Annotated in this window: 45 protein-coding genes and 1 tRNA gene; 20 read left to right on the forward strand and 26 right to left on the reverse strand. The window is 72.4% G+C overall.

Annotated features, from left to right (window positions below; all coding sequences use genetic code 11):
* Positions 1 to 71 precede the first annotated feature (71 nt).
* The 7 genes from cysS to BCD48_RS32065 all read right to left on the reverse strand — a co-directional run bounded on the left by cysS (position 72) and on the right by BCD48_RS32065 (position 8,039).
* Entirely contained in the window at positions 72 to 1,616 is a 1,545-nt protein-coding gene (gene cysS / locus BCD48_RS32035) for a cysteine--tRNA ligase (RefSeq protein WP_071052135.1), read from the reverse strand.
* Between the two features lie 283 nt (positions 1,617 to 1,899).
* Positions 1,900 to 2,292: a PPOX class F420-dependent oxidoreductase gene (locus tag BCD48_RS32040; protein ID WP_071052136.1), complete on the reverse strand. Its 393-nt coding sequence runs from the start codon at positions 2,290 to 2,292 to the stop codon at positions 1,900 to 1,902.
* A 199-nt stretch (positions 2,293 to 2,491) separates the two neighbouring features.
* Entirely contained in the window at positions 2,492 to 3,016 is a 525-nt protein-coding gene (gene ispF / locus BCD48_RS32045) for a 2-C-methyl-D-erythritol 2,4-cyclodiphosphate synthase (protein ID WP_071052137.1), read from the reverse strand.
* The gene (gene ispD, locus BCD48_RS32050) at positions 3,013 to 3,735 is read right to left on the reverse strand and encodes a 2-C-methyl-D-erythritol 4-phosphate cytidylyltransferase (protein WP_083419514.1); all 723 of its coding nucleotides are present in this window, start codon (positions 3,733 to 3,735) and stop codon (positions 3,013 to 3,015) included. The genes ispF and ispD overlap by 4 nt, the downstream gene beginning before the upstream one ends.
* Positions 3,736 to 4,153: 418 nt before the next feature.
* Positions 4,154 to 5,233 carry a DNA integrity scanning diadenylate cyclase DisA gene (disA, locus tag BCD48_RS32055; RefSeq protein WP_071052138.1) on the reverse strand — a complete coding sequence of 360 codons (1,080 nt, stop codon included), beginning with the start codon at positions 5,231 to 5,233 and terminating at the stop codon, positions 4,154 to 4,156.
* Positions 5,234 to 5,555: 322 nt separating this feature from the next.
* Positions 5,556 to 7,037: a DNA repair protein RadA gene (gene radA, locus BCD48_RS32060; protein ID WP_071052139.1), complete on the reverse strand. Its 1,482-nt coding sequence runs from the start codon at positions 7,035 to 7,037 to the stop codon at positions 5,556 to 5,558.
* A gap of 132 nt (positions 7,038 to 7,169) precedes the next feature.
* Positions 7,170 to 8,039 carry a copper chaperone PCu(A)C domain-containing protein gene (locus tag BCD48_RS32065; protein ID WP_349308064.1) on the reverse strand — a complete coding sequence of 290 codons (870 nt, stop codon included), beginning with the start codon at positions 8,037 to 8,039 and terminating at the stop codon, positions 7,170 to 7,172.
* A gap of 654 nt (positions 8,040 to 8,693) precedes the next feature.
* Here BCD48_RS32065 and BCD48_RS32070 point away from each other — a divergent pair.
* Together BCD48_RS32070 and BCD48_RS32075 are read left to right on the forward strand one after the other, a co-directional pair.
* Positions 8,694 to 9,176, forward strand: a complete 483-nt coding sequence (locus BCD48_RS32070) for a CarD family transcriptional regulator (RefSeq protein ID WP_007512332.1) — start codon at positions 8,694 to 8,696, stop codon at positions 9,174 to 9,176.
* 175 nt (positions 9,177 to 9,351) lie between these two features.
* A complete protein-coding gene (locus BCD48_RS32075; protein ID WP_071052226.1) occupies positions 9,352 to 10,305 on the forward strand; it encodes an HhH-GPD family protein in 954 nt (317 codons plus the stop codon).
* On the opposite strand, the gene BCD48_RS32080 is transcribed toward BCD48_RS32075, so the two are convergent.
* From BCD48_RS32080 to pstS, 10 genes are all read right to left on the reverse strand, one after another.
* On the reverse strand, positions 10,283 to 13,483 hold the full coding sequence (locus BCD48_RS32080) for a DUF5682 family protein (RefSeq protein WP_241842160.1): 3,201 nt from the start codon (positions 13,481 to 13,483) through the stop codon (positions 10,283 to 10,285). The two genes, BCD48_RS32075 and BCD48_RS32080, sit on opposite strands and share 23 nt — an antisense overlap.
* Positions 13,484 to 13,494: 11 nt before the next feature.
* Positions 13,495 to 14,670, reverse strand: a complete 1,176-nt coding sequence (locus BCD48_RS32085) for an ATP-binding protein (RefSeq protein ID WP_071052141.1) — start codon at positions 14,668 to 14,670, stop codon at positions 13,495 to 13,497.
* Positions 14,671 to 14,919: 249 nt separating this feature from the next.
* Positions 14,920 to 16,410, reverse strand: coding sequence for a VWA domain-containing protein (locus BCD48_RS32090; protein ID WP_198543482.1), 1,491 nt, complete (start codon positions 16,408 to 16,410; stop codon positions 14,920 to 14,922).
* Positions 16,407 to 17,873 (reverse strand): hypothetical protein, encoded by a 1,467-nt coding sequence (locus tag BCD48_RS32095; protein ID WP_071052142.1) that lies wholly within the window; start codon positions 17,871 to 17,873, stop codon positions 16,407 to 16,409. The genes BCD48_RS32090 and BCD48_RS32095 overlap by 4 nt, the downstream gene beginning before the upstream one ends.
* Positions 17,874 to 18,290, reverse strand: coding sequence for a hypothetical protein (locus tag BCD48_RS32100; RefSeq protein WP_241842161.1), 417 nt, complete (start codon positions 18,288 to 18,290; stop codon positions 17,874 to 17,876). It lies immediately after the preceding gene.
* Between the two features lie 208 nt (positions 18,291 to 18,498).
* Positions 18,499 to 19,440, reverse strand: a complete 942-nt coding sequence (locus tag BCD48_RS32105; RefSeq protein ID WP_083419516.1) for a response regulator transcription factor — start codon at positions 19,438 to 19,440, stop codon at positions 18,499 to 18,501.
* Between the two features lie 2 nt (positions 19,441 to 19,442).
* Positions 19,443 to 20,219: a phosphate ABC transporter ATP-binding protein PstB gene (gene pstB, locus BCD48_RS32110; protein WP_071052144.1), complete on the reverse strand. Its 777-nt coding sequence runs from the start codon at positions 20,217 to 20,219 to the stop codon at positions 19,443 to 19,445.
* Positions 20,220 to 20,340: 121 nt separating this feature from the next.
* Complete coding sequence (gene pstA / locus BCD48_RS32115) at positions 20,341 to 21,402, reverse strand: phosphate ABC transporter permease PstA (RefSeq protein ID WP_071052145.1); 1,062 nt, start codon at positions 21,400 to 21,402, stop codon at positions 20,341 to 20,343.
* Positions 21,399 to 22,610, reverse strand: a complete 1,212-nt coding sequence (locus BCD48_RS32120; protein ID WP_071052146.1) for a PstC family ABC transporter permease — start codon at positions 22,608 to 22,610, stop codon at positions 21,399 to 21,401. Before BCD48_RS32120 ends, pstA begins: the two co-directional genes overlap by 4 nt.
* A gap of 322 nt (positions 22,611 to 22,932) precedes the next feature.
* A complete protein-coding gene (gene pstS / locus BCD48_RS32125; protein WP_071052147.1) occupies positions 22,933 to 24,054 on the reverse strand; it encodes a phosphate ABC transporter substrate-binding protein PstS in 1,122 nt (373 codons plus the stop codon).
* A gap of 672 nt (positions 24,055 to 24,726) precedes the next feature.
* Here pstS and BCD48_RS52605 point away from each other — a divergent pair.
* The 5 genes from BCD48_RS52605 to BCD48_RS32150 all read left to right on the forward strand — a co-directional run bounded on the left by BCD48_RS52605 (position 24,727) and on the right by BCD48_RS32150 (position 31,195).
* Positions 24,727 to 25,155, forward strand: coding sequence for a hypothetical protein (locus BCD48_RS52605; RefSeq protein ID WP_071052148.1), 429 nt, complete (start codon positions 24,727 to 24,729; stop codon positions 25,153 to 25,155).
* Between the two features lie 128 nt (positions 25,156 to 25,283).
* Complete coding sequence (gene proS / locus BCD48_RS32135) at positions 25,284 to 26,690, forward strand: proline--tRNA ligase (protein ID WP_071052149.1); 1,407 nt, start codon at positions 25,284 to 25,286, stop codon at positions 26,688 to 26,690.
* 355 nt (positions 26,691 to 27,045) lie between these two features.
* Positions 27,046 to 27,909 (forward strand): amidohydrolase family protein, encoded by an 864-nt coding sequence (locus BCD48_RS32140; RefSeq protein ID WP_071052150.1) that lies wholly within the window; start codon positions 27,046 to 27,048, stop codon positions 27,907 to 27,909.
* 145 nt (positions 27,910 to 28,054) lie between these two features.
* Entirely contained in the window at positions 28,055 to 30,343 is a 2,289-nt protein-coding gene (locus BCD48_RS32145; protein WP_071052151.1) for an acyl-CoA dehydrogenase family protein, read from the forward strand.
* Between the two features lie 198 nt (positions 30,344 to 30,541).
* Entirely contained in the window at positions 30,542 to 31,195 is a 654-nt protein-coding gene (locus tag BCD48_RS32150; RefSeq protein ID WP_083419517.1) for a TetR family transcriptional regulator, read from the forward strand.
* Positions 31,196 to 31,270: 75 nt separating this feature from the next.
* Here BCD48_RS32150 and BCD48_RS32155 read toward each other — a convergent pair whose 3' ends face one another.
* The 4 genes from BCD48_RS32155 to BCD48_RS54295 all read right to left on the reverse strand — a co-directional run bounded on the left by BCD48_RS32155 (position 31,271) and on the right by BCD48_RS54295 (position 35,076).
* Positions 31,271 to 32,302, reverse strand: a complete 1,032-nt coding sequence (locus BCD48_RS32155; protein ID WP_071052153.1) for an ABC transporter substrate-binding protein — start codon at positions 32,300 to 32,302, stop codon at positions 31,271 to 31,273.
* Entirely contained in the window at positions 32,299 to 33,099 is an 801-nt protein-coding gene (locus BCD48_RS32160) for an ABC transporter permease (RefSeq protein ID WP_071052154.1), read from the reverse strand. Before BCD48_RS32160 ends, BCD48_RS32155 begins: the two co-directional genes overlap by 4 nt.
* Complete coding sequence (locus tag BCD48_RS32165) at positions 33,096 to 33,812, reverse strand: ABC transporter ATP-binding protein (protein ID WP_241842162.1); 717 nt, start codon at positions 33,810 to 33,812, stop codon at positions 33,096 to 33,098. The genes BCD48_RS32160 and BCD48_RS32165 overlap by 4 nt, the downstream gene beginning before the upstream one ends.
* A gap of 226 nt (positions 33,813 to 34,038) precedes the next feature.
* Positions 34,039 to 35,076, reverse strand: a complete 1,038-nt coding sequence (locus tag BCD48_RS54295) for a class I SAM-dependent methyltransferase (RefSeq protein WP_241842163.1) — start codon at positions 35,074 to 35,076, stop codon at positions 34,039 to 34,041.
* A gap of 433 nt (positions 35,077 to 35,509) precedes the next feature.
* Here BCD48_RS54295 and BCD48_RS32175 point away from each other — a divergent pair, with 433 nt between their 5' ends.
* The 4 genes from BCD48_RS32175 (at position 35,510) to BCD48_RS32190 (ending at position 40,248) form a co-directional block, all read left to right on the forward strand.
* Positions 35,510 to 36,502, forward strand: a complete 993-nt coding sequence (locus BCD48_RS32175) for an ABC transporter ATP-binding protein (RefSeq protein ID WP_071052156.1) — start codon at positions 35,510 to 35,512, stop codon at positions 36,500 to 36,502.
* On the forward strand, positions 36,499 to 37,464 hold the full coding sequence (locus tag BCD48_RS32180; RefSeq protein WP_083419519.1) for an ABC transporter permease: 966 nt from the start codon (positions 36,499 to 36,501) through the stop codon (positions 37,462 to 37,464). Before BCD48_RS32175 ends, BCD48_RS32180 begins: the two co-directional genes overlap by 4 nt.
* 188 nt (positions 37,465 to 37,652) lie before the next feature.
* Positions 37,653 to 39,362: a sensor histidine kinase gene (locus tag BCD48_RS54300; protein ID WP_312624413.1), complete on the forward strand. Its 1,710-nt coding sequence runs from the start codon at positions 37,653 to 37,655 to the stop codon at positions 39,360 to 39,362.
* A 145-nt stretch (positions 39,363 to 39,507) separates the two neighbouring features.
* Complete coding sequence (locus BCD48_RS32190; RefSeq protein ID WP_071052157.1) at positions 39,508 to 40,248, forward strand: response regulator; 741 nt, start codon at positions 39,508 to 39,510, stop codon at positions 40,246 to 40,248.
* A 173-nt stretch (positions 40,249 to 40,421) separates the two neighbouring features.
* Here the strand turns inward: BCD48_RS32190 and BCD48_RS32195 are convergent, their stop codons facing one another.
* Complete coding sequence (locus BCD48_RS32195; RefSeq protein ID WP_071052230.1) at positions 40,422 to 40,877, reverse strand: GatB/YqeY domain-containing protein; 456 nt, start codon at positions 40,875 to 40,877, stop codon at positions 40,422 to 40,424.
* 158 nt (positions 40,878 to 41,035) lie between these two features.
* Here BCD48_RS32195 and BCD48_RS32200 point away from each other — a divergent pair, with 158 nt between their 5' ends.
* Together BCD48_RS32200 and BCD48_RS32205 are read left to right on the forward strand one after the other, a co-directional pair.
* Entirely contained in the window at positions 41,036 to 41,962 is a 927-nt protein-coding gene (locus tag BCD48_RS32200; protein WP_071052158.1) for a metallophosphoesterase, read from the forward strand.
* A 110-nt stretch (positions 41,963 to 42,072) separates the two neighbouring features.
* Positions 42,073 to 42,146 (forward strand) — tRNA-Pro (locus tag BCD48_RS32205).
* Positions 42,147 to 42,481: 335 nt separating this feature from the next.
* Here BCD48_RS32205 and BCD48_RS32210 read toward each other — a convergent pair.
* Positions 42,482 to 44,911: a penicillin-binding protein gene (locus tag BCD48_RS32210; RefSeq protein WP_491677185.1), complete on the reverse strand. Its 2,430-nt coding sequence runs from the start codon at positions 44,909 to 44,911 to the stop codon at positions 42,482 to 42,484.
* 661 nt (positions 44,912 to 45,572) lie between these two features.
* On the opposite strand from BCD48_RS32210, the gene BCD48_RS32215 reads away from it, so the two are divergent.
* Positions 45,573 to 45,929 carry a WhiB family transcriptional regulator gene (locus BCD48_RS32215; RefSeq protein WP_071052159.1) on the forward strand — a complete coding sequence of 119 codons (357 nt, stop codon included), beginning with the start codon at positions 45,573 to 45,575 and terminating at the stop codon, positions 45,927 to 45,929.
* Between the two features lie 414 nt (positions 45,930 to 46,343).
* Here the strand turns inward: BCD48_RS32215 and bagB are convergent, their stop codons facing one another.
* Together bagB and bagA are read right to left on the reverse strand one after the other, a co-directional pair.
* Positions 46,344 to 47,777 (reverse strand): ArsA family ATPase, encoded by a 1,434-nt coding sequence (gene bagB, locus BCD48_RS32220; RefSeq protein ID WP_241842165.1) that lies wholly within the window; start codon positions 47,775 to 47,777, stop codon positions 46,344 to 46,346.
* Positions 47,774 to 48,805 carry an ATPase BagA gene (gene bagA, locus BCD48_RS32225; protein ID WP_491677187.1) on the reverse strand — a complete coding sequence of 344 codons (1,032 nt, stop codon included), beginning with the start codon at positions 48,803 to 48,805 and terminating at the stop codon, positions 47,774 to 47,776. The genes bagB and bagA overlap by 4 nt, the downstream gene beginning before the upstream one ends.
* A gap of 352 nt (positions 48,806 to 49,157) precedes the next feature.
* Between bagA and sp36 the strand changes: the two genes are divergently transcribed.
* The 5 genes from sp36 to BCD48_RS32250 all read left to right on the forward strand — a co-directional run bounded on the left by sp36 (position 49,158) and on the right by BCD48_RS32250 (position 56,337).
* A complete protein-coding gene (sp36, locus tag BCD48_RS49920) occupies positions 49,158 to 49,325 on the forward strand; it encodes a Sp36 family protein (protein WP_116271738.1) in 168 nt (55 codons plus the stop codon).
* Between the two features lie 26 nt (positions 49,326 to 49,351).
* Positions 49,352 to 49,825 carry a RidA family protein gene (locus BCD48_RS32235; protein WP_071052234.1) on the forward strand — a complete coding sequence of 158 codons (474 nt, stop codon included), beginning with the start codon at positions 49,352 to 49,354 and terminating at the stop codon, positions 49,823 to 49,825.
* A gap of 280 nt (positions 49,826 to 50,105) precedes the next feature.
* The gene (locus BCD48_RS32240; protein WP_083419522.1) at positions 50,106 to 51,074 is read left to right on the forward strand and encodes an NUDIX hydrolase; all 969 of its coding nucleotides are present in this window, start codon (positions 50,106 to 50,108) and stop codon (positions 51,072 to 51,074) included.
* Entirely contained in the window at positions 51,071 to 51,961 is an 891-nt protein-coding gene (locus BCD48_RS32245) for an MBL fold metallo-hydrolase (RefSeq protein ID WP_241842166.1), read from the forward strand. The genes BCD48_RS32240 and BCD48_RS32245 overlap by 4 nt, the downstream gene beginning before the upstream one ends.
* A 533-nt stretch (positions 51,962 to 52,494) precedes the next feature.
* A complete protein-coding gene (locus BCD48_RS32250) occupies positions 52,495 to 56,337 on the forward strand; it encodes an ATP-binding protein (RefSeq protein WP_071052161.1) in 3,843 nt (1,280 codons plus the stop codon).
* A 78-nt stretch (positions 56,338 to 56,415) separates the two neighbouring features.
* Here the strand turns inward: BCD48_RS32250 and BCD48_RS32255 are convergent, their stop codons facing one another.
* The gene (locus BCD48_RS32255; protein WP_071052162.1) at positions 56,416 to 57,105 is read right to left on the reverse strand and encodes a Crp/Fnr family transcriptional regulator; all 690 of its coding nucleotides are present in this window, start codon (positions 57,103 to 57,105) and stop codon (positions 56,416 to 56,418) included.
* A 248-nt stretch (positions 57,106 to 57,353) separates the two neighbouring features.
* Here BCD48_RS32255 and BCD48_RS32260 point away from each other — a divergent pair, with 248 nt between their 5' ends.
* On the forward strand, positions 57,354 to 57,590 hold the full coding sequence (locus BCD48_RS32260; protein WP_007512404.1) for a hypothetical protein: 237 nt from the start codon (positions 57,354 to 57,356) through the stop codon (positions 57,588 to 57,590).
* The last annotated feature ends 81 nt before the right edge of the window (positions 57,591 to 57,671 follow it).

Raw genomic sequence — 57,671 nt, forward strand, 5'->3', positions numbered from 1 at the left:
GCTGGGAGCGAAGCGAGTAAGGGGCCGTAGCGCCGTGCCCGCACGGAGCGAACCAGAGACAGAGCGAACCATCAACGCAGATGCCAGCGCTGTCCCTCGGGTGTGTCGTCGACGATGATGTCGGCGGCGGCGAGGCGGGCGCGGATCGAGTCGGCCTCGGCGAAGTCACGCCGGGCCCGCGCGGACGAGCGCAGGTCCAGGACGATCTCCATGACGCCGTCGAGTGCCGGGCGAAGCTCCGCGCCAGCGGCCGGCCACTGCTCGACCGGGTCCAGCCCGAGGACGGCGAGCATGCGCCGCGCGACCACCGCCCATCCGGCGAGCTCGCGGCTGTGAGCCTTGGCCAGCACCTGGTTGCCCTGGCCCACCGCGCCGAAGATCGCCGCGAGCGCCCGGGCGATACCGAGATCGTCGTCGAGCGACTCGGCGAAGGCGGCCCACGTCGCCGCCGGCGACGCCACCCCCGCGCCCGCGCCCGCGCCCGCGCCCGCCGGAGCCTCGGCGCTCGGACCGCCCCTGGCGCCCTTGCCCCGGGTTCTGGGCGCTGTGCGCACGGGCGGCGCGGCGGGTGCCTCGGCCGCCAGCGCGGCCGCGGTTTCCGGCCCGCCAAGGATGTCCAGGGCGTTGCGGACGAACGTCTCCACCCGGTCGTACGCCGCCGCCGACTCGGCGAGCGTCGCGGCGCTGAACTCCAGCGTCGAGCGGTAGTGCGCGGAGAGCAGGTGGTAACGCAGCACCTGCGGGCGCACCTGCGCGAGCACGTCGGTGACGAAGTACGAGTTACCCAGCGACTTCGACATCTTGGTGCCGCCGGTCGTCAACAGCCCGGTGTGCATCCAGTACCTGGCCATCTCCGGCTCGGCGGGCAGGCCACCGTGGCCGGCGGTCACGCACACCGTCTGTGCCCGCTCGTTCTCGTGGTGCGGGAACACCAGGTCCAGGCCGCCGCCATGGATGTCGAACACCTGGCCCAGGTACTTGCCGGCCATCGCGGAGCATTCGAGGTGCCAGCCGGGCCGACCAGGGCCCCAGGGCGAGTCCCAGGCAGGCTCGCCGGGGCGCGAGGCCTTCCACAGGGCGAAGTCACGCGGGTCGGCCTTGCCGGGCTCGGCCTCGGGGGAGGCCTGCATGGCGTCGGGCCGCTGGTTGGACAGGGCGCCGTAGTCGGCATAACGCCCGACGCGGAACCACACCGAGCCGTCGCCCTCATAAGCGAAGCCGCCCGCCATCAGGCGGGCGATCATGGCGTGCATCTCGGGTATGTGTGCCGTCGCCCGTGGCTCGATCGTCGGTGGCAGGATGCCGACCGACCGGTAGGCGTCGTCGAACGCCCGGGTCTCGCGGGTCGCCAGCTCCCAGACGGAGACAGCCTCCCGGCCCGCGTTTACGATGATCTTATCGTCGATGTCTGTGACGTTCTGCACATACGTGACGGCGTATCCGGACGCGAGCAGCCAGCGTCGCAGCAGGTCGAAGGCGACCGCCGAGCGAAGGTGGCCGACGTGCGGGCCGGACTGGACGGTCGGCCCACACACGTAGACGCCCACGTGGCCGGGGCGCAGCGGCTCGAACAGCCGCACACGCCGCGTACGCGTGTCGTATAGGTGCAGGCTCACCTGTCAAGAATACCGGCGGGCGCCAGGGCGCCCGCCGATCGGGCGCTGAGCGCCCTGCAACGTGGTTCCGGATCCAGGCATATGGCGGTGGCCGGCCTGGTCCTGGGTCGACGAGGTGGCTAAGTTGGCGCCAGCGCTGATGCGCTGTCACCATCGCGGGTTGGCTACCGCTTACTGGCGCCGCGGGCGCTCACTGGCGTGTCGGGCGATGGGCGCCCACCGCCCAACCGCCGGACTATCGGTCGGATTTCTTGGCCGGTGCCGCTATCCGCGTGGACGCGGGCTAACCGGTCGTGAGGATCCGGGTGGGGGTCACCCGGATAACGACGCGGACGGCGTCTGGCTCGTCCCATTTGTAGGGCTCGCCGGTGTACTTCACGGCGAGACGGTCGATCAGCTCACGCCCACCGTCCTCGGACAGGGTCGCCGTGCCGCGTACCTCGACATAGGAGTACGGGTCTCTCTGGTCAAGGAACATCAGCGCGACGCGCCCGTCGCGCGCGAGATCACGCTCCTTGGCCCGGCCGCGGACCGTCGAGAGCAGCAGGTCGTCACCGTCACGCTCGATCCACAGCACGGTCAACCGTGGCGAGCCATCCGGCCGAAGCGTCGCCAGGGTGACGTACGTCGGCGCGTCCGCCAGCACCTTGACCGTCTCCGGTAGGCGTACATCCATCAGTGCGCTCCAAGAGGAACCACCCGGCAGCAGCGGCGCCCAGCGAAGACCCGCCTCGGCCACTTGCATCCAGCAAGGGTTGACCTTTTCGGTCAACCTTCCCCATTACGGGCCTGACGCCGGACAAAGAATGCCAAGTTGGCATCTCCATGCCGTCCCAGGCCCCGGCCCGGCGACGCCGACGGGCCGCGCGTTCGGCCTACAGCCGCGCCACCAAGGCCGTGGCGATGGCGGCGAGGCCCTCGCCTCGGCCGGTCAGCCCCAGACCGTCGGTGGTCGTCGCGGACACGCTGACGGGCACGCCACCGAGTGCCGCAGACATCACCGCCGCGGCCTCGTCGCGCCGCTTCGCCATCCGCGGGCGGTTCCCGACGACCTGGACGGCGACGTTGCCCACCGTCCAGCCATCGACGGCCAGCAGCCGGGCGGTCTCGCCGAGGAGCGCCGCGCCGGTCGCGCCAGCCCACTCCGGGCGGTCGGTGCCGAACACCTTGCCGAGGTCGCCCAGCCCCGAGGCGATCAGCAGCGCGTCACAGGCCGCGTGCGCGGCGACGTCGCCGTCGGAGTGGCCGGCGAGGCCGGTCTCGCCCTCCCAGAGCAGGCAGGCGACCCAGCAGGGCCGGCCCTGCTCGAACGGGTGCACGTCGACACCGACGCCGACGCGCGGCAGCGCGACCGGGACGGGGGGCGCCGCCGGGCCTGGCGCCGAGGCGGGCGCGGTCACGACGACCGCCCCGATTCGGCCAGCGGGCGCCGAGCCAGCAGCGCCTCGGCGAACAGGAGGTCCGCGGCCCGGGTCACCTTGAACGCCTCGTCAGCGCCCGGGATGGTCGCCACCGGCACCCCCAGACGCTCCACGAGGCCGGCGTCGTCGGTCACCGCCGGCAGGTCGCCGTCCTGGCTCGCGTACGCCGCCTCCAGCACCTCCCGGCGGAAGCCCTGCGGGGTCTGGACCGCGCGCAGGCCGCCACGCGGCGGGGTGCGCAGCACCCGCCCGTCCGCGTCGACCTCCTTGACCGTGTCCGCGAGCGGCAGCACCGGGATGACGGCCGGATGCCCGCCGAGCACGGCACGCGCGACCGCGTCGACGAGCGACGGCGGGGTGAGCGGGCGGGCCGCGTCGTGTACCAGTACCACCCGGATGTCGTCGTCCAGGGCGCGCAGCGCACCACGCACGGAGTCGACCCGCTCGGCGCCGCCCGGCAGCACCCGCACATCTGGACCCAGCAGCCGGCTCACCACCTCCACCAGGGTCGGCGGGGCGGCCACGACGATCTGCGACACCAGCTCGGCCGCCGACAGCGCCTGCACCGCGTGCACCAGCATGGGACGGCCGCCGAGCGGCCGAAGCGCCTTCGGCACCCCGCCGCCGAGCCGCTCTCCTCGGCCGGCCGCCGGCACGACGACGGCAACCCGCGCGCCAGCCTCGTTCACCGCGGTCACCGCTGACCTCGCTTGATCTCAGACCTCACCAGAATCCAGACCGATCAGGACCCCGCCGACGACCGGCAATCCCCACCAGGCCAGTCAGCCACGTCCCGAGACAAGAGGAACCATCCCGCCGGGCCACCCCAGGGCCCTCCGGGCCGAGGCAGCTCGCCCCGAACCTACCGGCCACCCCGGCCCACCACAAACGCGCACCGCCCCAGCACTCCCCGCACCTGGTCTCCGGCGGCCAGGAGTGCCCCCAGGTCGAGGCAACACGCAACCACAGCAGGTGACAGCGCTTAAGCGCAGCGCCAACCCAGCCACGTCCTCGCCCCGGCACCACAGCAACCACGGCCATACACATGTATCGGGCACCACGTGGGGAGGACGCTCAGCGTCCGATGGCTGGCGGCGCACTCAGCGTCCGCCAGCCTTATGCGTAGCGCTCGAGGATGGAGGACTCGGCGAGGCGGGAGAGGCCTTCGCGGACGGCCCTGGCCCGGGTCTCGCCGACGCCGTCGACGGCCTGCAGATCGTCGACGCCGGCGGCGAGGAGCTTCTGCAGGGTGGCGAAGTGGTCCACCAGCCGGTCGACGATCAGGCGCGGCACGCGGGGGATCTTCGCGAGCATGCGGTAGCCGCGCGGGCTGATCTGGCGGTCCAGCACCTCGGCGCCGCCGCCGAGACCGAGGGCGCGGGCGAGCGCGGTCAGGTCGAGCAGATCGGTCGCCGACATCGCGGCCAGGTCGGTGAGCACCTCGGCCGGGCCGCCGACCTTGGTGCTGGCGGGCAGGTAGTCGCGCACGGTCAGCTCGCGCTCGGTCTCGACGCCGGCCATCAGCTCCTCGAGCTGCAGCGAGAGCAGCCGGCCGTCGGTGCCGAGCTCGACGACGTAGCTCTCGATCTCGTCGGCGATCCGGCGGACCATCTCCAGCCGTTGCAGGACGGAGATCGCGTCGCGCACGGTGACGAGATCCTCGATCTCCAGGGCCGACAGCGTGCCGGCGACCTCATCGAGGCGCATCTTGTAGCGCTCCAGGGTCGCCAGCGCCTGGTTCGCGCGGGAGAGGATCGCGGCCGAGCCATCGAGGACGTAGCGACGGCCGACGACGTACAGCGCGATGATGTGCATCGACTGGCTCACCGAGATCACCGGCAGGCTGGTCTGCCTGGCCACCCTCTCGGCGGTGCGGTGGCGCGTCCCGGACTCCTCCGTCGGAATCATCGGGTCGGGCACCAGGTGGACCGCGGCGCGCACGATCCGGGTGAGGTCGGACGACAGCACTATCGCGCCGTCCATCTTGGCGAGCTCGCGCAGCCGGGTCGCCGAGAACTCGACGTCCAGCTCGAAACCACCGGTGCAGATCCCCTCCACGACCTTGTCGCGACCGAGGACGATCAGCGCGCCGGTGTGGCCGCGGAGGATGCGCTCGAGGCCGTCACGAAAGGGGGTTCCGGGCGCCACGGCGGCCAGCGTGGCCCGGAAGACGTCATCCCCGGGTGGTCCTGCCATCGGGCTCCTCTACTCCTCCTGCCGAGACCCTCCGGACGAGCGACTATGCCACCGCTTATGCGCCGGCACCGCGACCGAGGTCTCTTACCACGGTGGTAATGCTATCGAGCCCGCGGGTACCACCATGGAGAGCCTCCGCCCGGTGGTCAGAAAAACATTTGACCTGGTGAGCAGGTCGCCCTAACCGCGCCTTGTTGGTCGAGCGGGCATCTCCCCGTCGAAACCCGACGGATCCGCCTGGCCACTCCGGACAGCCGGCGCCGGGCAACCCGCCGGGTGAGCATCTTCGTGAACCCGGCCGCACGCGGCCGTTCCAGCACCGCTATCCGGCATACATCTTGCTGATCGCGGTGGGTAGATCGGTCACCTCCGTCACCGTCATCCCCTCTGGAGTCATCCCGGACAGCCGAGGCACGAGCGCCCGCCGGAAGCCGAGCCGCGACGCCGCGGCCAGCCGACGCTCGACGCCGCTGACCGAGCGGATCTCACCGGTGAGCCCGACCTCACCGAGCGCGATCAGGTCGGGCGGGATCGCCCGCTCCTGCGCCGAGCTCACCATCGCCAGCGCCACGGCCAGGTCCGAGGCGGGCTCGTAGAGCCGCACGCCGCCGACCGAGGCGGTGAAGATGTCGCTGGCCCCCAGGCTGGAGAATCCGGACCGCTTCTGCAGCACGGCAGTGATCATCGCGACTCGGGCGCCGTCGAGCCCGGACACCGCCCGCCGTGGCGGCAGCGGCGCCGGCGAGGCGCCGCCCGGCCCGCCGCCCCCGCCGGTCCTGGCGACGACGCTCTGCGGCGCGACGAGCGCCTGCACCTCGGCGACGAGTGGCCGGCGGCCCTCGACCATCACGGTGACGCACACGCCCGGTACAGCGCTCGCGGCCGCGCCGCGAGACAGGAACAGGCCGCTCGGGTCGGCGATGCCCCAGATGCCGTTCTCGTTCATCTCGAAGCAGCCGACCTCGTCCGTCGGCCCGTGGCGGTTCTTGATCGCGCGGACCATCCGCAGCGCGGTCTGCTGGTCGCCCTCGAAGTGCAGCACCACGTCGACGAGATGCTCGAGCAGCCGCGGGCCGGCGACCGCGCCGTCCTTGGTGACGTGCCCGACCAACACGGTCGCGAGGCCCAGCGCCCTGGCGGTGCGGATCAGCGCCGCGGCGACCTCGCGGACCTGGGTCACGCCACCCGCCACGCCCTCGACGCCGGCAGCGGAGATCGTCTGCACCGAGTCGACCACCAGCAGTGTCGGCTGGACCTCCTCGACGTGGCCCAGCAGCGCCCCGAGGTCGGTCTCGGCCGCGAGCCACAGGTCGTGGTGCAGCGTGCCGGTGCGCCCGGCACGCAGCCTGACCTGGGCGGCCGACTCCTCCCCGGTGACGATGAGCGCCCGGTGACCGGCCTCGGCGCTGCGCGCGGCGACCTCCAGCAACAGCGTCGACTTGCCCACCCCCGGCTCGCCGGCGAGCAGGATCACGGCGCCGGGCACGACCCCGCCCCCGAGCACCCGGTCGAGCTCGTCGACGCCGGTGGCGCGGCGGGTCGCCGGTGTCGGGTCGACCTCCGTCATGGGCTTGGCCGGAATGGTCACCGTGGCGGCGGCGGTGGCGCCGGAGCCGCCCACGGCCGCCTTCCGCGGCGCGGCCCGTTGCGCCTCCAGCGTCCCCCACGCCTGGCAGCGCGAGCAGCGCCCGGCCCACCGGATCGACTCGGCGCCGCACTCACCGCACCGGAACCCGCCGCCGGCCCGCGTCCGGCTTCCCCCGCCGCCGGCCGACTCGTTCCCACTGGACCGCGAAACCGCCATGGCCCGAAAGTAGCCACCGGGTGCGACAGTATTTCTGGTTCGCTCCGGAACAAGCCCCGGGGTTGGGCGGGAAGGTTGTTGCGCCGAGTCAGTGATGTGACTCGGACAGGACCGGTGGACGACGGTGCGGCGTCAGCCGGCGGTGGAAGTGGCGCTGGTCCCCACGGTCGGCGTGGCGGTGGAGCCGGCCGTCGGCGAGGCGGTCGAGCCCGCGGTCGGCGACTCGGTCGTCACCGTCGTCGGGGTCGCGGTGGGCGTCGCGGACGCGGACGGTGTGGCCGTGGGCGTGCCGGACGCGCCGGGCAGCGGCTCCTCGACGGGCACGTCCAGGGTGACGGAGCCGGCCTTGGCGAACGTGAAGGTCACCTTCGTCGCGGAGCCCACCGGCAGGTCCTTCTTCAGGCCGGTGAGGCTCGGCGCGGAGCCGTTGGCGATGTAGATCTGCCCTCCGGCCGGGGGCAGCGTCGCCGGGCTGCCGGGGCTGCCCCCGGCGGCGTCGGGCGACGAGACGCCGACCAGTTCGTCAGCCTCGCCGCCGCCGTTGAACAGGGCCGAGATGACCTGAGCGTCCTCACCGGACTTGGCCGGGCCGGCGACGTAGACGTTGCGCAGGTCGATGGTGCCGACGGCGCCGTTGGCGGTGTTCGTCGTCGTGCGCGCCAGGCCCGTCATCGCATCCGTGCCACTGGCGCAGGCCGCCAGCGCCGGCGTGCACAGCAGCGCGGCGGCGGCCAGCGCCGCCGCTCCGCGGCGCAGCGAGCGGGCCGGGGCGACGCCCGCGGCGCGCGAGGTGGGCTGGGCGGACGAGACGGCGGGACGGCGCGAGATGGCTGCGCTGCGCGCCCCCGGACGGCGGCTCACGGCTCGGTGACTCCTGTCGTGCGGGCGCGGCACCCCGAACAGGGCGCCCGCGCTGGTCCAGTAGCGCAGCCGGACGACGATACGGGCACGGGGACGGCCGCGAGGGGGCGCCTTTGGCTGCTCGGCGCTAAGACTAGCCACCTGGTATGCGCACGTGCCTCGCGCGGGCCGCGAGCCCCGGCGCGGTGTGACCGCTGCCTCCCCGGCGTGGCCGTGTCCCGGACCGCGGCCGAGTGCGCGCGCCCACCGGTCCCGCGCCGCCTCGGTGGATCGAGGCGGGTGTCGGCGGATCAGGGCGGGTGTCGACGCCAGTCGGAATCTCGCGATTGCCAACCAGTCCGCTACACCGCGCCACCGTTTTGTCGGCGCCAGGCAGGCACGCCCGCCTCCACGCGAGGCGACGGAATATGACGCGCCGAGCACCGGTGCGGTTCGCGGTGGCGGAACTGAGCTGCCCATGCCGCGGCCTTCGACTCGAGGCGACGCGGTGTGTTCGTGAGTCAGCCGCCCCCCGACCTTCGGATCTGGACTTGACCGGCTCATGGACGCGCGAGTGTGGCGAGCGTTTCAGCAGGTCGGACGCCAGGTCGGACAGTTCGGTCAGACCAGCTGGACGGCTTGACCGAAGCGGCGCAAGCCGGCGACGGGCGGTGTTCGTGGTGGGCGGAGCGTGGCCAGAACGCTCCGCTGCGCCCGACCACGGCGCCCCTGCCAGCCGCACGGGACCCAGCATGCGTCTGACCTGCAGCGATGCGTGCGTGTTACGCTAGTAGAGGCGGAAGGGGCACGTGACACATGGCTTTCCAAGTCGGCGAGACCGTCGTTTACCCGCATCACGGGGCTGCTCTCATCGATGCGATTGAAACGCGCGTCATCAAAGGTGAAGAGAAACTCTATCTCGTGCTCAAGGTGGCTCAGGGTGACCTGACCGTACGCGTACCGGCCGACAACATCGGCATGGTTGGCGTACGCGATGTAGTCGGCCAGGACGGCCTCGAGCGCGTCTTCGAGGTGCTGCGCGCACCGCACACCGAGGAGCCGACCAACTGGTCGCGCCGGTACAAGGCCAACCTCGAGAAGTTGGCCTCGGGCGACGTCAACAAGGTCGCCGAGGTCGTCCGCGACCTGTGGCGCCGTGACCGCGAGCGCGGCCTGTCGGCCGGCGAAAAGCGGATGCTCAGCAAGGCTCGGCAGATCCTCGTCAGTGAGCTCGCCCTTGCGGAGGGCACCAACGAGGACAAGGCCGAGGCCATGCTCGACGAGGTCCTCGCCGGTTGATCACGCCCGACCCAGCTCGCTGACCCTCCGGGTCAGACGAAGCGGGCCGTCTCGACTGCTGACAGTTGTTGAGGCGGCCCGCTTCGCCATGCCCGGATCCGGTCCAGTGGACCGGTCCAGCGACGAGAGGCGGGTGCCTGCCCGGTTGGACGGGCCTGGCCCGGCGGCTGGCACGATGGCGGTGATGGACGGAAACCAGGATACGGCGGGCGCGGTAGCTAGCTGGGCAGTCGATGAGCGGCCGTTCGCGGACGATGTGCTCGAGTGGTACGGGCTGGTGGCGCGGGATCTGCCGTGGCGGCGGCCGGAGGCGGGGCCCTGGGGGGTACTCGTCAGCGAGGTGATGCTGCAACAGACGCCCGTGAACCGGGTGCTGCCCGTCTGGGAGGCGTGGCTGGCGCGCTGGCCCGGCCCGGCCGCGCTCGCGGCGGAGCCGGCCGGTGAGGCGGTCCGGATGTGGGGCCGCCTCGGCTACCCGCGCCGGGCGCTGCGCCTGCACCAGGCGGCGGCCGCCATCGTCGAGCGGCACGGCGGCGCCATCCCGGACCGCCTCGACGATCTGCTAGCGCTTCCCGGTATCGGCACCTACACCGCCCGCGCGGTCGCCGCGTTCGCATTCCGGCAACGCCACGCCGTCGTCGATGTCAATGTCCGGCGCCTCGTCGCCCGCGCGGTCGAGGGCGCGGCGGAGGGTCCCGCGGCGGTCAGCCGCCGTGACCTGGCCACGGTCGAGAACCTGCTGCCGGCCGACCCGGAGACCGCGGCCCGGGCCAGCGCCGCGTTCATGGAGCTCGGCGCGCTGGTCTGCGTGGCCCGGGCGCCGCGCTGCGCCGGCTGCCCGGTCCGGGAGCGATGCGCGTGGCTACTGGCCGGCAGCCCGCCGTCCGACGGCCCGGCCCGTCGCCCGCAGGGCTACGCCGGCACCGACCGCCAGGTGCGCGGCCGGCTGCTCGCCGTGCTGCGCGACGCGGACGGCCCGGTCGACGCGGCCCTGCTCGACGCCGTCTGGGACGAGCCGGTCCAGCGAGACCGCGCCCTACGGGGCCTCCTCGACGACGGCCTCGCCGTCGCCGTCGGGCCCGGCAGGTACGCGCTTCCCGGCGACGTCACCGCAAGTCTGTCGGTCTGACCAGTGGCGCGCTGACCGGCGGCGCGATCAGGTTGTGGACCGCGTCGGCGGTCGCCGGGTGGTCCGCGAGCAGCCGTACGACCCCGGAACCGCGCGAATCAGACCAGTTCGGCCACTGACCGGACTCCGCTGATCCGGCAGGAACCAGGTCGCCGGTCCGGGAAGTCCGCGGTCCGGCCCACTCCTCGGCGAACCCGAGCAGCGCCGCCACGGCCTGTGTGCCGGCCGGATAGCCGGCAAGCAGCGCCGCCACCGCGTCCTTCGCCGCGGAGTCGGCCGTGCTCGTCGAGCCGGCCATTCCCACCCGCGCTCCGCCCGGACCGGTACGCCCGGCCGCGGCTGGGCCCACCGGAGGCGCGGCTGGGTCCACCGGAGGCATGGTGGAGGCCGGTCGGCCTGACCAGGGCGCGACCCATATGTCCAGGTCCGCCAGGCTCCCGGGAAAGGTGCGGCCCGCCTCGCGCACGAGCGTCGGCACCAGCTCGCCGGCCTGGTCGCGCAGCGTCGTGACCAGTGTCGGCAGCCACGGAAGCAGGACTGGGTCGGGCAGCCGCGCGAACGCCTTGGAGATCATCTCGACGGCGAACGGGGTGAGCGTCGGCACCGGCTCCAGAGCCTGCACAAGACCCGCCAGGTAGCGCGGGAACGCCGGGACGGTGAGCGGGTTGGCGAGCAGGTCGTCGCACCGCGTTCGCAGCTCGGCCATGGACAGCTGACCGAGCCGGGTCTGGGCGGACCACAGCAGCGCGACCCGGCCGGGCTCCTCGGGATGGGACTGGCGCACGGCCAGCTCCAGCTGCGCACGATCACAGCCGAGGGCGAGCGCGAGGTTTTCCAAGGTCAGCAGGAAGCCGAGCATGGAGGCCACCTGGCGGACACCGACGTCCTCGGCGGTGAATGCGGTCGGCAGCAGCGTGCAGTAGTGCGCGTACCCGCCCTTGACGAACTGCTCACTCCAGGCCGGCAGGCTCGGCTCGTTGACCCGGTAGTGGTCCAGCAGCCGGCGGATGCGGCGTAGCACCTCCGGTGCGTCGTCGACCGTCCGTTCGGCGGTCAGCAGCTCGACGGCGCGGGCCCCCAGCTCCTCGGCGAGGCGGCGGCTGTCGAGATAGACGATCGCGTCCTCGACGGCGGCGAGCGCGACCGCCGCGGTGGCCGTCGGCGCCCAGGCGGCGCGCCGCAGCCGCTGCTCCACCGCCTGCTCGATGGTGACCGCCTCGTAGCCCAGCTCGATCAGCGCCCGCTGGTGCCGGCCGATCACCAGGTCCCAGCTCTCCTGGGGGGAACGCTCGCCAAGCCGCCACACACCGAGAATGGGGCGGATCGCCCCGTCGGGCAGCAGATAACGCAACATCCATAGCAGGTGCGAGCACTCGGCCAGCTCGGGGGCGGCCGCGAGGTCGAGCAGCGCCCGTTGCACGGTGCGCTTGTCCAGGTCGAGCCCCAGCGGGGCAAGCCGGTTGTAGACGTCCTGGGCGAGCGGCGGGAGCGCGTCATAGCCGACCTGGCCGATCCGGTCCCCGCCGAGCAGGATCTCGCACAGCCGGCGCACGTCACGGCGGCCGGGAACGCCGTCCTTCTCGATGCAGGTGATCGCCGCGTCCTGGAAGTCGTACGGCGTGGGGCGAGCTCGGTTGCGCAGGCCGGCGAGCAGGATCGAGGTCTCGAACACCGCGATCGCGTCGGCGGTGCTGGCGAGGTAACCGTTCCGGCGGGCCAGCCTGACGATGTCCACGGACCAGCCGAGCAGTTCGGCCTCGTCCAGCCCGTCGAGCGCCGGCGGCCGTTCGAGGAAGCCCGCCAAGGGCTCGGCCGCGGCGCCCGGCCCGTGTCGGCCTTCAGCGCCGGCCTGGCCGCCCAGCCCGGTCCTACCCGTCCTGCCCGCCTTCGCGGGCCGTGCTGGGCGGCCCGCGCCACGCCCGCCGGTGAGGTGGAACGGGGCGATGCCCGAGCGGGTCAACGCCTTCGCCCAGGTGGCCCGCGCGATCGACACCGATCCGCCGGCAAGCCCGAACTGGGCCTCGATGGCCGAGTGGCTGGACGGGATGAGCCCGTACATCCAACGGGTCGCCGTCACCGGGCCGATCTCGTAGATCTCGTGGCCAGACGGCTCGCCGGCCGGCTCCGACCGGGGCGGATCCGCGAGCGTGCCGAACTCGGGGACGCGGCTGACGGCGTGAAATGCGCCGCAGACGTAGAGACACTCCGACCGGTCGGCGCCGGACCGGGCCAGGTGCTCCCGGATCCGGGTCCACATGTGGCGCTCGCGTTCCTCGTCCCGCGCCAGCCGGCGGCCGTCGTCCGCGGGCGTCATCCGGCGGAACAGGCTGCCGATGAGCGTCATCGCCTGCCGGTAGGTGTCGTGGTCGGCGGCCGCCAGGGGCTGCTCGACGTACTGGTCCCACCATTCCGACCAGTGCCGGACCCGGCCGTGCCGCAGCAGGAACTCCTCCAGCTCGGCGAACCGAGGGCGCAGGTCGCCGATCTCGATGCCGACCGCGTCGCCGTGCAGGGCCGCCTCGTCGCCATGATCGGGGTCGGGGTCGCCGGCGCCCCCGCCCGGCGCGTCCCGCGGCGCCGGGCTCGAGCTGGCCGGTGCCTCGGCCGACACGCGTTCCTCCCACTGGAAGAGGTGGTCGGCCGACCAGTCGACGAGCACCAGCTCGACGTCCGGCGTCTCGAGCGCATAGGCGATGGCCTGGTACTCGGCGGAGGCCTCGGTGATCGGCGCGACGATGCTCAGCGGGCCCGAGCCGGCGGGGAAGCCGGCCAGGTCATGGGCGAACGCCTGCAGCGCCACCGGCAGCCGGCAGTTGCGCAGCTCAGCCAACAGGGGCCGCAAATCCTCGCACAGCTCCAGGTAGATGACCTTCGGCCGCTTCTCCCGCAACCGGCCGGCCATCGCCAGCGCCGACGCCGGCGAATGGTGGCAGACGGGGAAGATCTCGAGCGGTTCGCGCAGCGCCCAGCCGACGTCATCCACCAGGCCGGCCATGATCTCGGCGAGGGCTGTGGAATCCGCCGCGAACGCCGCCGCCGCGTCGATGAGCCTTTCCCGAAGGACGCCGAACGGGCCGTCGGTTCCGGTGGAGCCGGTGGAGCCGTTGGAGCCGGTCGTGACCTTGGTAGGCCCATGGGCGCGATCCGCGTCGAGGCCGCTCGCCGGTCCGTCGTTCACGCGCGCCGGGCTCACGACAGAGTCGCGATCGCCTGACGGCCGCCCTCGAGGAAGTCCGGCCACAGCCCGCCGTCCTTCTTGCTGCGCGGCTCGACGACACCGTGCCAGTACTTGTTGAGGATGGCGAGATCCTCGGGGCTGCGGCGGGCGAGCGAGCCGACCAGCGAGCCCGCGAGGGCGCCGGCGCCCAGCACCCTCTCCCCGAAGAACTGGCTGTGCAGGATCGCGTCCTCGAGCACACCGATCTGCTCGGCGGTGGAGAGGGCCGATTCGAGCTTCTCGTCGTCGCTGGTCGCCGAGGCCGCGGTCGCCCGCAGGTCGGCGAAGCTCTGCAGCAGGATGTCGAGCAGCGTGGGCGGGACGTCCAGCTCGATCTGGTGGCGGCGCAGCAGCTCGGCGGTGCGGAACCGGACGATGTCGGCCTCGCTGCGCTTGTTCGTCACCACCGGGATCCGGACGAAGTTGAACCGGCGTTTGAGCGCCGAGGAGAGGTCGTTGACACCCCGGTCGCGGCTGTTCGCCGTCGCGATGATCGAGAATCCGGGCTGGGCGAACACGGTGTTGTCGCTGTCGAGCTCGGGAATCGAGACGTACTTCTCCGACAGGATCGAGATCAGGGCGTCCTGGACGTCACTGGTCGACCGCGTGAGCTCCTCGAACCGACCGATCATGCCGCGCTCCATGGCGGTCATGATCGGCGAGGGGATCATCGACTTCCTGGACTGCCCCTGCGCGATCACCATCGAGACGTTCCACGAGTACTTGATGTGGTCCTCGGTGGTGCCGGCGGTGCCCTGCACGACCAGCGTCGAGTCACGGCTGATCGCCGCGGCGAGCAGCTCGGCGAGCCAGCTCTTGCCGGTCCCCGGATCCCCGATCAGCAGCAGGCCACGGTCGGACGCGAGCGTCACGATGGCGCGCTCGACCAGGCTCGCCTCGCCGAACCACTTCTGGTCGACGCCGCGGTCCAGGCCAAAGGAGGTGCGAAGATGCTTCTCCCTCGCACCTCCGGAGGCCCTGAAAGAGGCAGAGCCGTCGGAGCGCTGGGAGCCGAGGATGAACAGCCGGACCATCCGCGGGCTGAGCCGCCAGGAGAACGGCTTCGGCCCGTCGTCGACGGACTCCAGCCAGTCCAGCTCGTCGGCGTACTTGACCTCGGCGGGGGCGCGCAGCATCTCGGCGGTCATTCGCGGATCTCCACAGGTGTCGGCCTTCGGATACAGGATGATGTGAATGTGACGTTGAGCTGGTGAGCCATTCGCGCGACCCGGCCACCGGTGGTGACGGCGCATCAGCGCCATGCCGACGCAACCACCTCGCCGACCTGGGGCCGGTCGGGCCACCGTCATCTGCGTCGGGCCGGAACAGGCGGGAGGGCGCTCCGCGCCCGACGGCTGGCGCGGTGGCGGGCGCGGAGCGTCCGTCACGCGCCAGTCTCAGGCGAGGAAGCTCTTCAGCTCGACGACGAGCTTGCGGACATGACCCGAGATCACCGGCGTGCCCAGGTCCTTGAACCGGTCGCGGAACCAGGGGTTCACGCTCTGGCGGCCGGAACTGTTCACCGAACCGACCGGGATGAACCGCACGCCCGACCGGTGGACCGCCTCGATGCCGTCGAACAACGGCTGGGACCGGTCGAACTCGTAGAAGTCCGAGATCCACACCATGACCGTGTTCCGCGGATCGGCGATCTTGGGGCGGGCCATGGCCATCGCGACCGGACCGTCGTTGCCACCCCCGAGGCTGGTGCGCAGCAGGACCTCGAACGGGTCGTGCACCCAGGGCGTGAGGTCGAGCGCGCGGGTGTCGTACGCGATCAGGTGGACGTCGACCTTGGGCAGGCCGGCGAAAATCGATGCCAGGATGGTGCAGTTCACCATCGCGTCGACCATCGACCCGGACTGGTCGACCACGACGATCATCCGCGCGGGCGTCGTGCGCCGGGCGGTCTGCCGGTAGTACAGCCGGTCGACGTAGAGGCGCTGGTCCTCGGGGTTCCAGTTGGTCAGGTTCCGCCAGATCGTGCGGTTCAGGTCCAGGTTGCGGTACACCCGCTTCGGCGGCACCGAACGGTCGATCGTCCCGACGCTGGCCTTCTCCACCTGGGTGCGCAGCACCTCGGCGACCTCGTCGACGAACCGGCGGATCAGGGACTTCGCGTTGGCCAGCGCGACACCCGACAGGTTGCTCTTGTCACGCAGCAGCTGCTCGATCAGGGACATGCTCGGCGTGAGCTGGCTGGCGAGGGCGTTGTTCGCCAGCACCTCGCGCAGGTGCATCCGGCGCACGAGGTCGGCCTCGATGTCGCCGAGCACGCCGCCCAGCCCGGCCGCCGCGTCGCCGGCGCCCGGTCCGCCGAGCGCCTGCCTGAGCCAGCCGGCATCGCTCTGCCAGCCGGCAAGCCGGGCGGCCGTGACGCCGCCCGACCCGGTCGCGAACACGCCCAGCAGCAGCTTCGACATCACCGCGGCGCTGCGCACCTCCGCCTCGCCGACGATCGCTCCGGTCTCGACGGTGGCCCCACCGACGGCACCACGTCCGGGCGCCGCGTCGGCACCAGGCGGCTCGGCACTGGGGCCGGCGTCAGCGTCGGCGTCGGCGTCGGCCGCGTGTGGCTCACCGCTGCCCGGCGGTCCCTGCTCATCGCCAGTCGTGCCCTGGCGTTCTAGCAGGCCCTGGATCTGTCCGGCGAGCGCGGGGAAACGCTGGACGATGGTGTCGACGGACACGGTCGGGTCGAGCAGCGCCGCCGGCAGACCGAGATCCTCGACGACGGCCAGGCTGGCCGACTCCAACGCCGGCTGCTCGTCCGGGGCGAAGATCCGGGCCAGCAACCGCCAGTACAGGACCTGGCGACGGTTCTCGCGCGCCGCGGCGGCCGCTTCCTCGGCCTCGGCCTGGGCTGTCATGTTCGGGACGGGGTTCATCGGCGCAGCAACCGTCCGGCCCGCTCGCGCAGCACGGCGACGGCGTCACCGTTCTTGGCCCGTGCCTTCGCGATCTTCGGATCGGTGGCGCCGAGCGCCCAGTCGCCGGCGTGCGCCGTCACCGGCTTCCTCTTGACGACGGCCTGAGCCGCCAGCGGCCGAAGCCACCACCGGCCGTCGTCCCAGCGCAGCAGCCCCAGGCAGGCCGACGAGGCGGCCAGCAGGGCCGGCGTCAGCGGGCCGAGGCTCGACGCCGGGTCCACGGTCGGGTCGGCCTCGACGACCAGCGCCGTCCCGGCCAGGTCGAACGTCAGCGTCTGGGTGGCCTCGTCCGACGCGGTCGTGTACCCCTCGACCAGAACCGGCTCGGCGATCCGGACCGGATGCCGGTCGAGCGGCGCGGGCGCCGGCGCGACCGCCTCCGCCAGCCGCACCCGGGCGGTGACGAACGGGTCGGCGGCGTCACCGAGACGGGCGGCGTCCTCCCGCCAGACCAGGTCGCCGCTGCCCAGCGACACCATGTCCGCGATCTCCAGCGCCCGATGCTCGGCGAGTGCGCCCAGCAGCACCGGGTAGTCCGCGAACAGCCGCCACAGCGCCGGCCCTACCAGGGTGTCGACCTTCGCGACGGTCACACCGGTGCGCACGAGCCGGGGCCGCCCGTCCACGCCGCCTTCCGCGGCAGGTTCCAGGACGGCGTGCACCTGGACCCGCGCGGCGGTGTCATGCTCGGCCACCTCCACGCCCAGCGGCAGGAGCCGCCCGGACACCAGGCCCGCGCCCTGGCCGCCGGCTGGCCCGGCCGGCGGTGACCAGTCGCCACGCCACGCCAGCAGCTGCGCGCGCGCCCACAGATCGGCCCAGCGCCGGACCGGCGGGCCGGAGGCCGTCCCGGCCTGGCCGGACGCGCGCAGCTCCGCGGCCAGCCCGTCGAGCAGCACCGCCAGCCGGCGCAGCCCCGGCTCGGCCAGCACGGCCTGGCGCGCCTGGGCCGACGACGAGACAACGTCCTCGTCGACACCACGCCAGCCGGTGACAGCCAGCTCGCGCAGCCAGGAGCGGCATCCGGCGAGCGCCGGTTCGCGGCCCGGCGGCCGGGGCGCCACGGCGGGTTCCCCCGCCGGATCCCAGTCCAGCCTGGCCCGGCCCAGAGCTCCGTCGAAGCCGGCGAGCACGGCGTCGTGCGCGGCGCCCAGCACCGCGGCCCGCGCGCCGGCGAGCGTGACCAGCGCCTCATCGGTGACCGAGCCCGCCAGGACCTTCTCGGCGGCGTCGCGGACGGCCGGACCCATCGGCGTCGCCGCCACCGCGCCCGCCAGGGCGGTGAGCGCGTCACCGCGGACCGCGTCGAGCCGCCCGAGGCCTTCCACCAGGGCGTCGTCGAAACCGTCGACCAGGGCGAACGCCTCCGCGACCCCGGCGGAGGCCGCGCCGGCGAGCGCGTCGAGCTGCGTGGCGAGCATCTACAGGACCGCCCGTCCGGCCGGGAACCAGTCCAGCTCAGGGACGGGCAGGGCGACGTCCGGCAGCTCCAGGTAGCCGAGGTGGCGCAGGAAGCCGCTGAACACGGAGGCCGCCTCGAGCCGCGCGCGCTGGCCCCGCATGCGCGACACGACGTCGTCGGCGGACATGGCGTCCTCGGCTCCGTCGACGCGCAGGTACCGCGCCACCCGCCCGCCGCCGTACTGGAGCACCGCGGCGTCGACCAGCGCGCGCAGGTGGTTGCACAGCCCGGTGCCGGTCAGCCCACCGCAGGGACGGTTGTTGTTCGTGCCGCAGCTGTACTCGTGCGTCCCCGCGACGATCGACGAGACGTACACCCGCTCGATGTCCGAGCCGCTCGACACGACTCCCCGCAGCCGGCCGTCGGCCAGCTCCACGAAAGGCACCTTCGCCAGCGCCCGTGGCCCGACGGGCGGCACCACCCGCCCCACACCGCGCCGGCGCGTGTCGCGCCCCTTCGCACTGTCAGCACCCACCGCGCATCGACCTCCGCCGGCCCGACGACTCGTCCCGTCTGCCCGCTACTTCTATCGCGGCGGTCTGACAGTTCTCGGCGGACGTTCCTGGGCAGACGAGGACGGATCGTCAGGGCAGGCGGTAGCGGTAGCCGACGCCGCGGACGCTCTCGATCGACCAGGGGGTCTCGGCGGTGTCGCCGAGGCGACGGCGCAGGCGGCGGACGTGGACGGCGAGGGTGTTCGAGTCCATCTGGGAGGTACCCCAGACGAGCTCCAGCAGGCTCTCACGCGGCACCACGCGGCCGGCGCGCTCAAGCAGCACCCGCAGGAGCCGGAACTCCCGAGGCGGCACCGCCACCGGCACACCGTCGACCCGCACCTGGTGCGCGCCGATGTCGAGGGTCACCGTGCCGACCCGGAACACCTCCGGGTCGACCTCGCCAGCATGGCCGGCTCCCGCGCGGCCGCCGACCCAGCTGGCGACGCCCAGGCCGGCGGCGTGCATGCCGTCGGCCAGGACCGTGCCGGCGGCCGGCGTGATCGCGTCCGCCGGCGGGCCGGCCAGCGCCAGAACCTCGCTTACCAGGTACGGCTTGGCCACGCAGGCGCTCGCGCCGGCTTCCAGCCCGGCCGCGGCCTGCGCGCGGTCGTCCGGACCGAGCCCGAGCAGGATCGTCATCTCGCCCCGGCCGCGCATCGCCCGCAGTGCGCGGACCACGCCGATGCCGTCGAGAACCGGCAGCGTGGCGCTCACCAGTACCGTGTCCGGGCCAAGCCGGCCCGCCTCGAGGAGGGCTAGCGCCCCGTCGCTGACCACCCGGACCTTGAGGCCCCTGGCATCGAAGGCGGCGACAAGCTCGTCGTCCGGGTCGGCGTCGGCGATGAGCACCAGCCCAGCGGCCTGGCCGGGCGACGCGGCCGTCCCGGCCGGGGTCACATGACCCGCGCCGGTAAACCGCACCGATTGGCCCGGCGCGGTGACGGGGGCGAGTGCCCCCGCCACCGCGGGGGCACTCGCCGCCGTGGCCGCCGGCCGGCGCGTGTCGGCCGGCTCCGGCGCGGCGGGCATGCTCAGCCGAACCGCCCGGAGATGTAGTCCTCGGTCCGCTTCTCGGTCGGGCTGGTGAAGATCTTGGTGGTCTTGTCATACTCGATGAGCTTGCCGGGCTGGCCGGTCGCCTCGAGCGAGAAGAACGCGGTCGCGTCGCTCACCCGGGAGGCCTGCTGCATGTTGTGGGTGACGATCACGATCGTGTAGCTGCTCTTCAGCTTCGCGATGAGGTCCTCGATCGCCAGCGTCGAGATCGGGTCGAGCGCGGAGCACGGCTCGTCCATGAGCAGCACCTGCGGCTCGACCGCGATCGCGCGGGCGATGCAGAGCCGCTGCTGCTGGCCACCGGAAAGGCCGGCACCCGGCCGGCCGAGACGGTCCTTGACCTCTTCCCACAGGTTGGCGCCGCGCAGCGACTCCTCGACCCGCGTGTCGAGCAGCGACTTCTTGCGGGTGCCGTTGAGCTTCAGCCCGGCGACGACGTTCTCGTAGATGGACATCGTCGGGAACGGGTTCGGGCGCTGGAAGACCATGCCGACCTGGCGGCGCACGTTCACCGGGTCGACCCCGGCCCCGTACAGGTCCTCGCCGTCCAGCAGGACCTTGCCCTCGACGCTCGCGCCCGGGATGACCTCGTGCATCCGGTTCAGCGTGCGCAGCACGGTGGACTTGCCGCAGCCGGAGGGGCCGATGAACGCGGTGACGTTCTTCGGCTCGATGGCGAGGTTCACGCCCGCTACGGCCTTGAACTTGCCGTAGAAGACGTTCAGCCCCTGGATGTCGATTCGGGTGGCCATTGCTACCTCTGCTACCTGAGCCGTCGAGGCTCGGTCGACGCGAACGGGGTCCCTCCCAGGTCGGCTTGGCCGACCTCGGAGCTCGTGATTCGGTTTGCGGAGACGTTGCTCATCGAGCCGGTCAGACCTTGGTCCGGCGCGCGATGAAGCGCGCGATCAGGTTCAGCAGCATGACAATGATGATCAGAGTGAGCGCGGCCGACCAGGCGCGGTCAACGGCCCAGCTCTGCGGCTTCTGGGCCTCGGTGAAGATGTACAGCGGAAGCGCTGACTGGTGACCCGAGAAGGGGTCGTTGTTGATGGAGTCGTTTCCGAAGATCGTAAGCAGCAGCGGCGCAGTCTCACCCGCCACTCGGGCGATGGCCAACATGACGCCCGTCACAATGCCTGGCAGCGCCGTCGGGATGACAACCTTCAGGATCGTGCGCCACCGCTCGACCCCGAGCGCGAAGCTGGCCTCGCGCAGCTCGTTCGGGACCAGCTTGAGCATCTCCTCGGAGGAGCGGACCACCGTCGGGATCATCAGAATGATCAACGCCAGCGAGCCGGCGAACCCGGTCTGCGGAGCACCCAGGACGATCAGGTAGAAGGCGTAGATGAACAGACCGGCGATGATCGACGGCAGGCCGGTCAGCACGTCGACGAAGAAGCTGATCGTCCGGCTGATCCGGCCGCGGCCGTACTCGACCAGGTAGATGGAGACCAGCACGCCGAACGGCACCGCGATGAGGCTCGCGAGGGCGATCTGCTCCAGGGTGCCGATGATCGCGGCGTAGGCGCCACCGCCGTGGTCACGGGCGCTGACGCCCCGCATCGAGTGGGTGAAGAAGTCGTAGTCGAAGCGAGCGGCACCCTTGCTGATCACGGTGACCAGTACGGCGACGAGCGGGACCATCGCGAGCAGGAAGGCCCCGATGAGCAGCGTCGTCGCGAACCGGTCCCTGGCCCGCCGGCCACCCTCGATCAGGCTGGAGGCGATCGTCTGGCCGGCCGCGAAGAGCAGCAGCGAGAGCAGAAGGATCTGGATCTCGCTGTCCATCGGGGTGGCGAAGTACAGCAGCAGGGAGACGCCGACGGACACGACGGCGATCACCGGCAGCGCGAAGGCGGGCAACTTGTTGCCGTGCAGGCGCAGCTTGTCGGTGACGGGGGCGCCCTCGGGCGCCGCTGTCAGGGTGCTCATGACGCGGCCCCAGAGAACTCGGCCCGGCGGGCGATGATGGCCCGCGCGGCGATGTTGACCAGCATGGTCACGATGAACAGCACGAGACCGGACGCGATCAGCGCGCCGCGGCCGGTGTCGTTGGAGTCGCCGAAGCCGTTCGCGATGTTGGCGGCGATCGTGTTTCCGGCCGGCTCGAGGAAGTGCACCGAGATACCGAACGACGCGGGCAGGACCAGCGCGACCGCGATGGTCTCGCCCATCGCCCGGCCGAGGCCCAGCATCGAGGCGCTGATCACGCCCGGCTTGCCGTAGGGCAGCACGGCGGTGCGGATCATCTCCCAGCGGGTCGCCCCAAGCGCGAACGCCGCTTCCTTGTGCGCGATCGGGACCTGCTTGAAGACCTCTCGCGAGATGGCCGCGACGATCGGCAGGACCATGATGGCGAGAACGATGCCCGCCACGAAGATCGACCGGCCGACCTGCCCGCTCGGGGTGCTGAAGATGCCGATGTCATCGGGCGCGTCGGCGATTCCGGCGATCAGGGACACGACGACGCCAAGCACCACGCCCAGAGTGATGGGCGTACCCACGGAGCTGCTGCCCGTGGGCGCGGCGCGGCGGATCAGACCGAAGGCCAGACCCAGGATGGCCCCACCGAGCGGAGTCCACGGGAACCAGGGAAGGTACTGGCTCAGCCAGAGCTGGGTGCCGTTCATGTGCGGGGCCAGGATCGCCAAGCCCCACAGGCCGTAGATGACGCTGGGCACGGCCGCCAGCAGGTCGACGATGTAGCCCAGCGCGTCACCGACCCGGCGGGGCGCGTAGTTCGTGATGTACAGGGCAATCCCGACGGCCACCGGCACCGCGATGATCATCGCGACCGCGGCCGTGACGACCGTGCCGAACAGCAGCGCGGCGATGCCGAACCGCGGGTTGCCGCTCTCGTTCGGGAACCACGTCTCGGTGGTGAAGAAGTTCGCCTTGTTGTCGCCCAGCGCGTCCGTCGCCTTGAGGACGAGGAAGAGCGCGATCGCCGCCATGAGCGCCAGCAGCAGGAAGCCGCAGAGGCGCGTCACGTTCTTGAAGGTCGCGTCGGCGAAGCTGACCTTCGCCTTGGAGCGTGGACCGGTACTGGTACTTGTACTGGGAGGGGACTCACCGCCGCCAGTCCCCCCTGGCTCGGACGGCGCCGAGCCGGCCGTCTGGGCAGCCGGTTCCGTGGTCATCGTCCCCTCCTGATCATCTGGTTCCGAGACTTGTCATCTGGTTCCGACTCTCGGTGTCACGCCCGAAACACGGGCCTCGTCCACCACGGGTTCAGACTCACCGGCCTGTTCCGGCCGAGTCGCCGGGACCGTGGAGGCGTCCAAGACGTCGACTGGGACCGACAAACGTGGCGAGCCGCGGCCGGGGCGATCACCCCGGCCGCGGCCGCATCAACACACGCGCGGGCCGAACCGGCCCGGTTCTCCCGCCGGATGCCCGTTCACCGACCGACCATCGGCGCGGTCGTGGGCATCCGGACGGAGGTCACCTCAAGGCCGAAGATCAGCCGAGGGTGGCGACGACGCCCTGGACCTTGGTGGCCACCGTGCTCGGCAGCGGCGCATAGCCCAGGTCGGCGATCGAGGCTTGGCCCGCTTCGGACGAGGTGTAGGTCAGGAAGGACTTCACCAGGGCGGCCTTGGTGGCGTCGAGGCCCTTGGTGCAGACGATCTCGTACGAGACCAGGTACGCCGGGTAGGCACCCGGGGTCGCGGTCGTGTAGTCGAACTTCAGGACCAGGTCGTTGCCCGCGGCGGTGGTGGCGGTGGAGATGCCCTTCGAGGCGCCGTCCGTGCTCACCTCGACGAACTCGCCGGCCGCGTTCTTCAGCTGGGCGGTCGACAGGCCCGAGTTCTCGGCGTACGACAGCTCGACGTAGCCGATCGCGCCCGGGGTCGACTTCACCGTGGAGGCGATGCCGTCGCTGCCCTTGGAGCCCTGGCCGCCCGGAGCCTTCCAGTCAGAGCCGTTGCTGAAGGTCCAGTCCGAACCGCCGGCACCGGCCAGGAACTTGGTGAAGTTGTCCGTGGTGCCCGAGCTGTCCGAGCGGTGCACCGACGCGATGGTCGTGTCCGGCAGAGAGGCGCTGCCGTTGTCAGCCTTGATGGCCGGGTCGTTCCACTTGGTGATCGCGCCCGAGAAGATCTTGGCGACGGTCCCCGGCGACAGCTTGAGGTCGCTCACGCCAGACACGTTGTAGACGACCGCGATCGGGCCGACCACCATCGGGATGTCAACGACCTCGCCGCCGGTGCAACGGGCCGCGGCGGCGGTCTTCTGGTCATCCTTGATCGCGGAGTCGGAGCCCGCGAAGTCGACCTGCTTGTCGATGAACGACTGGCGGCCGGTACCCGAGCTGGACGACGCGTAGGCGACGGTCGTGCCGCTGCAGGCGTCCTGGTACGCCTTGATCCACTCGTCCATCGCGTTCTTCTGCGCGGACGAGCCGCCACCGCTGATGGACCCGGTGGCGCAGTCGATCGCCGACGCGGCCCCCGCGGACGCCGACCCGCTGGCCGGAGTGGTCGGCTCGTCGCTGTTGTCGTCCGAACCACACGCCGCGACGCTGAGCAGTGCCGCGACGGCCATGCCGGCGGCGGCGGACTGACGCTTGCCTACCTTCACGAGTAGCCCTTCTCTGTGGCGCCCAGAGGCGCCTGCCCCCAGCGGTCCCGTCCGGACCACCGGTGGAACATCGAAGCGGCCCACAGTGAACCGGAAATGAACAAACCCGAACACAAACCGGACACACACCGGAACAGCTACCCGTTTGAGTTGATCCAGGGCCGAGCCACCCAAGATCGCCAGTAATCGCTACGAACCGTGACAGTTTTCTACCAGTTGGTGTGCAGGCGGACTACGTGACGACCACACTCACGCCGGCCGTCCGCGCTCGCGCCTTCCACGTCCCCATCTGTTCACTCCCGGTCGAGAGCGACAGCCACCACCATCTGGTAGTTCTCGCCTCCGACCCACAGGGCCAACATGAAGATCGCCGTTCAACTACGGAAAGAAACCAAGCATGAGTCAAGCGCTACTCGACGCCCCATCTGTCCGGACATCACCCATCACCCCTCGTCCGTCCCGTCCGATTGCTGTTCAGCAAGGCTGCGGTTGCTGACAGCATTCGTCCTGTAGCCATGGGTGATGGGTGACGGCTGGCCCGGCCACGCTCGCGCCCCGGCACAGGAGCCGGGGCCAGAACGAACGTTCGCCTGGCCTCGACGACGCGGATCGCGGCCATCGGCTGGCGCCAGCCGGGCAGCGGGCAGGCAGAGGAACAGAAGGAGGAAGTGCATGGAGGACACCGCCATCGACGTCGGTGACTTTGACGCGACCAACCCGGGCAACCCGGGCGGATCTGGCGACAAGGGTGGTTCCGACGCCGTGGACCCCGCACCGGAGCCAGGCCATCTCGCCGAGCTGCCCCGCTCGCTCGCAGAGGTGACCAGCACCGACAACGGAAACGTGGTCGAGCACCGGCTGCTGCTCTCCCCCGGAGCGACCGCCGCCGAAGTCACCGCGGCGATGGTCCTCATGCCGCCCGCGACCGCCCTGATGAGCCACCACGCCGGCATGGAGATCCTGCTCGTCTTCCGCGAGCCCACCCGCCCGTCCGCCAGCGCCACCGTCTGGCCGCACGGCGCCGATCCCACGGCCGCGGAGGCCCGAGCGGGGGACGACGACCGGAACCGGCACCCCCCGACAGCCAGACGGCCCAGCTAGACAACCCGGGCAGACCACCCGGCCAGACGACCCGGCCGGCGGCGGCGGGACCGTGCCGGCTCCCCGCCGCCTGCGCGGCTGACGAGGGCAGCCGCCGGAATGGCTACCCAGGGCAATATCGTGGGGGCGTGGCCGTGCTGACGCCTCGTTCTGAGGACTTCCCCCGCTGGTATCAAGACGTGATCGCCAAGGCCGAGCTAGCCGACAACGGCCCGGTCCGGGGGTCCATGGTGATTCGACCGTACGGCTACGCGATCTGGGAGCGGATGCAGGCCGACGTCGACGCCCGGATCAAGGCCGCCGGCGCGGTGAACGCCTACTTCCCGTTGTTCATCCCGGAGAGCTACCTGCGTCGGGAGGCCCAGCACGTCGAGGGGTTCAGCCCCGAGCTCGCCGTCGTGACCCACGGCGGCGGCAAGGAGCTGGAGGAACCGGTCGTCGTCCGGCCGACCAGCGAGACGGTCATCGGCGAGTACATGGCCAAGTGGACGCAGAGCTACCGCGACCTGCCGCTGCTGCTCAACCAGTGGGCGAACGTCGTCCGCTGGGAGCTGCGCCCGCGCCTCTTCCTGCGCACGAGCGAGTTCCTCTGGCAGGAAGGCCACACCGCGCACGCCGACCAGGCCGACGCCGCCGCCTACGCCCGCCGGATCGCGCTCGAGGTCTACCAGGACTTCATGGTGTCGACCCTGGCGCTGCCGGTCTTCGTCGGACGCAAGACCCGCAAGGAGCGGTTCGCCGGCGCGATCAACACCCTCACCTGCGAGGGCATGATGGGCGACGGCAAGGCGCTGCAGATGGCCACCAGCCACGAGCTCGGGCAGAACTTCGCGCGCGCCTTCGACATCGACTACCTCGGAGCCGACGGCGCCCGCCACCTGGCCTGGACGACGTCCTGGGGCTCGTCCACCCGGATGGTCGGCGGCCTGATCATGGCCCATGGCGATGACGCGGGACTGCGCATCCCGCCGCGGCTCGCGGCGACCCAGGTGGTCGTGCTGCCCGTCCGCGACGACGAGAAGGTCGTCGCCGCGGCCGCCCAGATCACGGCCGAGCTCAAGGCGGCCGGGGTGCGGGCGTCGCTGGACGCCCGGCCGGGGCTGTCCTTCGGCCGGCGGGTCACCGACTGGGAGCTCAAGGGCGTGCCGGTCCGGGTCGAGATCGGCCCGCGCGACCTGGCCGCCGGAAATACCACCCTGGCTCGCCGCGACACCGGCGAGAAGTCGACCGTGCCGCTGTCGGAGGCGGCCGGCCGGGTGCAGGCGCTGCTCGACGACGTCCAGGACAGCCTCTACCAGCAGGCGCTGGCGCTGCGCGACTCGCGCACCACGGACGTCACCTCCCTGGACGAGGCCGTCGAGGCGGCCGCCACCGGCTTCGCTCGCCTGCCGTGGCGCCTGGTCGGCGAGGACGGCGAGGCGCGCCTGGCCGCCGAGGCCCTCACCGTCCGCTGCATCCAGAACCCGGACGGCACCCTCCCGGACGGCACGGACGACGCCGACGACCTCGTCTGTCTGGTGGCCCGCTCCTACTGAATTTTCTGGTTCGCTCCGTCCGGGCACGGCGCTCCGGCCCCTCACTCGCTTCGCTCCCGAGGGACCTCCGCGCCGTGTCCTCCTCCGCGAACGGGCGCTCCGGCGACCTCGCTGCGGCCCGGCCCCGGTCGCTTCGCTCCGGGGCCGGGCCTCCGCGAGGCGCGCCTCCGCGCCCGCACGGTCACCCGCCGCTGAACGTCATGAGCTCGCCACCAGGTAGAACATCGTTTCTATCAGAAGCGACAACGCTAGCAACAGGGAAGCGGCGCTTCGGCCCCGAACACCTTGACTCTCGTGAAACCGAATTTCAGACTGAGCGTCGAGATCTGATCGAGAGCAGGGTGGAGGACGCGCGATGGCCTTTCCGACCGGAGTCCCGATCATCGACACGATGATCGGTTTCCTGCAGCCGGGCAGCTCGCAGTACGACTTCATCCGCCGCCAGCTCAAGGACGCCGAGTCCAAGGCGTTCGAGTTCCCGGCGCAGTACATGTTCAAGAACGTCCCGCACGACCTGCCCACGGACGACCCGGTCAGCGTGACGCTGCGCGAGATGGACCGGTTCGGGATCGAGAAGGGCATGATCGGCTGCGCCGGCGAGTCCGCGCGGTTGGCGCTGAAGCAGTTCCCGGACCGGTTCGTGCCGAGCGGCAACCTCAACGACCCGAACGACGTGATGGGCACCGTCCGCTCGATCGTGCGGGACTACGAGGAGTTCGGCATCCGCGCGGTGGGCGCGTTCCCGTCCGGCGTGTTCCCGCAGGTCGCGATCAACGACGAGAAGATGTACCCGGCCTACGCCAAGTGCGTGGAGCTGGGGATCGCGGTGTTCTGCTGCGCCGGCGTCCCCGGCCCGCGGCTGAAGTTCGAGCCGCAGCGGGTCGAGCTGATCGACCAGGTGATGTTCGACTTCCCCGACCTGGTCTTCGTCACCCGGCATGGCTGCGAGCCGTGGACCGACCTCGCGGTGAAGCTGCTGCTCAAGTGGCCGAACCTGTACTACTCGACGTCCGCGTTCGCGCCCAAGCACTACCCGAAGGCGATCATCGACTTCGCCAACACCCGCGGCGCCGGCAAGATCCTCTACGCCGGCTACTTCCCGATGGGTCTCTCGCTCGAACGGATCATGACGGACATGCCGAACGTGCCGTTCCGCGATGACGTCTGGCCGAAGTTCCTGCACGAGAACGCCCGCAAGGTCCTCAGGCTCGACGCCTGACCGCGCGGCTGCCGGCCGCGCCGCACGTGGGGCCTGGTGGCCGCCATGGTCGGTGCCACGCCCGTGCCCGCGCCGCCGGACCTGATACCCACGCCAGGGCGCAGCGCGCCGGGCGGACCAGCTTGAGACTGCGAGGAGAGTCGTCGTGTCGATCGGCCTGACCGAGGACCATGAGGCGCTCGCCTCGTCCATACGGGGCTTCGTCGCCCGCCACGCCCCGTCCACCGCGATCCGCGCCGATCTCGACGCCTACGCAGCCGGCGCCCCGTTCCCCGGCTGGGACGGGCTGGTCGAGCTCGGCCTGACGTCACTGCACCTGCCCGAGGAGCACGGCGGCGCCGGCGCCGGGTACCTGGAGCTCGCCGTCGCGCTGGAGGAGACCGCCCGCGGCCTGCTGCCCGGGCACCTGCTGCCGTCGGTCCTGACCAGCGGGCTGCTGGCGGCGAACGCGAGCGACGAGGTGCGCAAGCGGACGTTGCCCGCGCTGGCCGCCGGTACTCGGGCGGCCAGCGCGCTCACCGCCGACGGCCCCCGCGCCACCCCGAGATCCGACGGCGGCCATACCGTGTCCGGCGCGACGGTCCCGGTACTGGGCGCGGCCGGCGCCGAGCTGCTCCTGCTAGGGGCGCGCGTTACCGAGGACGGCGCGGGCGCCGCGGGCGCCGCCCGCGGCACCGCCGCCGGCAGCGAGGTGTGGTTCGTCGTCGACGCCGCCACGCCCGGCGTCCGCGTCGAGGCCGCCGACGCGGTGGACCTGACCCGCGGGGTCGCGCGGGTGCACCTCGACGCCGTCGGCGTCGGCGCCGAGCAGGTCGTCGCCCTCAGCACGGAACGGGTACGCACCCTGGCCGCCGTGCTGTTCGCCGCCGAGGCCGTCGGCATCGCCCGGTGGCTGCTGACCACCGGCGTCGAGTACGTCAAGGTACGCGAGCAGTTCGGCCGTCCGGTCGGCTCGTTCCAGGCCGTCAAGCACCGCGCCGCCCGGATGCTGGTGAGAACCGAGACGATGACCGCCGCCGCCTGGGACGCGGCCCGCGCCGTCGAGCAGGGCGACGAGCAGCTCGCGCTCGCCGCGGCCGAGGCGGCGATCCTGTGCCTCGCGGGCGCGACCGAGCTCGGGCTGGAGACCGTCACGCTGCTCGGCGGCATCGGCTACACGTGGGAGCACGACACCCACCTGTACTGGCGGCGCGCCATGACGCTGGAGAGCCTGCTCGGCCCGGTCGCCGCGTTCGAGCACCGCCTCGGCGAACTGGTCGCCTCCTCCGGCTCTGCCTCCCTTGAGGCCTCCGAAGACGCGACGGAGGAGCATTCTCGCGCCTCCTCCGGCCTGACCCGCGACTTCGACCTCGAGCTCCCTGAGGAGGACCCGGCGTTCCGCGCGCGGATCGCCGGGATCCTCAACGAGGTGGCGGCGCTGCCCGACGGCGAACGCCAGAGCCGGCTGGCCGACGAAGGGCTGGTGCTGCCGCACTACCCACGCCCCTACGGCCTCGCGGCCAGCCCCGTCGAGCAGATCGTCATCCAGCAGGAGTACGAGCGGTCCGGCGTGGCCCAGCCGAAGACCGTCATCGGTGAATGGGCGATGCCGACGGTCCTCGCGCACGGCACGGAGGAGCAGAAGCGGACGCTCATCCCCGCCACTCTGCGCGGCGAGATCACCTGGTGCCAGCTGTTCAGCGAGCCGGGCGCCGGCTCCGACCTCGCGGCACTGTCGACCCGGGCGGAGAAGGTCGAGGGTGGCTGGCGGATCAACGGCCAGAAGGTCTGGAACTCCATGGCCGACCGGGCCCACTACGGAGTCCTGCTCGCCCGGACCAACCAGGACGCACCCAAGCACAGGGGCATCTCGTACTTCCTGCTCGACATGCGGACGCCCGGCATCGAGGTACGCCCGCTGCGCGAGGCCAACGGTCACTACCTGTTCAACGAGGTGTTCTTGGGCGACGTCCTCGTGCCCGACGACCGGCTGGTGGGCGAGGTCGACAAGGGCTGGGCGCTGGCGCGCACCACGCTCGGCAACGAGCGGGTCGCCATGGGCGGGATGCGCGAGCTGCGGCTGGACATGCCCGCGATGGCCGCCTCGGGCGAGCTCGCCGCGCGGGCCGACGACGTCCGCCGGGATATCGGCGCGCTGTACGCCCATGCGTACGCGCTGTCCGCGATGAGCCTGCGCGGGACGTTGCGCACACTGTCCGGGCTGCGTCCCGGCGCCGAGGCGAGTGTCGCGAAGGTCGCGGCAAGTTTCCTGAACACCGACGTCGCGACGCGCACGATCCGGTGGTTCGGCCCGGCCGCGGCCAGCGCCGACGGCCCGGGCGCCGCGGCGGTGCACCAGTACCTGAGCGTTCCGCCGCACCTGATCGGCGGCGGGACCATCGAGATCCAGCTCAACGTCATCGCCGAGCGCGTCCTCGGTCTCCCCCGCGGCTGACCGCGACAGCCGGCCGGCGACGTCCCACGGCGCCGCCGGACGGCGTCATTCACCGCCGGGCCGGCGTCACCGGCCATTCCGATAGAACGATGTTTCAGCCACAACCCTGGTCTTGCCCGCATCGGGCACGACTGGGTGCATAGGACAAGATCAAAAATGGTATACGAAATGGAACCCGCTTCCAGGTAGCCTGGGAAGGTGGCAAAAGAGGAGACGCTGCCGCAACCGGTCAGCACGATGACGCCGGCTCAGCTGGCCCGCCGGCGCCGGCTCACGGACGCGGTCATCGAGATGATCGACCAGGTGCCGCCGGACCAGTTGCAGATGCGGGACGTCGCCGAGCGCTCCGGGGTCGCGCTCGGCACGGCCTACCGCTACTTCTCCTCGAAGGACCACCTTCTCGCCGCTGCCTGGGCCGACTGGCAGCGCCGGCTCACCGACCGGGTACGCACCGAGGTCTCCCGCGACCAGTCCCGTGGCGGCGGCAACAGTGGCATCCCGCCGGCCGGCGTCTGCACCCGCGTCACCGCGTTCCTGCACCGCGAGCTGCGGGCCTTCCAGCGGCACCCGAACTTCGCGCGCCTTGTCACCCATGTGGAAGGCTCCAGCGACCCGTTCGCGAGCGAGGAACTCGCCGGCGTCGGCGACAACAACCGCGCCGTCCTCACGGCGCTCATGGAGGACGTGCCACCCGACGTCGCCCGACCCGCCATGATCGCCCTCAACGCCACTCTCGCCTCCGGCCTCGGCGCCTGGACCGCCGGCCGCCTCACCTTCCCCGACCTCGTCCGCCAGCTGGAGGACGTCACCAGGCTGGTCCTCGGCCCCTACGAAAACCCCCGGCCAGCCTGATCCCTCCCGCCCCGGCGGCCGTCCGGTCACGACGCGGGTGGCAGGAACCAGGCAGCCGGCCTCCCCGCCGCCGGGTCAGCTGGCGGGGAGATAGGCGTTGGTGACGACGTCGGCGGCCTTCACGGGCTTGTCGATGAGGTGTTCGGCGGACATCCAGTCGGCGAACGACTGCCAGGCCGCGGTGTCCTGGCGGCCGAAGCCGGCGGCGTTTCGCAGTAGCGGCACGGTCGCGTCGACCATCTTCGGCAGGATCGCCGGGTCGTAGCCGTCGGCCACCGTGGCGATCGTCTTCGCGGCGGCGGCCGGGTCGGCCAGCACGGCGGCGTTGCCACGTGACAGCGCGCCGAGGAAGTCGCGCACCAGTCGCTGATAGGCGGGGTCACTCTTCAGCCGGCTGGCCTGGGCGATGACGACGAGCTCGGCATAGTCCGGCACGCCGGCCTCGGTCACCGGGATGACCGTCGGGTCCAGGCCCTCGGCCGCCAGCTGGACGGCCTCGACGTTGCGGAACCCGCCGAGGGTCGCGTCGACGTTGCCGGTCACCATCGCGGCGAGCAGGTCCTGGCCGACGTCGACCTTCGTCACGGAGCCGCCGTCGACATGGTTGCTGGCGAGAATCGTCGTCAGGAACGCGTCCTGGGTGGCCAGGCCCGCGGTGGCGACCTTCGCGCCGGCGAGGTCCGCGATGGCGCGCACCCGGGACTTGCCCGTGGCCATGACCGAGGTCAGGGCGGTGGGCACCAGGGCGCCGACGGCGACCACGTCCAGGCCCTGTGAGCCGGCGATGACGGTCTCCGGCTCGTAGGAGATACCCAGATCGATCTTGCCGGTGCTGACCAGCTTCGTGGGGTCCGACGGGTCGGACGGCGGCTGGAGGGTGACGTCGAGGCCGGCCGCCTGGAAGTAGCCGGCGTCGCGGGCCGTGTAGAGCGCGACGTGGTCCGGGTTGGGATCCCAGTCCAGCAGGACGGTCGTCTTCCGGGACTTCTCGCCGCCGGGTGCGCCGCTCGTGCCCTGGTCGCCACCACCGCACGCGGACAGGACGAGTACTCCCGCCATCAGCGCGGAGCCGATGCCGATGCCGAATGTCGATCGGTCAGCTCTCATCTGTTGGTGCTCTTCCCTTCGTGAGCCCAGCCGACCAGCACCGTCTCCAAGGCGGTGACCAGAACGAACAAGGCGACGGACATGGCGGACAGCAGGAGGATCGCGGCGAAGACCAGCGCGCTCTGCAACTGTGGGACGGCCTGGCGCATCACGTGCCCGAGACCGTCGGACGAGCCCGAGTACTCGCCGAACACCGCGGCCGTCGACGCATACGCGGCGGACAGCCGCAGCCCGGTGAACAGCGACGGAAGCGCCGTCGGGAGTTCGACCCGCCAGAAGATCGACCAGCGGGTGCCGTAGAGGGTGCGCATCATCCGCCTGAGGTCGTCATCGACGGCCGACAGGCCGTCAAGGGTGGCCACGACGATCGGGAAGAAGCAGAGCAGCGCGACCAGGATGAGCTTCGGCGTCAGCGAATAGCCGAAGATGATCGCCAGAACCGGCGCGATCACGACAACGGGCACGGTCTGCGAGCCGATCAGCCAGGGGTAGAGCGCCGACCGGGCTGTCCGCGAGAAATGCAGCGCACAGGCGATCAGCAGCCCGGCGCCGACCGCGATGGCGAACCCCGTGACCACCTCCGTCAGCGTCACCCAGGTGGCGCTCGCCAGCGTCGAGTCCCAGCGGTCCACCAGCGCATGGGCCACGGCGCTCGGCGCCGGCAGGATGTAGTCCTCAACGCCCAGGACGGCCGTCGCCAGCTCCCACGCGACGGCGATCGCGACGAGCACCACCGCGGGCGGGCCCCAGCGACGAAGGCCCCAGGCGCCGCGCCGGCGGGCCGGACGAGGTGTCACAGGTGCCCCGGCTCGACCGACGCCGATGACCCCTGTTCCAGCGCGGCGAGGACCTCGTCGCGCAGCCCGACGAACTCGGCGGTGGCGAGCAGCTCACGGCGGGAGCCAACCGCGGGGAGGTCTACGGCGACGCGGGCCGCCACCCGGCCGGGACGGGCCGCCAGGACGACGACCTCATGGCCGAGCAGCAGCGCCTCCTCCACGTCGTGGGTCACCAGCACGACCGTGCGCGGCTCGGCCTCCAGGGTGGCGCGCAGCCACTCCTGCGCCTCCGCCCGGGTGATCGCGTCCAGCGCGCCGAACGGCTCGTCGAGCAGCAGGACCTCCTTGCCCGCGACAAACGTGCGCAGAAACGCCACGCGTTGGCGCATGCCGCCGGAAAGCTGCCGGGGGAGGAAGTCCTCGGCCCCTGCCAGGCCGAAGCGGGCGAACAGCGGCCGAACCGCCGCCCGCGCCGCACGGCGCGACATTCCCCGGTTCTCCAGCGACACGGCCGCGTTGGCGAGCGCCGAGCGCCAGGGCAGCAGCAGGTCCCGCTGCGGCATCAGGGCGCACCGGGCCAGCCGGGCCGCGGGACCGATGGCGCCGAGCACGTCGATCACGCCCTCGTCCGGCTCGTCCAGCCCGCTGATCAGCCCGAGCAGCGTGGACTTTCCGCAGCCGCTCGGCCCAACGACCGCGAGCCGCCGCCCGGGCGGAACGGCCAGGTCCACCCGCTCGACCGCGGCGACGTCGCCGTAGCGGCGAGTAACCCCGACCAGCCGGATTCCCTGGTCCTCGCCCGGGCCGGCGCCGTCTGCGGCCGGGTCGGCGCGTGCGCGAACACGGTCCGATCTGGACCTTGGCGCGGGCGAAACCGGAGTATCGCGCCTGCGCCCTGCCATGGTGGCCCGATACAACCCACCAGCGGCATTCTGGGTCAAGCCATGCCGGTGAACGTCACGTTGCGGCCACTCCGCCTCGCCGCATGAGGCGCCTGCCCACGACGAGGACGGTGGCTTCGTGTTCCTCGGAACGTTCGACGCATGCCGTCAGGCCATACCGGCCGGCGACGTCCGCCACGACGGGTGCCTGGTCGACGCTGGTCTCGACGAGCAGGTGGCCGCCCGGCGCGAGCCAGGCACCCGCGCCGGCGAGCACCCGCCGCAGGACATCGAGTCCGTCCGGGCCGCCATCCAGCGCGACGAGCGGCTCGTGCACCCGTGCCTCCGGCGGCATCAGCCCGATCTCGTCGGTAGGCACATAGGGCGCGTTGGCGATCAGGACGTCGACGCGTCCGCGCAGTTCGGCGGGCAACGCGTCGTACAGATCGCCTTCATGGACCTGGCCGCCGACGGGTACGACGTTGCGCCGGGCGCAGCGCACCGCCGCCCCGTCGATGTCGGCGGCGTGCAGCTCGACCTGGCGAGCGGGCGGCGGTGTGGCCGCGCTCTCTGGATCGAGCGGCACCGGACGCGGCGGCGGCACCGGATGCGGCAGCGGCACCGGATGCGGCAGCGAAGCGTCCTCGCGTTCGATCCCGGCGCTGGCCACGCCGAGGCCAGCCGCGACGACGGCGCCGAGGGCGCCCGAGCCGCAGCACAGGTCCACGACCACCGCGCGAGCGGCGCGCGCGGCGCGGCCGGTGACAGCCTGCCTGGCGAGGCCGGTCGCCAGCTCGACGAGGAACTCGGTGCGGCGGCGAGGGACGAAGACGCCGTCCTCGACGACGATCCGGTGGCCGCCGAACTCGGCCCACCCGAGAACGTGCTCGAGCGGGATGCCGGCGGACCGCCGGGCGACCATGTCGGCGAGACCGGCCGGGCCGTCGGCGGACGCGACGAGCAGCGCCGCCTCATCCTCCGCGAAGACACAACCGGCGGCCCGCAGCGTCGCGACGATGCCGGACGCCGCGCCGGCCTCGTCGAAGGACGTGTGGTTGCCGAGGGATGACCCGTCACTCGACGGGCTCAGCCCGCGGGAGGGAGAAAGCGACATCAGAAGCCTTTCGGAGCACCGAAGGGCGCTCGCGCGGCCACCGTTACCTACGAACGGCGTGGCCGTGAGGCGAACGCACCAAGCCTTTTCTGGCGTTGACGGGTCTCACCTCCTCCGGCTGTCGCTGCTGGTCCACAACACTATCCCGGACCGCGGCCGCCCGACTGATTGGCGTCAGGCCGGCTCATGCCCGGAGCGGCCGCCTTTCGGCGCCCGAGTTTCCTTCGGCTCGTCGACGCGAGCCGCGAGCCTGTCCGCGTACCTCTCAAGGCGTATGCCTACGCCTTCAGCCGTATGGCGCGGCGGGCAAAGATCGGCCGCACGGGCGTCGGCGGCGAGCCCAAAGATCCCTAACGTTCTGAGGTGTCCAGCCGGCAGCCGACCATCCGGAACGCGACCGGCGCGGAAAACGACGACAGACGTGAGGTAGACGATGATCGAGGCGCGCGGGCTCACCAAGCGCTACGGCGGGAAGGTCGCCGTCGACAACCTTTCTTTCACGGTCAGGCCCGGTGTCGTCACCGGGTTCCTCGGGCCGAACGGCGCCGGCAAGTCGACGACGATGCGGATGATTCTCGGCCTGGACCGGCCGACCCGCGGCACGGTGCTCGTCGACGGCCGCCGCTACCGCGACCTGGCGTCGCCGGCGCGTCACGTCGGCGCGCTCCTGGAATCCAGGGCGATCCACACGGGACGCTCGGCCCAGGACCACCTGCTCGCCCTCGCGCACACACACGGCATCCCGCGCCGCCGCGTCGACGAGGTCATCGATCTGGTCGGGCTACGGGACGTGGCTCGCAAGCGGGCCGGCGGCTTCTCGCTCGGCATGGGCCAGCGGCTGGGGATCGCCTCCGCGATGCTGGGCGACCCCGGGACGCTCGTCCTCGACGAGCCGGTCAACGGGCTCGACCCGGAGGGTGTCCGCTGGATCCGCGACCTGCTGCGCGGGCTTGCCGCCGAGGGCCGCACCATCCTGCTCTCCTCGCACCTGATGAGCGAGATGGCGATGACCGCGACCAACCTGATCGTGGTCGGCCGCGGCCGACTCATCCAGGAGACGTCGGTCGAGGAGTTCGTCCGCGGCGCCTCCGGCAACCGGGTGCACGTCCGGTCCCCGCAGGCCGGCGAGCTCGCCGAGCTGGCCGCCCGCGAGGGCGCGACGGTCACCTACTCGGCCGCCCTCGCCGGCGCGAGCTCCGCCGCGGCCGCCAGCACTTTCGAGGGCGCACCCGGCTCGGAGGCGGACGCCATCGAGGTGGCGGGCCTGCCGTCGGAACGGATCGGCGAGCTGGCCCGTGCGTACGGGATCGCGCTGTACGAGCTCACGCCACGCCTGGCCTCCCTGGAGGAGGCGTTCATGGACATCACCCGCGACGCGGTCGAGTTCAACACCGCGGCGCCCGCGACCAGCGAGGGAACCCGATGAACGAGACGCACGACCGCCAGTCCCGTGACCGCGCCCCCGCCGCGTCCGCCCTGCCGACCCCGGCCGCGGCGGCATCCAGCCGACAGCCGGGAACGGCCACGCTGGAGCGCGGGGCGTCGGCCCGGTCCAGACGAGGGTCCGCCGCGGCGAGGGCGGGCGACGCCCCGAGCGGCGCCATCGCGGGTGACGTGACGCAGGCGCGGGTGATGCGGTCCGAATGGACGAAGCTCCGGTCGCTCCGCTCCACCCAGTGGACGATGGGGCTGGCTGTCCTGCTGCTCATCGGGCTCGCCCTCCCGCTATGCGTCTCCGCGTCGGAGAACTGGACCGTCGCGGACGTCCAGGCTGGCAGCCAGGACCCGGTGTACCAGTCCCTTGCCGGCCTCCTGCTGGCCCAGGTGGCGGTCGGCGTCCTCGGGGTGCTGACCATGACCGGCGAGTACGCGACCGGCATGATCCGCGCGACGCTCGGCCTGGTGCCGCGGCGGCTGCCGGTGCTGTGGGCGAAGGCCGCCGTCCTCGCCGGTGTCACGTTCGTGGCGATGCTCGTCGCGTCGCTGGTGTCCTTCCTCATCGGCCAGGCCATCCTCGGATCGCACGACGTCGGCGTCTCCCTCAGCAGCGACGGCGCGGCGCGCGCGATCCTGGGCGCCGCGTTCTACCTGACCGCCATCGCGCTGCTCGGGCTCACCCTCGGCGCGCTGATCCGCCACACGGCCGGCGCGGTGACGGCGCTGCTCGGCGCGGTGCTCGGTCTCCCGCTCATCTTCTCGATGTTCGGCGAGCGGTTGGAGTCGGCGCAGCGGTACCTGCCCGCGCTCCTCGGCAACGCGATCTCGTCGACGAGCCCCGCCCGCCTCACCGACCTGGTCTCCCCGGGCAGGGCGTTCGTGATGCTGTGCCTCTACATCGCCGTCCTGGGCGCGGCCTCGGCCTACGTCCTCACCCGGCGCGACGTCTGATCCGCCCGCTTCTCCACGGCGCCCTCGGGGCGTGCGAGGCGACGCCCGCCAGGTCGTCATCGCACGCCCCGGGGGCTTCGTGGGGTCCTGTCTCGGCATCCCCCAATCGGCCCGGAGGGGGCACTATGAGGCTCATGGCGACGTCGAGCCGCGGGACGAGCCGGCCCAGCCCGCCGAATGTGCCCGACGTGCCCGGCGTTGTGTTCGGCCGGATGCGGTACGGCCGGATCGGCCGCACCCTGCGCGCCCATCCCGTTCTCGTCGACACCGCTCTCGCGCTGACGGTCTGCCTCTTTGCGCTGGTACCGCTCACGCTGTCAAGCGGCCCGTCGGCCAGAATGGTGTTGCTCACCTGCGCGGCGGCGGCACCGCTCTGCCTGCGGCGTCGGTACCCGGTCAGTGCGCTCATCGTCTGCGCGGCGGCGTCCTATGCACAGATCCTGCTGTGGGTGCCGTCCTTCGGCACGTTCTCGTCGATGCTGATCGCGTTCTACACCGTGGCGAAATGGTCCCAGCGGCGCGCGATGGCCGGGGCCGCGCTGATCATCACGGTCTGGATCGTCTGGTTCAGTCTCCGGCTTCCCCACGTCCGTGACGTCGACCGGATCGGCGTCATGCTGCTCTTCCTGCCGGCCGCCATCGCGGCGGGAGTTCTCGGCGTCAACGCCAACACCCGGCGCGCGTACGTCGCCTCCATCGCCGACCGCGCCGAACGGGCCGAACGCGAGCGTGACCAGCAGGCCCTGCTCGCGGCGGCGGGCGAACGTGCCCGCATCGCGCGGGAGATGCATGACATCGTCGCGCACAACCTGTCCGTCATGATCGCGCTTGCGGACGGCGCGAGCTACACCCTGCGCGACCTGGTCGCGTCCCACGCGGCCGGCTCGGACCCGACGGCGTCGGGATCCGACTCTCCGACCTCCGCATCGGGCGGTCCGGCGATGCCGGGTCCGCGCGCGTCGGAGCTCGCCGGCGGCGACCGGACCGACGCGGGTCCGACGGCGGGCACCGGCACTGGCACATCCATGGCGGACCCCGCCAGGGTGGATCGAGCGTCTAACGATGATCGGGCGCTGCGGGCGGCGCGGGCGGTCGAGTCCGTGTCGTCGACTGGGCGGGAGGCGCTCGCACAGATGCGCAGTCTTCTCGGCGTTCTGCGGGACAACAGCGGACTCGCCAAACTACCGCCCGTCCACACGAGCGCGCCGGGCCATGGCGTCGCTCCCGTCGGCGCCGCCCGCCCCGCCGCGGTGTACGAGCCGTTCGACGTCGGCGACGTCGGCGACGTCGGCAACGGGTGGGCTGGCGGCGACGCCGCGGTCTCCGGCCGGCTCCCCGACGAGTCGGCGACGGCCCCGCAACCGCGTATCGCCGACCTCGACCGGCTCGTCAACCAGGTTCGCCACGCCGGGCGCACGGTCGGGTTTCTCATCGCCGGCGAGCGGCACGACCTGCCCGCGGATGCGGAACTCACGGTCTTCCGGATCGTCCAGGAAGCGCTGACCAACGTCCTCAAGCACGCGGCGCCGCGGTCTCGCGCGCTCGTGCGGCTAAGTTTCGACCCCGGCGGGGTCGACATAGAGATCACCGACAGCGTTCCCGACCTGGCCGCCGGCACCGCGGACCCGGCGCGAGACCGCCGCTCTCCGGGCCCATCGGACGTGCCGGAACCGGCGAACCCCTATGGCCGCGGCATCCAGGGCATGCGGGAACGTGCCGCGCTGCACGACGGCCACCTGGTCGCCGGGCCGATCGCCGGGAAAGGCGACGGATGGCGCGTCGCCGCTCGGATCAACGCCCCGGCGGCGCACCAACCGGCGAGCGCCGCGCCTTGGGCCGCGAGCAACGAATCCACTCTCGGCGCGGCCCGCGTCGCGTCGGAGCCCTCCGCGCCCTGAACACCACTTCGCCCACCCAGAATCTCTCGAATGCAAGGATGGCGATGATGCCCGCTACCCGCCAGGTCCCCGGCGCCCAGCCGAAGCCCGCGCGACCATGGCGAAGCCCCGCGTGGGCGGAGGCCCCCCGGCAGAAGCAGCCGCGATGACGATCCGAGTCCTGCTGGCCGACGACCAGCCGCTGCTGCGGATGGGTTTCCGGATGGTGCTCGATTCGCAGCCGGACATCACCGTGGTCGGCGAGGCTGGCGACGGCGCCGCGGCCGCGCAGCTCGCCGCGCAGTTGGCGCCCGACGTCGTATTGATGGACGTGCGGATGCCCCGCGTCGACGGCATCGAGGCGACCAAGCGCATCGTGGCCACCGACGGTGCGTCGCGCGTGCTCATTCTGACGACGTTCGACCTGGACCAGTACGTGCTGGCGGGCCTACGGGCGGGGGCGAGCGGTTTCCTGCTCAAGGACGTGCCGCCGGGGGACCTGCTCGCCGCGATCCGCACGGTCGCCGCCGGCGATGCCGTCGTCGCGCCGAACGTCACCCGACGGCTGCTCGACGCGTTCGCGCACCGCCTGCCGGAACCGGAGGCCGACGGCGGCGGAAACACCGGCGCAGGCGGAAACCGGTCGGCATCCGGCGCCCGCGCCGCTGGCGCCGACCGGGTAGCCCGCCTCACCGACCGGGAGCGCGACGTTCTCGGCGAGGTCGCCGCCGGCCTGTCGAACGCGGAAATCGCCGCTCGCCTCGTGCTCTCCGAGGCGACAGTCAAGACCCACGTCGGCCGCATTCTCGCCAAGCTGGAACTGCGCGACCGCGTCCAGGCCGTCGTCTTCGCCTACGAGACCGGCCTCGTCCGCCCTTCGGCCAACCCGCCCCGCCACCCGGACTGACCGCCGCCGACGGTCGACTGCCCGGCACACGACCTGCACACGACCTGCACACGACCTGCACACGACCTGCATCGGGAGCTTGCGCCGGGCGGGGCGCGGCCGCTGACCTGGCAGGGACGGGAGGCCTCGTAGTCGTCCATGCCCGCCGGGTCCCGACGCCGCGCCGACCCGGCCTACGCGGCGAGGCGGGACTTGACCAGGGCGGCGACCTTGCCGCCGTCGGCGCGGCCGGCGACCACGGCCTGGACGGCCTTCATCGCGGGGCCAATCGCCTTCGGCCCCGCGAAACCGCCCTCGGCCAGCGCCTTCTCGACGATCGCGGCGAGCTCGTCGTCGCCGAGAGGCTTGGGCAGGTAGTCGGCGAGCACGTCGCCCTCCGAGCCCTCCCTGGCGGCCTGCTCGGCGCGGCCGGCCGCGGCGTAGGCATCGGACGCCTCGCGGCGCTTGCGCACCTCCCGGGTCAGGACCTTCTCGACCTCGGCCTCGGAGAGCTCGTGCGCCGCCTTGCCCGAGACCTCCGCCTCCTTGACCGCCGAGAGCGCAAGCCGCAGCGTGGACGTCCGCAGCTCGTCCCGGGCCTTCATCGCCGTGGTCAGGTCGGCGCGCAGTCGCTCTTTCAGAGTGCTCATGGTCATCGCAGCCTAGGTCTTGTCAAGTGGTTCGGTCATCTGCATTCTCGCCGCGGCCGGCCAGAAGGTGGGCGCGGCGGGGCCTTGTCCCCATGCCAGATGTCGCCTTGGCTCTCCTGTCGGTCGCGAGGGGTCAGACTGGACCAATGCGAGGGGACATGCCAGGAGGGCGAGCCTTGGCGCTCCGGGCCGTGGCCGCGCTTGGAACGGCTGGCGCTGCCACGGTCGGGTACGGGCTGTACGAGCGCGGCTCCTACACGTTGACCCGGCGGGAGGTACCGGTGCTCGCGCCGGACTCCACGCCGCTGCGAATCCTGCACCTGTCCGACCTGCACGTACTACCGCGCCAGACCGGCAAACTGCACTGGCTCGGCGAACTGGCCCGCGTAGTGCCCGACCTGGTCGCGCTGACCGGCGACGTGCTCTCCCATGCCGACGCGTCCGGACCGCTGCGCCAGGCCCTCGCACCGCTGTACGGGTTCCCGGGCGTCTTCGTCCCCGGCAACAACGACTACCACGTCCCGCGCCCGCGCAGCCCACACCACTACATCCTCGGCCCCGACGAGGCTGCGCCCAAAGGACCTGCTCTGGACTGGCCTGGGTTCGCGAAGGACCTCACCCTGGACTCAGGCTGGCGCGACATGACACATGTTCACGAGGTCCTCGCGGTCGGCGGCCTGCGGCTGGACGTACGCGGCGTCGACGACGCCCGGCTGCGCCGCGACCGGGCCGACCTCGTCTCCGCACCACCCGAGAACGGCGTCGACCTGGCTCTCGGCCTCTCGCACACCCCCGAGCCCCGAGTACTCGACGCGTTCACCGCCGACGGTGTCCAACTGACGCTGTCGGGCCACACCCACGGCGGCCAGATCCGCCTGCCGTTCGTCGGCGCCCTGGTCACCAACTGCGGCCTGGACCGCGGACGCGCCCGCGGCCTGTCCCGCTGGCACGTCGCACCCGAAACCGGCACCGTCCGCTCCTCCTGGCTGCACGTCTCGGCCGGTCTCGGCACCTCCCCGTTCGCACCGATCCGCCTCGGCTGCCGCCCGGAAGCGACCCTGCTCACTCTGGTCCCCGCCAGCTAGCGCGTCACCGATCCACCGGTGGCGACCCCACAGATCACGTCGGACGGATTCTCCGCGACCGGATCGCCGCAGCCCCGCGCCTGTCGGGTATGCTGACCATCGTTGAGCGCCGGGGTGTGGCGCAGCTTGGTAGCGCGCTTCGTTCGGGACGAAGAGGCCGTGGGTTCGAATCCCGCCACCCCGACCGTGGCGGGTCCTCCTGGTCGCTGACCGTTGGTCAGCTTCCCGGGGGGCCCGCAATGTCTGCCCAGGGGGATGACCCCCTGGAACCCCCACAGTCAGGGGGCTCCGCCCCGACACCCCCCGCTCGCGCTGCGCGCATCGTTTTCGGGCTTCCGTTCTGGGTGCTGGCCGGGCTCGCGCTGCGCGCATCGTTTTCGGGCTTCCCGTTCTGGGCGCTGACCGGTGGGCAGCTTTCCAGAGAGACAACTGCCCGGGCTCGCGCTGCGCGCATCGTTTGCGGACGTGGTGTGGGGTCCGCGGGGGACCTGGAGCACGTGTGGGTGCGGGGGCGGGTTGCTAGCGGTTGAACGGGCCACCGAAGGGGCCGTTGCGGCCGTCGCCGTTGCCGTTGCCGTCGCCGTTGCCTGGGTTTATGGGGGTGGACTGGGCGATGATGCCGCCCGAGGCGTAGAGCGTGACCGGCTGGTTGATGGGGACCTTTGATCCGCTGGGTGGGGACTGCGCGATTACTACGCCGTTCGGGTCGCCGGCGACCGCGGCGGCGAAGCCGGCCTGTTGCAGGATGTTGGCGGCGGCGGCGACGGACTGGCCCGTCACGTCCGGCACCAGCGCCATCGGGACCACCGGTTGGGTGTTGTCCGGGGGCGGTAGCTGTTCGACCGGCAGCTTCATGCCGTCGAGGGTCCGGGTCATCGTCCGCGCCCAGATCTTCGTCGGCAGGTCGCCGCCGTAGACGTGTGCGTAGCCGAGCACGTTGGTCAGGTGGTGCGTCGACGGGCCCCGCGGGTCGGCGACGGTGACCGCGGTGGCCAACTGGGGGACGAAGCCTACGAACGAGGCCGTGCTGAAGTCCTCGGCGGTCCCGGTCTTGCCGGCGGCCGGCCGGCCGATGCGGCCGTTGCCGGTCGCGGTGCCGCTGTTGATGACACCTTCGAGCACCGAGGTGACGGTGTCGGCGACCTGCGGACTGAGCACCTGGTCACAGTCATCGGGCTTGCTGTAGTCGAGCAGCCGGTCCGCGCCACCGACGCGCCGCGTGATCGAGATGATGAACCGCGGGTCGCAGCGCTTGCCGTGTGCCGCGATCGTCGCGTACGCCGTCGCGAGGTCGAGGGTGCTGATCTCGTTGGAGCCGATGACGAACGACAGGTCCGACGAGCCGACGCCCTCCTGGCCGTGGCAGGGCGAGTCGCTCTGCAGGTTCGACGTCTGTTCCCGCACCCGGCATGAGCTGACGCCCAGCCGGCGGGCCATCTCGGCGATCTTCAGGATGCCGACCTGCTGTGCCAGCTGGAAGTAGTACGTGTTGACCGAGTGCCAGGTCGCCGTGGTCAGCGAGTACAGACCGGCCTCGTTCGGGTCGGCGTTGGAGAAACAGGTGCTCCCCTCCGGGGGCTTGATGGGCGGGGGAGCCTGGTAGCAGGCCGGCGACATGAACGTCGTCGACAGCGGCATGCCCTTCTCCAGGGCCGCGGCCAGGGCGAACATCTTGAACGTCGAACCCGGCGAGAAGGACGTCTCGTTGGTCGGGTAGACCTGCCTCGTGTGGATGAAGTCGCCCGTCGTCGCGGGGGGCTGACCGTCGGTGGGGTCGCCGTAGTCACGGTTCTCCGTGAGTGCCAGCACGTTGCCGGTGCCGGGCTGCACGGTGACGACGCCCGCCGCGACCCGGTTGCCCGGGGGGACGACCTCGCGAGCGGACGAGTCCGCGGCCGCCTGGGCGGTCGGGTCAAGCGTGGTCCTGATGGTCAGGCCGCCCTCGAACAGCAGCTTGCTCGCGGCGTCCCTCGTTGGCGCGAACGTCCGGTCGTCGAGCAGCATCTGACGGACCTGGAAGCAGAAGAACGGCGCCTGCGAGTCGGCGCACGCGTCGGCGGAGTGCGGCGGCTGGTCGAGCGTCACCGGCGCCGCCTTCGCCATCATGAGGTCGCCGCCGTTGATGTGCTTGTGCTCGAGCATGGCGTCCAGGACCATGTTGCGCCGTTGCGCGGCGATCTGTGGGTGCAGCACCGGGTTGTATGCCGTCGGGTTCTTCACCAGACCGGCGAGCAGCGCCGCCTGCGGTAGCGACAGCTTCTCGGCGTCCACGTTGAAGTACCGTTTCGCGGCGGCCTGGACGCCATAGGCCCCATCGCCGAAGTAGGCGATGTTCAGGTAGCGCTCGAGAATCTCGTCCTTACTGAGGTGCTGCTCAAGGTAAAGCGCGTACCGGGCCTCGCGCAGCTTGCGGTCGACGGTCTGCGCGGTCGCGGCCTTGCGCTCCTCCGGGGTTGTCGCCCCCTGCAGCAGCACGTTCTTCACGTACTGCTGGGTGATCGTCGAGGCTCCCTGGGTGACCTCGCCGCTTTCCCTGTTGGCGAGATAGGCGCGGATCATCCCCCGGTAGTCGACGCCGGAATGCTCATAGAATCGCGCGTCCTCGATGTCGACGATGGCGTTTCGCATCACCTGCGGCACCCGGGACAGCGGAACGACCTCGCGGTACTGCTCGCCTACCAGGGTCGCGATTACGTTGCCGTGCGCGTCCAGGATCTTCGACGGCTCGACGAGCGGGGTGACGGTGAGGTTTTCCGGAAGGGAGAGGAAATCGTCGGCCCCGCTCTTCGCCGTGAGGCCGACAAGGCCGACCACCGGCACGGCGAGCAGCGCGACGACCACTCCCGCGGCGATGCTCGCGAACATTGCGCCAGCCAGCCGCCTCGCGATGACGGCCCAGCCCCGGCGCCCCCGGCGGGGGGCGCCCGCGGCGCTCACGCGCGTGCCCACATGGTGTCGGAACCTCCGTCCGCCCCCAGCCCGATCCCCCACGGATCCACACCGCTTGCCAAGTGACGCCCGACGGACGCATCGTTCCACCCATATGCGAACCACAGGGCGAGCGCGCTGTCTGGAGGCAGCGGGGTGAGGGTACCTCGTGAGCACCCCCAGCCTATGGCTGGCACGGGCGGGCGGGCGAGCACCATCGTCCGCCGGCTGACGGCGCTCGGCGGCCTGGGGCCGCCCGTTCGGCGCGCCCAACGGGCGCCGGGCGAGCCGGCGCCGGGCGGCGGAGACCACGCGGCCTGTCAGTGCCTGGAGATGGCGCACGTGTCCAGGCCGGTCGGGCGCGAGGAATCGCTGGTGGCCGCCGACGAGGCGGTACGGGGCCGGCGCGAGTCGCGCGCCGAGGAACCGAACTGGAGGTGGTCTGGTCGAGAAACGCACAAGACACGAACGAGGCGGCGCTGTCATCCGGATGACATGCGGATGTCATCAACAGCCCTACAGTCTGGGTGCGCATCAATGGCCCGGACTAGTCATACCGATAACCACCCGAGTGGGGTCTGTGCCGTGGCCACGTCACTCCGTACGGTTTCGCACGACGCCAACGACGCCACGTCACCCGCACGGGTCCCCTGACCACGGTCTCTCTCGAAAGGCAGGTGGCATGACCAGAAGCCCAACCCCGACCGTCACCACTGCTCGTCGTGGCGGCACTGCCAGTCTCGTCAGCAGCATCGCCGACGGTGACTGGACGGCCCTCGCGGCGTGCCGGGAAGTCGACCCGGACGAGTTGTTCGTCCAGGGTGCCGCGCAGAACCGGGTCAAGACCCGCTGCTTCGGCTGCCTGGTGCGTACTCAGTGCCTGGCGGACGCCCTGGACAATCACGTGGAGTTCGGTGTCTGGGGTGGCATGACCGAACGGGAGCGCCGCGCACTGCTTCGGCGCCGGCCGGATGTCCGCTCCTGGAGGAAGCTCCTCGCGGACGCCCAGGCGGACCACCGATCCAGTTCGGTCGGCTAGTCGCTCCCCGTTCCCGGCCCAGCCCTTCCCGACCGGAACCCGGCGCAGCGTCGCGCGCGGGATCCCGGTTGACGCCCGCCCGAGCACCTCGGTAACGACGGGCAGGACTCGCGTTGCCGCCCGCCGCGTCCGCGGCCTCCGGTGGCCCGCACCGTCCGGCCCTCCGCGCCCTCAGCACCGCTTGGCGCGCCGCGTGGCCGACGTGTCATGCACATTCGCGCGCTGACCCGGCCGACGCGGGCGCGACCACGGGCGCGAAACCCAGACGGCCAGGCACGGCGACGAATGCCGTGCTGGCCCCGCTCGCCGCGGGGCGCGCATGCCAGTGCCCTCGCGCATGGCACGGACCCAGCGCGTAGCACAGGCCTTTCAATCGGACAATCGCCCGTTCGAGTCATCCGGGCGGTAGGGTGTTCAGCTCACTCGGGCGAGACGTTCATCACCTGCCAGGGCATCCCCGATCTCCCGGAGACCGGCCAGGTCGTGAACGTCCTCGGCCAGCGCCTCGACCTCGATGAGCGGGGTGTCCGGATGGGCCGAGGTGAACCTCTCCCGCAGTCGCGCCTCCCGCTCGGCCAGCCGCAGCCGGTCCGCATGCACCCGCAGCACGGCCGCGGCCAGCGGGTGCTCCCCGTGCTCGGTGAGGTTCTCGGCCGCCGCGAGGCTGCGCTCCGCCGTGAGCGACCGGCCGTCGCTGTGATGCATCCGGTTGACCACCAGTCCGGCCAGCGGCATCCCGTCGGTCTCCAACCGGTCGACGAAATAGCTCGCCTCGCGCAGGGCGGCGACCTCCGGCGCCGCGACCACGACAAAGGACGTTCCCGGAGCGCCCAGCAGCCTGTACGTCTTGTCCGCTCGCTGGCGGAACCCGCCGAACATGGTCTCCAGCGCCGAGACGAACTGGCTGACGTCGGTCAGCAGCTGAGCGCCGATAACCTTGGTGAGAACCTTCGTGAACATTCCGAAGCCGACGCCGAGCACCTTTACGTACGCCCGGCCGCCGGCCTTCGCGGGCATGACCAGCAGCCGCAGCAGCCGGCCGTCCAGAAATGCCCCGAGCCGGCTCGGGGCATCCAGGAAGTCCAGCGCGGAGCGGGTCGGCGGAGTGTCGACGATGATCAGGTCCCAGTCATCGGCCGCATCCAGCTGCCCGAGCTTCTCCATCGCCATGTACTCCTGCGTCCCGGCGAAGGAGCTCGACAGCGACTGGTAGAAGGGGTTCTCGAGCAGTTGGCTCGCGCGTTCCGGGGTCGTGTGCGCCAGGACGATCTCGTCGAACGTCCGTTTCATGTCGAGCATCATCGCGTCGAGCCGCCCGCCGGCCGACAGGTCGACGCCCATCACCTCGCGCGGGGTGTTGTCCAGCTCGGTCAGGCCCATCGACTGCGCGAGCCGGCGCGCCGGGTCGATGGTCAGCACGACCACCGACCGCCCCTGCTCGGCGGCGCGCAGCGCGAGCGCGGCGGCGGTGGTCGTCTTGCCCACCCCGCCCGACCCGCAGCACACGATGATCCGCTCGCTCGCGAGCATGCCGTCCACGTCCAGGCGGGGCACCCCGCCCGGCTGTGGGCGGACGCGGGCCCGGATCGTGGGCACCTTGGCGGCCGCGGCGGCTCCGGAACGCGCGCCGTCCTTCGACAGGCCCGCCCCCTTGGGGGACTTCGGCCCCTGTGCCGGCTTCGGACCAGACTGGTTCCTCGCGCGCGGCGAGGCCGCCGAGCTGGGCGGCCGCTTCGAACCGGGCGAGGTCTTCCTGGCCCCCGCGGCCCTGGCCTCGCTGGCCGGCGCCTGCCCGCTCCCGTTCTCGTTCGTGTTGTCGTGCGCGCTACCGCCGGTCGCCGGCGTCATCCGACCATCCGCTGCGCCCGCAGCATCTCCGCGAATCGGTACAGCATTCCCATGTCCATCCCGTCCGCCGCCAGCGGCAGCTCGTACACGGGCCGGTCGAGCGCCGCCACCTCGACCCGTTGCGCCGCCTCCAGCGCCACCCGTTCCGCGTGCTGCGCGGCCTCCCTGGCGAGCTCGGCGACCAGTTCCGCGGTCGGCTCGAGGCCGGCCTCCTTGATCCCGGCCGCCAGTTCCTCCCCGTCGAGGGTGCCGGCGCGGGCCGCGCGCAGCTCCTTGGCGCCGAGCAGCGGCGGGCGCACCATGTTCACCACCACGCCGCCCACCGGCAGGTCCGCGGCGCGCAGCTCGGCGACGGCGTCAACGGTCTCCTGGACCGGCATCTCCTCCAGCAGCGTCACCAGGTGCACGGCGGTCTGCCCGGAGTGCAGCACGGCGAGCACCCCGTCGGCCTGCGCGCGGATCGGCCCCATCTTCGCCAGGCCCACCACCTCGCGCGCGACGTTGAGGAACCGGGTGATCCGGCCGGTCGGCGGCGCGTCCAGGACGACCGCGTCATAGGCGAGCCCGCTCGGCCGGGTGCCGTCCGGCCGGTTCACCGCTTCTTTGATCTTGCCGGTGAGCAGGACGTCGCGCACGCCCGGCGCGATCGTGGTGGCGAAGTCGATCGCGCCCATCTTGCCCAGCACCTTCCCGGCGCTGCGCAGGTTGTAGAACATCTCCAGGTACTCCAGCAGCGCCTCCTCGGCGTCGACGGCGAGCGCGTACACCTCGCCGCCGCCCGGGGCGCTGGCCACCTTCCGCTCCCGATAGGGCAGGGGCGGGGTGTCGAAGACCTGCGCGATCTGCTGGCGGCCCTCGACCTCCGTGAGCAGCACCCGCTGCCCGCCGGTCGCCAGCGCCAGCGCCAGCGCGCTCGCGACAGTCGTCTTCCCGGTGCCACCCTTGCCGGTGACCACATGTAGCCGGCGCCGCCACGGGCCGGCGGGCTTCTCGCCTTTTCGGTCGCGTTCCGAGGCCGTCACGGCCACGACCGTACCCGCGCCAGCCCCGCTGTTCGCCTCGGCGCCACCGCCTCCTCGGACAATCCTGATCACACCTCGGCCGGTATGGGCTGCCAGTCCTGACATCCAGCCACGATCGACCGGCGACAAACACACTGGTCAGCGGGGAGCTCACGACGCCGGCGGCGCCCGGTGCGGATCGACGCAACGGATCGACACGGCGGATCGACACGGCGGGCCGTCGCCTAGGCGACCTCCCGTGGATCGCGAAGTGCCGGACTTCACCGATCCGCGCGCGCCTGCCGGATCGGTCCGTTCGCGATCCGCGAGGACCCCGGCGACGGTGGCCGGCGGGGGCCGGCTACTAGAGTTCGTGGCCATGCAGAAGTGGGAGTACGTGACCGTCCCGGTGCTGATCCACTCCACGAAGATGATCCTGGACAACTGGGGCGAGGACGGCTGGGAGCTGGTGCAGGTCGTGTCGGGGCCGAACCCGGAGAGCCTGGTCGCCTACTTCAAGCGGCCGAAGGGCGAGGCCGCCCCGTGACCGGGGGGCCGGCCTCGGACGACGTGGTGACCACGCCGACTGGCCGGTTGCGCGCGCTGGGCTTGGAGCTTCCGCCAGTGCCGGCCCCGCAGGCGAGCTATGTGCCGGCGGTGCGTGACGGGGACTGGGTGTGGACGGCGGGGCAGCTGCCGCTGGTGGCCGGGAAGCTGACCGAGACAGGGCTCGTCGGCGCCGAGGTCAGCCCCGAGCGGGCCGCGGGGCTTGCCAGGATCTGCGCGCTGAACGCGCTGGCCGCGGCCGCCGAGGCGGCCGGTGGGCTGGACCGGATCCGCCGGATCGTCAAGGTCGTCGGGTTCGTCGCGAGCGCGCCGGGCTTCACCGGCCAGCCGGCGGTGATCAACGGTGCCTCCGACCTGATCGGCCAGGTGTTCGGTGCGGCCGGACGCCACGCCCGGTCCGCCGTCGGCGTGGCCGCGCTCCCGCTCGGCTCCCCCGTCGAGCTGGAGCTGGTGGCCGTCGTCGAGTCCGACGAGGGGTAGACGAGCCAGATCGTCGGCCTCCACGGCTCAGGCCGTGATGGCTCGACTCGCCCGCCGGCCTGCCCCATCCACTACGTGTTCCCGGCCTGGTACCCAGCTGTGACCGTTGGGCCCGCCCAGCGGCGGGGCCAGCCGCCCCAGCCCAGATCAGGGGCATGTCGCCCGTGCGGTCTCTACCATCGGACAGGTGGTTGATCACGGACCTCCCAGATCGACTCCGCAAGCTCCGCCGATCCGGCAGGAACCCCGGGCCGCGCTGGTAGCGCAGCTTCGGCGGCCGATGCCGCTGTCCTCGCCGCGGGGGGTGATGGCCGCGAACGCCGGCACGCCGGCGCCGCTGCGGCACGCATCCACCGTGGTCCTGCTTCGCGACACCCCTGGGGGCCCGGAGGCCTACCTGGTGAGGCGCGCCCGGACCATGGCCTTCGCCGGCGGGGTGTTCGCGTTCCCCGGCGGCCGGGTGGACCCTGCCGACAGCGGTTTCGAGGTGCCCTGGGCCGGCCAACCGATGGCCGAGGTCATGAGCACGCTCGAGCCGGACGCCGCGCTGGCCCGCGCGCTGGTCCATGCCGCCGTGCGGGAGACGTTCGAGGAGTGCGGCGTGCTGCTCGCCGGCCCCGCGGCCGCCGGCGGGGCCGAGCAGACCGGCGCCTCGGCCACGCGGCCAGCGCCTCTCGACCCGGCCGGCCCCGCCTGGGCGGCGGACCGCGTGGCGATGGAGCGCCGCGAGCTCACGCTCGCCGGGCTGCTGGCACGCCACGGGCTCGCGCTGCGGGCCAACCTGCTGGCACCGTGGGCTCGCTGGATCACGCCGGAGGTCGAACCGCGCCGCTACGACACCCGGTTCTTCATGGCCGCCCTGCCGCCGGGCCAGCTGCCCGGCGAACTGTCCGGCGAGGCGGACCGGATGCTGTGGATGCATCCGGCGGACGCGCTCGAGCGGCACGCGGCCGGCCGGATGGCAATGCTGCCGCCGACCGCCTGGATGCTCTCCGACCTGCTGGGCTTCGCGAGCGTCGCCGAGGTGCTCGCGGCGGCGGCCGGCCGTACGATCACGCCGGTCATGCCGAAAATCGTGATCTTCGACGACGCGGTGCACTTCCTGCTCCCGCACGACCCCGAGTACGCGACCGCCGGGCCGCCCGCCGACCCGGTGAACGCCTCCGCGATCATCGCGGCGGCGACCATCGGCGCAAGCGGCGGCGAGGACGGGCCACCGGCCACGGCCGCGGGGCGGGAGCGGCCATGACCGCTGGCACCCGGCCGAGCCGCGACCGCCGGCCCGCCGCCCCCACCGGTCAGGCGCGCGGGGAGAACCAGGCGGCGCCGCGCCAGCCCCGCCAGGTGAACCCGCTGGCCGCGCTGCTACTCGCCCCCAACCCGAGCCCGATGACGCTCGAGGGCACCAACAGCTGGATGCTTCGCGCCCCCGGCCACGCCGGCTGCGTCGTCGTGGACCCCGGCCCCGACGACGAGGGGCATCTCGCCGCGCTGGCCGCCGCGGGACCGGTGGCCACGATCCTGCTCACGCACGGCCACCCGGACCACAGCGAGGGCGCGGCGCTGCTGCACGAGCTGACCGGCGCACCGGTCAGGGCGCTGGACCCGGCGCACCGCCTCGGTTCGGAGGGGCTGGTCGAGGGCGACATCGTGGCGGCTGCCGGGATCGAGCTGCGGGTGATGGCGACGCCGGGCCACTCGGCCGACTCGCTGTCGTTCCTGCTGTTCGGCGACACCGCCGGCACGGCGGTCGCGGACGGCGCGCCGCTCGCGGTGCTGACCGGCGACACGATCCTCGGCCGCGGCACGACGGTGGTCGCGCACCCGGACGGCCGCCTGGCCGACTGCCTGGCGAGCCTGCGCCGGCTCGCCGAGCTGCCCGAGGGCCTCGTCGTCCTGCCCGGGCACGGCCCCGAGCTGCCCGACGCGCGCGGGGCGGCGGCCTACTACCTCACGCACCGGGCGCAGCGGCTGGAGCAGGTCAGGGCGGCGCTCGCCGCCGCCGGCGTCGGCCCGGCCGAGGCCACCCCGCGCGACATCCTCGAGCGCGTCTACGCCGACGTCGACCGCGTGCTCTGGCCGGCCGCTGAGCTGTCGGTCCGCGCCCAGCTGGACTACCTGCGCGACCAGGGCTGACCCCCGGCTACCGCGGCTGCCCGGCGGCCGTTTCGAGGCCACGGACCGTCTCCTCGGCGACGCCGCCGCCCCGGAACCGCCGGGATCTCACCGGTTCGGCAGGTCGCGCCCGGAACCACGCCGTCGGGCGCGGAACATCCCATACGTCGGGGTGTTGAGCGCCCCGGAGGGGCACTCAGCACCCCGACGGCATAGACCGATCGGTCAGGTTGTTGGTGTGAGCACGGTCACAGCGGGAAGACCCCGTCGCGCGGCAGCCAGGGCCCTTGTGCCCATCGGGTGCCAGCCGCCGTGCCCGGGCAGCGAGGCCCTGGCGCTCGATGACCTCGGGACGCCCGGTGCCGGGCATCCGACAACGCCGCGACGACGGGCGGTCGGATGGCCGTGAATCGGCCACTAGACTTTCCGGACGGAGGGGGACCGCCAGTGCGATACGTCCAAGATCGAGGCGGGTCAGCCTGCTCACCGCAGGCGGCCCCCGGGGCTCCTGCCGGGTCGCCGACAGGACGGCGCATAGCGGGGGCGCGCGCGCCATGGTGATCCTCCCGACGCACTCCGGGACGCTGCGGTGCCCGCGCTGCGGGACTCCGGCGGTGCCGGCCGCGCGGTACTGCTTCCACTGCGGGCTGCGGTTCACCTCGCTCGCCGGGTCGGGGCCGGAGTCCGCCGAGCGCCGCGTCGTCACCGTCCTGTTCGGCGACCTGTCCGACTTCACCTCGTGGGCTGAGGATCGCGACCCCGAGCGGGTCGGCGAGGTCACCGACCTGGTGCTCGCCGCGCTCGCCAAGGAGGTCGACGACGTCGGCGGCCGGGTCGACAACCTCGCCGGCGACGGGATCATGGCCGTGTTCGGCGCGCCGACGGCGCACGAGGACGACGCCGAGCGGGCGGTGCGCGCCGCCGCGGCGATGCAGGAGACGGTCCGCCGCCTGGTTGAGGACAGCGAGGACGGCGACACGCCGCTGGGCCTGCGGGTTGGCATCAACACCGGCGAGGTGCTCGCCGGCGTCCAGGCGTCGATGACGTACACCGTCGTCGGCGACACGGTGAACACGGCCGCCCGGCTGTCCGGAGCGGCCGCGGTCGGGGCGGTCTACGCCGGCCGGGAGACGATGACCGCCACCCGCTCCGTCGCCACCTGGCGGGAGCTGCCGGACCTCACGCTGAAGGGCAAGCGCGAGCCGGTGCCGGCCTACGAGCTGGTGAGCCTGCGGCCGTCGAACGTGGCGAGGCCCGGCCTCGGGGACGACGCCGCCTTCGTTGGGCGCGACGCGGAGCTGACGACGCTGGGCGGCTGGTTCACCGAGACCTTTCAGACCGGGTCGCCGACCATCGCCGTGATCACCGGCGAGGCCGGCATCGGCAAGACACGGATCACCGGCGAGCTCGCCAAGCACGCCCACGACGAGGCCGGCGCGCAGGTGCTGTGGGGCCGCACGGTCCGCCACGGGGACGGCCGCAGCCTGGCCCCGCTCGCGGACGTGATCCGCGGTGCCTGCGGCGTCGTCGACGGCGACAGCCTCGACCGGGTCGCCGACCGGGTCCGGCGCACCGTCGGCCGGCTGAACCACCCGCTCACCGGCGCGCGCCTGCCCGCGGGCCTCGCCGACCGGCTGCTCGGGATGCTCGGCGTCCCGACCGACCGGCGGGCCTCCGGCGCCGCCGAGCCACCCCCCGGCGACCCGGCGGGCCGGGAGCACGGCGAGGCGAGCGCCGGCGAACGGTCCATCGACCTGGCCGTCGACACCGTCGGCCTGCTGCTGTCCGCGCTCGCCGCCGAGCACCCGCTGATCGTCGTGGTCGACGACCTGGAATGGGCGACCAGCACGCTCATCGGGGCGTTGCGCCGGCTGGCGGGCCGGCTGATCGGCCCGGTCATGCTGATGTTGCTCGACCGGGAGATCCCGCGGCTGTCCGACCTGCCGGGCGCGCGCCGGATGACGCTCGGGCCGCTGCCGGAAGGCGCCGCCACGACGCTGCTGTCGGACTTCCTCAGCGGTGAGACGCTCAGCTCACAGACCAGGACGGCGCTGCTCACCCGGGTGCACGGCAACCCGTTCTTCCTGGCCGAGCTGCTGAACCTGCTGATCGACCGCGACCAGCTGCGCCGCCAGCCCGCCGCCGCGCCGGGAAGCGCCGCCGCCAGGCCCGCCGCCGCCGAACCGGCGGTCGCCGCCGAGCCGGCCGCCACCGCCCGCCCGGCCGGCACCGACGGGCCCCGCTGGGTGCTGGAGGGATCGCTTTCCGAAACCGCGATGCCGGCCGGCGTGCAGTCGGTGCTGGCGGCCCGGATCGACGACCTGGACCCGACCGACAAGGCGGTGCTGCGCGCCGCCGCGGTACTCGGGAGCCGCTTCCCGGCGGCGGCGCTGCCGTCGGTCGAGGAACGGCCGCCGACCGAGGTCGCGGCGGCGCTGGAGCGGCTCACCGAGCGCCAGCTCGTCCGCGCACCCCGCGCGGGCGAGCAGCTGTGGCGGTTCGTCCATCCGATGGCACGCGACGTCGCCTATGCCGGGCTGCCGAAGGTCGAGCGGGCGCGGCGGCACTCGACGGCGGCCCGCTGGGGCGTGACGGCCATGACCGGCTCGTCGCGCGAGGTGTCGAACTTCGTCGCGACCCACGCGCTACGGGCGTTCGAGCTGGCCTCCTCGATGGCGCTGACGCCATCCGACCCGGCCTGGTCGGCACGTGAACCGGGGTTCAGGGCGCTGCTGCGGCTGGCCAGGGCGGCGCTGGCCCGCGACGACCATCGCACCGCCGCCGACCAGCTGGCCGACGCCCGCCGGCTCGGCCGCGGGGTGATCGACACCGACGACGAGAACATCGCCAGGGTGCTGCACGCCGAGGCACTCGTGTCGCTGCGCCGGCTGGAGGAGGCCGAGCGCACCCTGCGCCCGGCGCTGCGGGTCACCGCGCCGGCACGGCGCGCGGCCGCCTACGCGGTGCTTGGCGAGCTTCGCCAGAAGCAGGGCCGCGCGGAGCTCGCCACCCGCGCGCTGCGCACCGCGCTGGACGCGGCCCGCGCCGCCGGCGACGACCGGGCCGCCGCGGCCGCGCTGCGCCGCCTGGGCACTCTCGAATACGGAGCCGCCCGGATCCGCACGGCCGAGGAGCTCTACCGCGAGGCGCTCGAGCTGGCCCGCCGGGTCGACGACCCTCGCGGTGTCGGCTGGGCGCTGCAGCACCTCGCCTGGAGCGCGACCACCCGGGGCGACTACCCGCAGGCCGAGCGCTCCCTGCGCCAGGCCACCGAGGTGTTCGAACGCCTTGAGGACGCCGGCGGCATCGGCTGGTGCAGCGGCACCGAGGCGCTGGTCCTGCTGCTGTCGGGCCAGCTGGCCCGGGCGCGGGCGCTGGCGCGCGGCCTGGTGGACGCGGCCGAGTCGATGGGTGAGCGGTGGGGCATGGCCGTCTGCCTGACGATCGGCGCGATCGCCGCGGCGGAGCTCGGCGACATCAGCGCGGCGCGCACCGACGCGGCCCGCGCGGCGGCGCTGTTCGAGGGCGCGGGCGACAGCTGGGGACGGATCCTGACAAGGGTGGCCCAGGGACTCGCGGCCAGGGGCGCCGGCGAGCCGGACGCCGGGGCCGAGTTCCTCGCCGGTGCGTGCGCCGAGGCGGCCGCCGCCGGCCAGGCACTGGTAGGGGCGCTCGCGTCGCTGATGCTGGGGCTGACCCTCCTGGACGCCGGACGGGTCGACGAGGCCGAGCGCGCGGCCCAGTCGGCTATGGGCGAGCTGGTTGGCCTCGATCTGCGCCCGCACGCCCAGCTGGGCGCGAAGGTGCTGGCGGCGCAGGTCGCCAGGGCGCGCGGGCGTCTCGACGAGGCGATCGCGCTGCTGCGGGAGGCGCTGGCCGCGAGTGAGCCCGCGACGCTGCTGTTCCCCCGCCGGCAGGCATACGCGCACCTGGCCGGCACCCTGCTGGACGCCGGCCAGCCGGAGGAGGCACTGGCGGTCGCCCGCCGGGCCGTGGCCGTGGACGCCGAGGACGTGCGGGCGCAGGTGCTCGCCTGGCGGGCGCTCGGCACGGTCCTGGTCTCCAGCGGTGACCTGGAGGGCGGTCGGGAAGCCTACCTGCGGGCGCTACGGGCGGCGACGGCGACCGAGGCGGTCAGCGAGGCGCCACAGACCCGGCGGCTCCTGGCCGCCCTCCCTGAGCCGGGGCAGGGGGAGCCCGCACGGGTAGGTGCCGCCGGCGGCCGGGCTCCGCGCCTCGGCGAGCCGGGCGGCACGGCGCATGGCGACAACGGCGTCGCCCGGGTCGACACCGCGCTGGCCGTCGGCCTGGCGGCCGACGGCCAGCCCGCCTCCACACCCGAAGCCGACCCCGACACCAACCTGCCAGCCGCCGCCACAACGATCACGTCCGCCTGACTCGGCACATCCAGAACAGGCCCCGCCGGCCGCCGTGCCCACGCGCCCTCGGCTGGGCGCGGCCGGCCCCGGGCGACGTTAACGGGCTCGTCTGGCCAGCCGGTCGCGGTCGAGTAGCACCACGGCCCGGGAGTCGAGGCGCAGCCAGCCGCGGGTCGCGAAGTCAGCGAGCGCCTTGTTGACCGTCTCCCGGGAGGCCCCGACAAGCTGGGCCAGCTCCTCCTGGGTCAGGCCGTGCTCGACGCGGATCCCGGCGGCCTCGTTACCGGGCTGCGCCGGCTCACCGAATCGCACCGCGAGGTCGAGCAGCGCCTTGGCGACCCGGCCGGGCACGTCGGTGAACACCATGTCGGCCATGGCGTCGTTGGTCCGGCGCAGCCGGGCGGCCAACACCCGCAGCAGCAGTGAGCCGGCATCCGGCCGAGACCGCAGCCACGGGCGCAGCGCCGAGTGCTCCAGCGACACGAGCGAGGCGTCCGTCACAGCGGTAGCCGTCGCGGTCCGCGGGCCAGGGTCGAAGAGTGACAATTCCCCGAAGATGTCCCCGGGGCCCATGACATACAGCAGGTTCTCGCGCCCGTCGGCAGACTGGCGTCCTATCTTCACCTTGCCGGACAGCACCACGAAGACGCGATCACCGGGCTCGCCCTCACGGAACAGCACGTCACCACGGGTGACGTCCCTCCGCTCCAGGTGGCTGGAGAGCGCCTGGCGGTCCAGGTCGGACAACCCGACGAACAGCGGAACGCGAGCAAGCAGATCGTCCACGGTGTGAGCATGCCAGGACAGCGCGCGTAGAGCACGGCCAGGGCACCCCGAGGCCGCTCGCGCCCGCCCAAAATGACCAGATCAGCGACGGAGAAACACGATAAGTAACCAAGCCCGTCAGGGCTGAGACGACGGCCCGCGCGGCCGTAGCATGGCCAACGTCACTGGATGCTGTTGCGACACACGGTGCGTGACACGCCCCACCCCCGTTTCACGCGCGGGCGCGCGTCGTCCACCATGTACTCGTCATGTTTCTCTTCGCCGCCATCGCGTTCCCCGTGGTGCTCCTCGGGCTTCTGCTGGCGATGGAGCGGGTCGAGCGCCCGCTGAACGCCGCGGACACCCGCAAGGGCATCGAGGGCTTCCTGGACAATGCCCGCCCTGACGAGGTGAACACCTTCGTCAACCAGGGCATGGCCGCCGCCCTCGATCGTTACCGCAGGCGCCTGCGCCGCCAGCCTCCCGGCAAGCACCGGGCGGCTTGACCGCGACGGCCTGGCCGGTCGGCCAGGCCGTCCTCAGGCAACCCGCCAACTCTCGCCGGCGCTGGCGCCCCACCCGATCGA

Source organism: Pseudofrankia coriaricola (genome assembly GCF_001854805.1).
Taxonomy (GTDB): Bacteria; Actinomycetota; Actinomycetes; order Frankiales; family Frankiaceae; genus Pseudofrankia.

Bases quoted from the DNA above. Each gene is read 5' to 3' on its own strand.
- BCD48_RS32040 (WP_071052136.1), bottom strand. From the start codon at position 2,292: ATGGATGTACGCCTACCGGAGACGGTCAAGGTGCTGGCGGACGCGCCG.
- disA (WP_071052138.1), bottom strand. From the start codon at position 5,233: ATGGCAGGACCACCCGGGGATGACGTCTTCCGGGCCACGCTGGCCGCC.
- radA (WP_071052139.1), bottom strand. From the start codon at position 7,037: ATGGCGGTTTCGCGGTCCAGTGGGAACGAGTCGGCCGGCGGCGGGGGA.
- BCD48_RS32070 (WP_007512332.1), top strand. From the start codon at position 8,694: ATGGCTTTCCAAGTCGGCGAGACCGTCGTTTACCCGCATCACGGGGCT.
- BCD48_RS32075 (WP_071052226.1), top strand. From the start codon at position 9,352: ATGGCGGTGATGGACGGAAACCAGGATACGGCGGGCGCGGTAGCTAGC.
- BCD48_RS32085 (WP_071052141.1), bottom strand. From the start codon at position 14,670: ATGACCGCCGAGATGCTGCGCGCCCCCGCCGAGGTCAAGTACGCCGAC.
- BCD48_RS32090 (WP_198543482.1), bottom strand. From the start codon at position 16,410: ATGAACCCCGTCCCGAACATGACAGCCCAGGCCGAGGCCGAGGAAGCG.
- BCD48_RS32095 (WP_071052142.1), bottom strand. From the start codon at position 17,873: ATGCTCGCCACGCAGCTCGACGCGCTCGCCGGCGCGGCCTCCGCCGGG.
- BCD48_RS32105 (WP_083419516.1), bottom strand. From the start codon at position 19,440: ATGCCCGCCGCGCCGGAGCCGGCCGACACGCGCCGGCCGGCGGCCACG.
- pstB (WP_071052144.1), bottom strand. From the start codon at position 20,219: ATGGCCACCCGAATCGACATCCAGGGGCTGAACGTCTTCTACGGCAAG.
- pstA (WP_071052145.1), bottom strand. From the start codon at position 21,402: ATGAGCACCCTGACAGCGGCGCCCGAGGGCGCCCCCGTCACCGACAAG.
- BCD48_RS32120 (WP_071052146.1), bottom strand. From the start codon at position 22,610: ATGACCACGGAACCGGCTGCCCAGACGGCCGGCTCGGCGCCGTCCGAG.
- BCD48_RS52605 (WP_071052148.1), top strand. From the start codon at position 24,727: ATGGAGGACACCGCCATCGACGTCGGTGACTTTGACGCGACCAACCCG.
- BCD48_RS32140 (WP_071052150.1), top strand. From the start codon at position 27,046: ATGGCCTTTCCGACCGGAGTCCCGATCATCGACACGATGATCGGTTTC.
- BCD48_RS32155 (WP_071052153.1), bottom strand. From the start codon at position 32,302: ATGAGAGCTGACCGATCGACATTCGGCATCGGCATCGGCTCCGCGCTG.
- BCD48_RS54295 (WP_241842163.1), bottom strand. From the start codon at position 35,076: ATGTCGCTTTCTCCCTCCCGCGGGCTGAGCCCGTCGAGTGACGGGTCA.
- BCD48_RS32175 (WP_071052156.1), top strand. From the start codon at position 35,510: ATGATCGAGGCGCGCGGGCTCACCAAGCGCTACGGCGGGAAGGTCGCC.
- BCD48_RS32180 (WP_083419519.1), top strand. From the start codon at position 36,499: ATGAACGAGACGCACGACCGCCAGTCCCGTGACCGCGCCCCCGCCGCG.
- BCD48_RS32190 (WP_071052157.1), top strand. From the start codon at position 39,508: ATGACGATCCGAGTCCTGCTGGCCGACGACCAGCCGCTGCTGCGGATG.
- BCD48_RS32195 (WP_071052230.1), bottom strand. From the start codon at position 40,877: ATGAGCACTCTGAAAGAGCGACTGCGCGCCGACCTGACCACGGCGATG.
- BCD48_RS32200 (WP_071052158.1), top strand. From the start codon at position 41,036: ATGCCAGGAGGGCGAGCCTTGGCGCTCCGGGCCGTGGCCGCGCTTGGA.
- BCD48_RS32215 (WP_071052159.1), top strand. From the start codon at position 45,573: ATGACCAGAAGCCCAACCCCGACCGTCACCACTGCTCGTCGTGGCGGC.
- bagB (WP_241842165.1), bottom strand. From the start codon at position 47,777: ATGACGCCGGCGACCGGCGGTAGCGCGCACGACAACACGAACGAGAAC.
- sp36 (WP_116271738.1), top strand. From the start codon at position 49,158: ATGCAGAAGTGGGAGTACGTGACCGTCCCGGTGCTGATCCACTCCACG.
- BCD48_RS32240 (WP_083419522.1), top strand. From the start codon at position 50,106: ATGCCGCTGTCCTCGCCGCGGGGGGTGATGGCCGCGAACGCCGGCACG.
- BCD48_RS32245 (WP_241842166.1), top strand. From the start codon at position 51,071: ATGACCGCTGGCACCCGGCCGAGCCGCGACCGCCGGCCCGCCGCCCCC.
- BCD48_RS32250 (WP_071052161.1), top strand. From the start codon at position 52,495: ATGGTGATCCTCCCGACGCACTCCGGGACGCTGCGGTGCCCGCGCTGC.
- BCD48_RS32260 (WP_007512404.1), top strand. From the start codon at position 57,354: ATGTTTCTCTTCGCCGCCATCGCGTTCCCCGTGGTGCTCCTCGGGCTT.